51 protein-coding genes (1 of these 51 cut by a window edge) are annotated in these 55,384 nt (G+C 65.8%); 19 read left to right on the top strand and 32 right to left on the bottom strand.

Annotation, left to right across the window (positions count from 1 at the left end):
* The 7 genes from fliD to GTP77_RS18615 form a co-directional block, all read right to left on the bottom strand.
* Window positions 1-764, bottom strand: partial view of a flagellar filament capping protein FliD gene (gene fliD / locus GTP77_RS18645; RefSeq protein ID WP_161073651.1) — the beginning only. Its footprint begins 1,906 nt before the window's first position; 764 of the gene's 2,670 nt are visible here — the first part of the coding sequence; it begins with the start codon at window positions 762-764; its stop codon lies off the left edge, out of view.
* A 213-nt stretch (window positions 765-977) separates the two neighbouring features.
* Window positions 978-1,355 carry a flagellar protein FlaG gene (locus GTP77_RS18640; protein WP_161073650.1) on the bottom strand — a complete coding sequence of 126 codons (378 nt, stop codon included), beginning with the start codon at window positions 1,353-1,355 and terminating at the stop codon, window positions 978-980.
* Window positions 1,356-1,444: 89 nt separating this feature from the next.
* Window positions 1,445-2,950, bottom strand: coding sequence for a flagellin N-terminal helical domain-containing protein (locus tag GTP77_RS18635; RefSeq protein ID WP_161073649.1), 1,506 nt, complete (start codon window positions 2,948-2,950; stop codon window positions 1,445-1,447).
* A 302-nt stretch (window positions 2,951-3,252) separates the two neighbouring features.
* The gene (locus tag GTP77_RS18630; RefSeq protein ID WP_161073648.1) at window positions 3,253-4,848 is read right to left on the bottom strand and encodes a GGDEF domain-containing protein; all 1,596 of its coding nucleotides are present in this window, start codon (window positions 4,846-4,848) and stop codon (window positions 3,253-3,255) included.
* A 147-nt stretch (window positions 4,849-4,995) separates the two neighbouring features.
* The gene (locus GTP77_RS18625; RefSeq protein WP_161073647.1) at window positions 4,996-5,643 is read right to left on the bottom strand and encodes a response regulator; all 648 of its coding nucleotides are present in this window, start codon (window positions 5,641-5,643) and stop codon (window positions 4,996-4,998) included.
* A gap of 39 nt (window positions 5,644-5,682) precedes the next feature.
* On the bottom strand, window positions 5,683-6,864 hold the full coding sequence (locus GTP77_RS18620) for a PAS domain-containing sensor histidine kinase (protein WP_161073646.1): 1,182 nt from the start codon (window positions 6,862-6,864) through the stop codon (window positions 5,683-5,685).
* On the bottom strand, window positions 6,861-7,457 hold the full coding sequence (locus GTP77_RS18615; protein WP_161073645.1) for a hypothetical protein: 597 nt from the start codon (window positions 7,455-7,457) through the stop codon (window positions 6,861-6,863). Before GTP77_RS18615 ends, GTP77_RS18620 begins: the two co-directional genes overlap by 4 nt.
* A 23-nt stretch (window positions 7,458-7,480) precedes the next feature.
* Between GTP77_RS18615 and greB the strand changes: the two genes are divergently transcribed.
* Entirely contained in the window at window positions 7,481-8,047 is a 567-nt protein-coding gene (greB, locus tag GTP77_RS18610) for a transcription elongation factor GreB (protein WP_161073644.1), read from the top strand.
* Between the two features lie 90 nt (window positions 8,048-8,137).
* On the opposite strand, the gene GTP77_RS18605 is transcribed toward greB, so the two are convergent.
* The 4 genes from GTP77_RS18605 to GTP77_RS18590 all read right to left on the bottom strand — a co-directional run bounded on the left by GTP77_RS18605 (window position 8,138) and on the right by GTP77_RS18590 (window position 12,298).
* Window positions 8,138-10,423, bottom strand: a complete 2,286-nt coding sequence (locus GTP77_RS18605) for a RelA/SpoT family protein (RefSeq protein ID WP_161073643.1) — start codon at window positions 10,421-10,423, stop codon at window positions 8,138-8,140.
* Between the two features lie 70 nt (window positions 10,424-10,493).
* Window positions 10,494-10,697 (bottom strand): DNA-directed RNA polymerase subunit omega, encoded by a 204-nt coding sequence (rpoZ, locus tag GTP77_RS18600; RefSeq protein ID WP_093557479.1) that lies wholly within the window; start codon window positions 10,695-10,697, stop codon window positions 10,494-10,496.
* A gap of 41 nt (window positions 10,698-10,738) precedes the next feature.
* Window positions 10,739-11,386 carry a guanylate kinase gene (gene gmk, locus GTP77_RS18595; RefSeq protein WP_161073642.1) on the bottom strand — a complete coding sequence of 216 codons (648 nt, stop codon included), beginning with the start codon at window positions 11,384-11,386 and terminating at the stop codon, window positions 10,739-10,741.
* Between the two features lie 78 nt (window positions 11,387-11,464).
* Complete coding sequence (locus GTP77_RS18590) at window positions 11,465-12,298, bottom strand: DUF72 domain-containing protein (protein ID WP_187358765.1); 834 nt, start codon at window positions 12,296-12,298, stop codon at window positions 11,465-11,467.
* Between the two features lie 73 nt (window positions 12,299-12,371).
* Between GTP77_RS18590 and GTP77_RS18585 the strand changes: the two genes are divergently transcribed.
* From GTP77_RS18585 to GTP77_RS18575, 3 genes are read left to right on the top strand one after another with little or no spacing between them, the layout of a single operon-like run.
* A complete protein-coding gene (locus GTP77_RS18585) occupies window positions 12,372-12,944 on the top strand; it encodes a TetR/AcrR family transcriptional regulator (protein WP_229202257.1) in 573 nt (190 codons plus the stop codon).
* 16 nt (window positions 12,945-12,960) lie between these two features.
* Window positions 12,961-13,938, top strand: a complete 978-nt coding sequence (locus tag GTP77_RS18580) for an alpha/beta hydrolase family protein (RefSeq protein WP_161073640.1) — start codon at window positions 12,961-12,963, stop codon at window positions 13,936-13,938.
* 28 nt (window positions 13,939-13,966) lie between these two features.
* Window positions 13,967-15,163, top strand: a complete 1,197-nt coding sequence (locus tag GTP77_RS18575) for a serine hydrolase domain-containing protein (RefSeq protein WP_223149368.1) — start codon at window positions 13,967-13,969, stop codon at window positions 15,161-15,163.
* Here the strand turns inward: GTP77_RS18575 and GTP77_RS18570 are convergent.
* The 4 genes from GTP77_RS18570 to GTP77_RS18555 form a co-directional block, all read right to left on the bottom strand.
* A complete protein-coding gene (locus GTP77_RS18570; protein WP_161073639.1) occupies window positions 15,160-15,885 on the bottom strand; it encodes a transporter substrate-binding domain-containing protein in 726 nt (241 codons plus the stop codon). The genes GTP77_RS18575 and GTP77_RS18570 overlap by 4 nt on opposite strands.
* Window positions 15,886-16,025: 140 nt before the next feature.
* On the bottom strand, window positions 16,026-18,128 hold the full coding sequence (locus GTP77_RS18565) for a TonB-dependent receptor family protein (protein ID WP_161073638.1): 2,103 nt from the start codon (window positions 18,126-18,128) through the stop codon (window positions 16,026-16,028).
* 86 nt (window positions 18,129-18,214) lie between these two features.
* The gene (locus GTP77_RS18560) at window positions 18,215-20,227 is read right to left on the bottom strand and encodes a glycoside hydrolase family 43 protein (RefSeq protein ID WP_161073637.1); all 2,013 of its coding nucleotides are present in this window, start codon (window positions 20,225-20,227) and stop codon (window positions 18,215-18,217) included.
* Window positions 20,228-20,397: 170 nt separating this feature from the next.
* Entirely contained in the window at window positions 20,398-21,288 is an 891-nt protein-coding gene (locus tag GTP77_RS18555) for a YicC/YloC family endoribonuclease (RefSeq protein WP_161073696.1), read from the bottom strand.
* Between the two features lie 89 nt (window positions 21,289-21,377).
* On the opposite strand from GTP77_RS18555, the gene GTP77_RS18550 reads away from it, so the two are divergent.
* The 5 genes from GTP77_RS18550 (at window position 21,378) to hemW (ending at window position 26,035) form a co-directional block, all read left to right on the top strand.
* Entirely contained in the window at window positions 21,378-22,367 is a 990-nt protein-coding gene (locus GTP77_RS18550; RefSeq protein ID WP_161073636.1) for a serine/threonine protein kinase, read from the top strand.
* Window positions 22,368-22,390: 23 nt separating this feature from the next.
* Window positions 22,391-23,365 (top strand): PP2C family protein-serine/threonine phosphatase, encoded by a 975-nt coding sequence (locus GTP77_RS18545; RefSeq protein ID WP_161073635.1) that lies wholly within the window; start codon window positions 22,391-22,393, stop codon window positions 23,363-23,365.
* On the top strand, window positions 23,362-24,096 hold the full coding sequence (gene rph, locus GTP77_RS18540) for a ribonuclease PH (protein ID WP_161073634.1): 735 nt from the start codon (window positions 23,362-23,364) through the stop codon (window positions 24,094-24,096). Before GTP77_RS18545 ends, rph begins: the two co-directional genes overlap by 4 nt.
* 95 nt (window positions 24,097-24,191) lie before the next feature.
* Window positions 24,192-24,776, top strand: a complete 585-nt coding sequence (gene rdgB, locus GTP77_RS18535; protein WP_161073633.1) for an RdgB/HAM1 family non-canonical purine NTP pyrophosphatase — start codon at window positions 24,192-24,194, stop codon at window positions 24,774-24,776.
* Window positions 24,773-26,035, top strand: coding sequence for a radical SAM family heme chaperone HemW (gene hemW, locus GTP77_RS18530; RefSeq protein ID WP_161073632.1), 1,263 nt, complete (start codon window positions 24,773-24,775; stop codon window positions 26,033-26,035). The genes rdgB and hemW overlap by 4 nt, the downstream gene beginning before the upstream one ends.
* Here the strand turns inward: hemW and GTP77_RS18525 are convergent.
* The 6 genes from GTP77_RS18525 to tal all read right to left on the bottom strand — a co-directional run bounded on the left by GTP77_RS18525 (window position 25,971) and on the right by tal (window position 35,826).
* Entirely contained in the window at window positions 25,971-27,599 is a 1,629-nt protein-coding gene (locus GTP77_RS18525) for a methyl-accepting chemotaxis protein (protein WP_161073631.1), read from the bottom strand. The genes hemW and GTP77_RS18525 overlap by 65 nt on opposite strands.
* Window positions 27,600-27,675: 76 nt before the next feature.
* Entirely contained in the window at window positions 27,676-28,752 is a 1,077-nt protein-coding gene (locus GTP77_RS18520; protein ID WP_161073630.1) for a patatin-like phospholipase family protein, read from the bottom strand.
* 139 nt (window positions 28,753-28,891) lie between these two features.
* A complete protein-coding gene (locus GTP77_RS18515; protein ID WP_161073629.1) occupies window positions 28,892-30,334 on the bottom strand; it encodes an efflux transporter outer membrane subunit in 1,443 nt (480 codons plus the stop codon).
* Complete coding sequence (locus GTP77_RS18510) at window positions 30,331-33,477, bottom strand: efflux RND transporter permease subunit (RefSeq protein WP_161073628.1); 3,147 nt, start codon at window positions 33,475-33,477, stop codon at window positions 30,331-30,333. Before GTP77_RS18510 ends, GTP77_RS18515 begins: the two co-directional genes overlap by 4 nt.
* 12 nt (window positions 33,478-33,489) lie before the next feature.
* Window positions 33,490-34,737: an efflux RND transporter periplasmic adaptor subunit gene (locus tag GTP77_RS18505; protein WP_161073627.1), complete on the bottom strand. Its 1,248-nt coding sequence runs from the start codon at window positions 34,735-34,737 to the stop codon at window positions 33,490-33,492.
* A gap of 153 nt (window positions 34,738-34,890) precedes the next feature.
* Window positions 34,891-35,826, bottom strand: coding sequence for a transaldolase (gene tal, locus GTP77_RS18500; RefSeq protein ID WP_161073626.1), 936 nt, complete (start codon window positions 35,824-35,826; stop codon window positions 34,891-34,893).
* A gap of 139 nt (window positions 35,827-35,965) precedes the next feature.
* Between tal and GTP77_RS18495 the strand changes: the two genes are divergently transcribed.
* The 3 genes from GTP77_RS18495 (at window position 35,966) to prfH (ending at window position 38,693) form a co-directional block, all read left to right on the top strand.
* A complete protein-coding gene (locus GTP77_RS18495; protein ID WP_161073625.1) occupies window positions 35,966-36,613 on the top strand; it encodes a hypothetical protein in 648 nt (215 codons plus the stop codon).
* A gap of 215 nt (window positions 36,614-36,828) precedes the next feature.
* Window positions 36,829-38,064 carry an RNA ligase RtcB family protein gene (locus tag GTP77_RS18490; RefSeq protein ID WP_161073624.1) on the top strand — a complete coding sequence of 412 codons (1,236 nt, stop codon included), beginning with the start codon at window positions 36,829-36,831 and terminating at the stop codon, window positions 38,062-38,064.
* Window positions 38,064-38,693, top strand: a complete 630-nt coding sequence (prfH, locus tag GTP77_RS18485; protein ID WP_161073623.1) for a peptide chain release factor H — start codon at window positions 38,064-38,066, stop codon at window positions 38,691-38,693. Before GTP77_RS18490 ends, prfH begins: the two co-directional genes overlap by 1 nt.
* Before the next feature lie 17 nt (window positions 38,694-38,710).
* Here the strand turns inward: prfH and GTP77_RS18480 are convergent, their stop codons facing one another.
* Both GTP77_RS18480 and zwf read right to left on the bottom strand, forming a co-directional pair.
* Window positions 38,711-39,565: an SIS domain-containing protein gene (locus GTP77_RS18480; RefSeq protein ID WP_161073622.1), complete on the bottom strand. Its 855-nt coding sequence runs from the start codon at window positions 39,563-39,565 to the stop codon at window positions 38,711-38,713.
* 4 nt (window positions 39,566-39,569) lie between these two features.
* Window positions 39,570-41,042: a glucose-6-phosphate dehydrogenase gene (gene zwf, locus GTP77_RS18475; protein ID WP_161073621.1), complete on the bottom strand. Its 1,473-nt coding sequence runs from the start codon at window positions 41,040-41,042 to the stop codon at window positions 39,570-39,572.
* Between the two features lie 336 nt (window positions 41,043-41,378).
* On the opposite strand from zwf, the gene GTP77_RS18470 reads away from it, so the two are divergent.
* Window positions 41,379-42,833, top strand: a complete 1,455-nt coding sequence (locus GTP77_RS18470; protein ID WP_161073620.1) for a methyl-accepting chemotaxis protein — start codon at window positions 41,379-41,381, stop codon at window positions 42,831-42,833.
* Between the two features lie 30 nt (window positions 42,834-42,863).
* On the opposite strand, the gene GTP77_RS18465 is transcribed toward GTP77_RS18470, so the two are convergent.
* A complete protein-coding gene (locus tag GTP77_RS18465) occupies window positions 42,864-43,751 on the bottom strand; it encodes an SMP-30/gluconolactonase/LRE family protein (protein WP_228893555.1) in 888 nt (295 codons plus the stop codon).
* 5 nt (window positions 43,752-43,756) lie between these two features.
* Window positions 43,757-45,409, bottom strand: coding sequence for a glucose-6-phosphate isomerase (pgi, locus tag GTP77_RS18460; protein WP_161073619.1), 1,653 nt, complete (start codon window positions 45,407-45,409; stop codon window positions 43,757-43,759).
* 215 nt (window positions 45,410-45,624) lie between these two features.
* Between pgi and edd the strand changes: the two genes are divergently transcribed.
* Both edd and eda read left to right on the top strand, forming a co-directional pair.
* Window positions 45,625-47,541 carry a phosphogluconate dehydratase gene (gene edd / locus GTP77_RS18455; protein WP_161073618.1) on the top strand — a complete coding sequence of 639 codons (1,917 nt, stop codon included), beginning with the start codon at window positions 45,625-45,627 and terminating at the stop codon, window positions 47,539-47,541.
* Between the two features lie 2 nt (window positions 47,542-47,543).
* The gene (gene eda / locus GTP77_RS18450; RefSeq protein ID WP_187358764.1) at window positions 47,544-48,161 is read left to right on the top strand and encodes a bifunctional 4-hydroxy-2-oxoglutarate aldolase/2-dehydro-3-deoxy-phosphogluconate aldolase; all 618 of its coding nucleotides are present in this window, start codon (window positions 47,544-47,546) and stop codon (window positions 48,159-48,161) included.
* Between the two features lie 59 nt (window positions 48,162-48,220).
* Here eda and GTP77_RS18445 read toward each other — a convergent pair whose 3' ends face one another.
* Both GTP77_RS18445 and GTP77_RS18440 read right to left on the bottom strand, forming a co-directional pair.
* Complete coding sequence (locus GTP77_RS18445) at window positions 48,221-48,538, bottom strand: hypothetical protein (protein WP_161073617.1); 318 nt, start codon at window positions 48,536-48,538, stop codon at window positions 48,221-48,223.
* A gap of 19 nt (window positions 48,539-48,557) precedes the next feature.
* Entirely contained in the window at window positions 48,558-49,310 is a 753-nt protein-coding gene (locus GTP77_RS18440) for an SDR family NAD(P)-dependent oxidoreductase (protein ID WP_161073616.1), read from the bottom strand.
* A gap of 152 nt (window positions 49,311-49,462) precedes the next feature.
* On the opposite strand from GTP77_RS18440, the gene GTP77_RS18435 reads away from it, so the two are divergent.
* Window positions 49,463-50,335, top strand: a complete 873-nt coding sequence (locus tag GTP77_RS18435; protein ID WP_228893550.1) for an AraC family transcriptional regulator — start codon at window positions 49,463-49,465, stop codon at window positions 50,333-50,335.
* A 4-nt stretch (window positions 50,336-50,339) separates the two neighbouring features.
* Here GTP77_RS18435 and GTP77_RS18430 read toward each other — a convergent pair whose 3' ends face one another.
* From GTP77_RS18430 to GTP77_RS18420, 3 genes are read right to left on the bottom strand one after another with little or no spacing between them, the layout of a single operon-like run.
* Window positions 50,340-51,302 carry a sensor domain-containing diguanylate cyclase gene (locus tag GTP77_RS18430; RefSeq protein ID WP_161073614.1) on the bottom strand — a complete coding sequence of 321 codons (963 nt, stop codon included), beginning with the start codon at window positions 51,300-51,302 and terminating at the stop codon, window positions 50,340-50,342.
* A gap of 2 nt (window positions 51,303-51,304) precedes the next feature.
* Window positions 51,305-51,934, bottom strand: a complete 630-nt coding sequence (locus GTP77_RS18425; protein ID WP_161073613.1) for a chemotaxis protein CheC — start codon at window positions 51,932-51,934, stop codon at window positions 51,305-51,307.
* Window positions 51,934-52,302, bottom strand: a complete 369-nt coding sequence (locus GTP77_RS18420) for a response regulator (protein ID WP_161073612.1) — start codon at window positions 52,300-52,302, stop codon at window positions 51,934-51,936. The genes GTP77_RS18425 and GTP77_RS18420 overlap by 1 nt, the downstream gene beginning before the upstream one ends.
* A gap of 121 nt (window positions 52,303-52,423) precedes the next feature.
* On the opposite strand from GTP77_RS18420, the gene rpiA reads away from it, so the two are divergent.
* Window positions 52,424-53,098: a ribose-5-phosphate isomerase RpiA gene (gene rpiA / locus GTP77_RS18415; protein WP_161073611.1), complete on the top strand. Its 675-nt coding sequence runs from the start codon at window positions 52,424-52,426 to the stop codon at window positions 53,096-53,098.
* A gap of 18 nt (window positions 53,099-53,116) precedes the next feature.
* A complete protein-coding gene (locus tag GTP77_RS18410) occupies window positions 53,117-53,500 on the top strand; it encodes a hypothetical protein (RefSeq protein WP_187358763.1) in 384 nt (127 codons plus the stop codon).
* Window positions 53,501-53,525: 25 nt separating this feature from the next.
* Here the strand turns inward: GTP77_RS18410 and GTP77_RS18405 are convergent, their stop codons facing one another.
* Together GTP77_RS18405 and argA are read right to left on the bottom strand one after the other, a co-directional pair.
* Window positions 53,526-53,798, bottom strand: coding sequence for an oxidative damage protection protein (locus GTP77_RS18405; protein ID WP_161073610.1), 273 nt, complete (start codon window positions 53,796-53,798; stop codon window positions 53,526-53,528).
* 36 nt (window positions 53,799-53,834) lie between these two features.
* The gene (argA, locus tag GTP77_RS18400) at window positions 53,835-55,145 is read right to left on the bottom strand and encodes an amino-acid N-acetyltransferase (protein ID WP_161073609.1); all 1,311 of its coding nucleotides are present in this window, start codon (window positions 55,143-55,145) and stop codon (window positions 53,835-53,837) included.
* Between the two features lie 53 nt (window positions 55,146-55,198).
* Here argA and GTP77_RS30365 point away from each other — a divergent pair.
* Window positions 55,199-55,384 (top strand): hypothetical protein (locus GTP77_RS30365; protein WP_223149367.1); only part of this gene is annotated, 186 nt, incomplete at its 3' end.

Below are 55,384 nucleotides of genomic sequence, written 5' to 3'. Positions count from 1 at the left end.
AGGGAATCGAGCGAGGCGGCGTCGATGGCGCCGCCGGCGCCGGCTTCCTGGCTGGCCAGCTGCACGCCGCCCACGCTGAGCGCATAGCTGCCGCCGCCGCTGGTGTCCACCGCGCCGAAGGTGGACGCGCCGCCGCTGCCGAACAGGGTGGCGCTGGTGACGGTGGGCGCGGCCGTGGCGGACACGCCGGTGGTGGTGCTCTTGGCGTTGATGGCGTCGGCCAGCAGCTTGGCGCTGCGGGTGCTGCCGTCGGTGAGGATGGCGGTGCCGTTGATACTGAGCGCGCCGGGTGTGATGCCGCCGGTCAATACGCCGGCGCCCAGGGTGCTGCCGCTCAGGCCGAAGCTGCCGCCGGCCAGCGTGCCGAGCTGGATGTTGATGGTGGTCTTGCCGCCCACGCCTATGGTGGTGGCGGCGGTCTTGTAGCCGCCCGAGGCCAGGGTCTGGGCCTGCGCGATCTGGCTGATATCGACCTTGTAGTTGCCGGGCTGGGCTTTCGAGGTGGCGCTGCCGGTCAGGATGGCGGTGTCGCTGGAGGTGCTGCTCAGGGCCTGGAAGCTGGACAGCGAGGTCAGGCTGGTGAGCGAGCTCTGGAAGGTGCTGAGCGCGCCGGACAGGCTGCCGAAGGCGGTCACTTTGGCCAGGTAGCTCGCGCTTTTCTTGTCCATGGTGGCCAGCGGCGCGGACTCCACGGCCATCAGCTTGGTGATGATGGCGTTGACGTCCAGTCCATTGGAACCGATACCCGGTGAAGAAATGCCCACGATGTACTCCTAGCGAAAACGATAGATTAAGTCATTATCGGCATATTCAAATAGGACTTGAGAGGGGAAAACCCGGGCTTGTTCGATGAAAGCCTAAAAAAGCGGCAGGCGCGGGCGCGCTAAAGGAACGCGTAAGGGCAGTATATGCCGCCATGCTGCCACGGCGGTAAAAAAAACGGCGCGCTTCAGAGGCTGAGCGCGCCGTGTTTGCCGTCAGGCGGTCTGCCGTATCAGCAGACCCTTGGTGGTGTCGAGTGATTTGGCGATCTCCAGCGCCTCCGGCGAGGGGATCTGGCGCAGCACCTCCTTGGTGGTCTGGTCGACCACTTTGACGATGGTGCGCTTGCTGTCGTTGTCCACTGAAAACTCCAGGCCTTGCGACTTGGCCTGGGACGACTTGTTCAGCTCCGACACGGCATTGTTGACCTGCTCCAGCGTCGGCGCCGGGGCATTGCCGCGTACTGCGGCGGCCGTTTCCAGCGTGGCGGCGGGCGTGCGGCCGGCGCTTTGCAGCGCCACCGGCTCGGCGCCGGCCGCGCTGCGCTCCGCCGGGCGGGGCGCGCTGGCGGCGCTGATGGAATCGATAGTCATGATGCTTCCTTTGTGAAAAATCCCCGGCAGACCAGGTCAGCCGGGGAACCGATTGTCAACCGTGGCTGACCATCACACTACATGGCTAATTAGCCACGCAGCAGGGACAGCACGCCGTTCGGCAGCGAGTTCGCTTGCGCCAGAATCGCGGTACCGGCTTGCTGCAGGATCTGGCCACGGGTCAGGCTGGCCGTTTCCGAGGCGAAGTCGGTGTCCTGGATGCGGCTGCGGGAAGCCGACAGGTTTTCCGTGGTCGTTTGCAGGTTCGAGATGGTCGAAGCGAAACGGTTCTGGATTGCGCCCAGTGCTGCGCGGTTGCTGTTGATCTGGTTCAGCGCGGCATCGATGGTCAGCAGGGCCTTGTTGGAACCGTCCACGGTGCTGACGTCCAGCGAGGACACGTTGTCCAGGTTGGAGCCGACACCGGTAGCGTCGCCGGCGATCACATCGCTGCCGGTGATCGAGAAGCCGCTGTCGGACGAGAACTCAACGCGGCCGCCGATGGTGATGTCGGTACTGCTGGCTACGGATACGCCGGTCGACGCTGCACCGCCGATGTCCGCGCCGCGCACCAGGGCGTTGGCCAGGCCGCCGTTGTTGGCGCCAGGGGTGATGTGGATGTCGTCGCCGGTGGCGTTGTCCAGTTGCAGCTCTTTCAGGCCGGTGGTCTGGTCAATTTTCACCGAGGCGGTCACGTTGGTGGTGCCGCTTTGCGCGTTGATGGCCTGGGCCACTGCAGCCAGGTCGCCGTTCTTGACCGAAGCGGTGATGGTGACGGCGGTGCTGTTCGAGCTTTTCAGGTCGAACTGGATCGGGCCGTCGGCCACTACGCCGGTGGCGTCGGTACCGATGTATTGCAGGGTGGCGCTGGTCTTGGCCTGGGCCGACACGCCGCTGGTGCTGCTCAGTGCGTTGACCTTGTCAGCCACGGCGCGGGCGCTGTCACCGGTCTTGGCGATCACGGTCGAGGTGACGCCGTTGCCGGAGTTGATGGTCAGCGTTTCGTCGGCAACCAGCAGGTTGCTCGCGGTGGCGGTCGCTTGCGACAGGGAGGTGGCCTTGTCGACCGGACGGATGGTGTTGTTGCCCAGGTCCGAAGCCTTGGCGCTCTGCACACCGATGTTGATGGTCTGGTTGGAGTTGGCGCCAACCTGGAACTGGGTGTTGGTCAGCGAACCGTCCAGCACGTTCTGGCCGTTGAACTGGGTGCTGTTGGCAACGCGGTCCAGCTCGGACGACAGGGCCGACACCTCGTTCTGGATCGATTTGCGGTCGGAAGCGGAGTTCGAACCGTTGGCCGACTGCACGGCCAGTTCGCGGATACGCTGCAGCAGGTCGCCGGCGGTGCTCAAACCACCCTCAGCCGTTTGCGCCAGCGAGATACCGTCGTTGGCGTTGCGGGCTGCCTGGTTATTGCCGCGAACTTGCGAAGTGAAACGTTCCGAAATTGCCAGACCCGCAGCGTCGTCTTTGGCGCTGTTGATGCGCAGGCCGGACGACAGGCGTTGCAGGGAGGTGCCCAGCGCGCCTTGCGAGGAATTCAGGTTACGCTGCGCGTTCAGCGAGGCAATATTGGTATTGATGGTTTGTGCCATGATGTTTCTCCGAAACTTGTACTACGAATTGGGCGACATGCTCATTTCACTTTGGCCCGCCCCGCTGTTCCGAGACGATCAAGCCGCTGTTGTATTCAGTAACGGTTGCCCCATGGGAAAATTAAGGGAGAAACAGGCGCGAAATTTTTTCATTTCACCCTACAATTTGCATCCTCATACACGCTTAAGCGGCGTGTTTCGGCCGAACTTTAGGGTGAAAATAATTTTATTTTGAGCAAAAAAAACGGCCCGCTGGGGAGCGGGCCGGATTGCAGGGAAGGCGGAGTTGCTTATTGGGCAATCTAATCGGCAATGACCACGCGGTTCTTGCCGGTCTGCTTGGCCTGGTACATGGCCTTGTCGGCCCGCTTCACCAGTTCGGTCTGGTCTTCATGCGGGCGGCGCAGGGCCACGCCGGCCGAGAAGGTGATCAGCACTTTCTCGTTGTCGTGCATAAAGAAGTGGCGGGTCAGCTCACGCTGCAGGCGCGTCATGGTCTGCGAGGCCGCTTCGATGGTGGTCTCCGGCAGCAGGATCAGGAATTCCTCGCCGCCGAAGCGGGCGATCACGTCCATCGAGCGCAGCGTGTCCTTGACGATCTTGACCAAGTGCTTCAGGGCCGCGTCGCCGGCGATGTGGCCGTAGGTGTCGTTCAGCTTCTTGAAATCGTCCAGGTCCAGCACGGCGATGCACAGCGGCGTGCCGCGCCGGTCGGAACGGGCGGTTTCGCGCTCGAACACGTCGTCCAGGCCCCGGCGGTTCAGGCTGCCGGTCAGCTGGTCTTCGCGCACCAGTTCGCTCATATGCTGCAGCTTCGCTTCCAGCTGGTGGATGCGGGCCTCGGCGTCCTGCACTTCCTGGCGCGCCATCATCATATTGTCGCGCGCCTTGAGCGCCTCGCCCTGCACGATGCGGGTTTCCTTCAGCACCTCGTCCAGGATCTGGTTCAGCTCGGTGATATTCTCGGCCTTGCTGATCTTGGTCGAGTAGCCGCCTATCTTCTCGTGGAAGTCGCCGGTCGAGGCGGCCACCTGGCCCAGGCGGTCGATAAAGGTCATCATCATGTTCTTGACGGTGAGCTTGACGTCCGACAGGCTGTGCTTGAGCTGGCTTTGCTTGTAGATCACGTCCTTCAGGCTGCGGGTGGCGTCCTCCAGCGCGCGCTGGTCCAGCGGGCCGGCGATCAGATTCTGCACCGCGTCGATCTGGCCGCGCAGCCAGGAATCGTCGTCCAGCAGGCCGTTGACGTTGTCGAGCAGCAGGCGGAACAGGCGCAGCAGCAGTTCCTGCTGTTCTGCGGTATCGCCGCTTTTCAGTTCAATCTGGTAGCACAGCTGCTTGAGGCGCAGCGCGATCTCGGACAGCGCCGCCTCGGTGTGGGCCTCCTTGGTGGCCGCGCCCAGCGCTTCGGCCTCGGCCACCAGGGCCGGGGTGCCGCTCAGCAGCGAAGCGACGGCGAAGCTCAAGGTGCGGCTCAGCATTTCGCGCAGGGCCTTGGTGTGCTCGCCGTCCGGGATGTCGGCCACGTCGATGCCGCGCTTGACGGCGGCGGGGCGCTCGGCCAGCTGGGTCAGGGTGCGGGCATAGCCTTCCCAGTCGCGCGACTTGGCGGCGCGGCTCAGGCGGCGGCCGAAATCGGCCAGGTCGCCGGGCTGCTCGCCCAGGCGGCTGGCGAACTGGTACAGCATCAGTTCCGGGCCGGGATCGGCCGGCGCGGCGGTGCCGGCCAGCACCGGCGGCGCGGGCGGCACAGGAATGCCGGCGATCTCGTTGTAGATGTCGCGGTAGGCCTCCGGCGTTGGCGCAATGCGGCGCGTCGCCAGGCGGCGGAAGGCTTCGCGCGCGATGTCGGCCGGATTTTGCTCCATCGCGGCGGGAGGGGGAGATTTACTGGACATGTGACGCACGGCCTCTTATCTAGGTTTACTGACTGGCTCCATGATAGTTCACGCTCTGGCGCGCTTATGCGGGGATAAGCGGGCGGAACAGCACTTACTTTTCGGCATGAAACAATATCGAACCAGCAATAGCGCCCCGTCGTGCGCCTACTCGATCAGCTGGTTCTTGATCGCGTAGTGGGTCAGCTCCGCGCTGTTTTTCAGTTTCATCTTGGCCAGCAGGCGGGCGCGGTACTCGCTGACGGTCTTGACCGACAGCGACAGCTCCTTGGCGATGGCGCCCACCGTCTTGCCGGAGGCGATCATGGTCAGGGTCTGGTACTCGCGGTCGGACAGCGTTTCGTGCGGCGGCGCCTCGTGGTCCTCGCCCACGTGGTTGGCCAATTCCTGGGCCAGCGCGGCGCTGATGTATTTTAACCCGCCCGCGACCTGGCGGATCGCGGTGACCAGTTCCTTCGGTGCGCTCTGCTTGGTCAGGTAGCCGGCCGCGCCGGCCTTGAGCGAGCGGATGGCGTACTGGTCCTCGCGGTGCATGGACAGCATCAGCACGGCCAGCTCCGGCTTGTCCTTCTTGACCTGCTTGAGCACTTCGATGCCGCTGCGGTCGGGCATGGAGATGTCGAGCAGCATGACGTGGCAACCGGACTTGCGGAACAGCTTGATGGCGTCCAGGCCATTTTCCGCTTCGCCGGCCACCACGATGTCGCGGGTGTCGGCCAGAATTTGCTTCAGGCCTTCGCGCACGATGGCGTGGTCGTCGGCGATAAATACTTTGATGAGGGCTTTGTCTGACATGGGGGGCGGTGGCGCTGCCGAATTATTTCATTGCGGCAATTATGTGGTGTTGCTTATTGTAGCGCCGCCAAGCGCCGCGGGCGAGGGCGGCACGGCAGTTTCGCGCTTAATCTTGATGGCGACCACGGTTCCGCCGCCCGGCGCGTGGCTTAGCGTCAACGTTCCGTTCAGGGCGCGGGCGCGTTCGGCCATGCCGCGCAGGCCGAAGGACTGCGGCTTGGCGCGGTCGGCCGGGGCGATGCCGCGTCCGTTGTCGCTGATCTTCAGGTTGATATAGTGGCGCGTGCGGCCCAGCTGCAGCGCCACCTTGCTGGCGCGCGCGTGCTTGGCGATATTGTTGAGCGCCTCCTGCACGATGCGGAACAGCGCGCTGGCGCGGTCGGGATCCAGCGCGATCTCGCGCAGCGCGCTGTCGAAGCTGACCTCGATGCCGGCCTGGGTGCCGAACTCGCGCGCCTGCCACTCCAGCGCTGCCACCAGGCCGAAGTCCAGGATGGAGGGGCGCAGGTCGAGCGAAATGCGGTGCACCGCGTCGATGGTGCGGTCCACCAGCGCATCCACATAAGCGGCCTTCTCGTGCAGCGCGGCGTCTTCTTCCGGCAGGCGGCGGCTCAGCATTGCCAGCGCCATCTTGATGGCCGTCAGGTTGCCGCCCAGGTCATCATGGATTTCGCGGGCAATGCGGGTGCGCTCCTGTTCCTTCACCGTTTCGATGTGGGCGGTCAGTTCGGCCAGGCGGGCGCGGCTCTGGCGCACTTCCAGCTGCTCCAGCTTGCTCTCGGTGATATTGGTCATGATGCCTTCCCAGCGCACCGTCCCGGCGCCGGCCAGCACATGGGGCGTGCAGCGCAGGTTGATCCACTTCACGTCCTTCCACGCGTCGACCCAGATGCGGCCCTCCCAGTTCCAGCTCCACAGCGACGTGGCCGAGGCCTGCATGGCGTCCAGGTAGGATTTGCGGTCCTCCTCGAGTATCAGCTCGAAGAAGCGCTCCGGCTGGGCTTGCAGCTCGGCGGCCGGCACGCCCAGCAGGGCCTGGCAGCCGTCGCTCAGGTAGGGGAAGGCCACGCTGCCGTCGGCGCGGCGCTCGAACTGGTAGACCAGGCCGGGCGTGTTGCGCACGATGGCGTCGAAGCGGGCCTGGGCTTGCTGCAGCGCCTGCACAATGGCGGGCTGCTCGGCGTCCGGGGAGGCCGGCGCGGCGGACTGCGGCTTGCTCATGGCGCGCGGCGGCGCGCGCGCCACTGGGTGATGTAGCGGCGCAGCAGGCGCCACAGGCGGTTGCCGTTGCGCGCGTGCCTGACCGGATGCAGGCGCGCCCACAAGGCCTTGCGCCAGGCGCGCACGGCGCCGGCCAGCGCCGATACTTCGCGCCAGGCGCGGGTGGCGCGCAGGCGGCCGGTCCAGTCGTCCTTAAGCGCCATGAAGCGGGCATGGCACCAGGCAAACCAGCGCAGGCACAGCAGCGAGGGCAGGGTCAGCGCGTAGATGCGCGCCACGGCGGCCGCGCCGGCCACCTTGGCCAGCAGGATGGTGCACACGCCGGTGAAGGCGTGCCCTTTGGCAATGGCCAGCAGGGCCAGTATCTTGACCGGAAACAGCAGCAGTCCCGGCAGTACAAACAGGCACAGCGCGGCGACCGGGCCGAGGCCGGCGATCCAGCGCGCCAGGCGCGGCAGCGGCACCACGCGGGTGATGGCCGCCATCAGGCGCGCGCCCAGGTCCCACAGCCATTCCTCTATCAGCAGGATCACGGCGGCCAGGTAGACCAGGGGCGCCAGCAAACGGCGCCTGAGTGTGTACAATCGCTTCATAGAGGCATGATACGTGAAAAGGTATGAGTAAAGCATTCACCAAAGAAACCGACAACGACGATGACGACGAAGCCGTCGCGCTGGCGCTCGCCATTCCGCCGGGCTCGAAAAACTACATCACGCCGGCGGGCTACCAGCGCATCAAGGACGAGCTGCTGCAGCTGATCGATGTCGACCGGCCGGAAGTGGTGCGCGTGGTGCACTGGGCCGCCTCCAATGGCGACCGCTCCGAGAACGGCGACTATATCTACGGCAAAAAGCGCCTGCGCGAAATCGACCGCCGCATCCGTTTCCTGACCAAGCGCATGGACCTGGCGGAAGTGGTGAATCCGAGCGTGCACCATGGCAGCGACCAGGTGTTCTTCGGCGCCACCGTCACCTACAGCAATGCGCAGGGCGAGGAACGCACCGTCACCATCGTAGGGATAGATGAGCTCGATCCGCTGAAAGGCAAGATCAGCTGGATCTCGCCGGTGGCGCGCACCCTGACCAAGGCGCGCGAGGGCGACACCGTGACCCTGCACACGCCGACCGGCGCGGAGGAGATTGATATTTTGTCGGTGAGCTATCCGGCCCCTGCGGGGGACTGATGTGCGGGCTTGGCCAGCGTGGCGGGTTATGAGCTTCGTGGGCTGCTGGATGTTGCGTAGGGCGGGTTAGCGGAGCGTAACCCGCCAATCTCAGCTGCGTTCGCGCAGGATGCGGTTGACGCCGGCGACGCGGCGCACGTTGCGCAGCAGGCCGGCCAGGTGCACGCGGTCCTTCACCTGGATGGTGAAGCGCAGCTGGTGCAGCACGTGTTCCTTGTCCTCGTCCATGCCGACGAAGGTGATGTTGCCGTCCGATTCGCCAATCTCCGCCGCCACGCGCGCCAGGATGCCTTTTTCATTGTTGATGAGCAGCTTGATGCGGCTGTCGAAGCGGCGGTTGATGTCCGCGCCCCATTTGACGGCGATCCAGCGGTCCGGCTCTTTCTGGCGCTGGCGCTTGGCCACCGAGCAGTCCGAGGTGTGCACCAGCAGGCCCTGGTCGCGCCGCAGCTGGCCGACAATCGCGTCGCCCGGTATCGGCAGGCAGCATTGCGCCAGCTGCACCGACACGCCTTCGCTGCCGCAGATGGTCACCGGATCCAGCTCGGCCGCGCTGTTGTGGTCCACCGGCGCGGCGGCCGATTCCCCGCCCAGCAGGCCGAAGATGTGGCGCGCCACCAGCGCCGCCATGCGCTTGCCGATGCCGATGTCGGCATACAGCTCGTCCAGCGACTTGGCGCTCGATTCGTTCAGCAGGCGCTCGGCCAGCGGTTCCGGCAGTTCCGGGTCGATGCTGACGGCGGCCAGCGCCTGCGACAGCAGCTGGCGGCCCAGCGCGATCGATTCCGGCAGGTTGATGGTGCGCAAGTGGTGGCGGATGGCCGAGCGCGCCTTGCCGGTGCGCACGAACGACAGCCAGCTCGGGCTGGGCCGCGAAGTCGCGTCCGTGACGATCTCCACGATGTCGCCGTTGCGCAGCTCACTGCGCAGCGTGGACGGCTCGCCGTTGATGGTCACCGACACCGTATGGTCGCCGATGCCGGTGTGGATGGCGTAGGCGAAGTCGATCGGCGTGGCGCCGCGCGGCAGCGCGATGATCTTGGACTTCGGCGTGAACACGTAGACGGAGTCGGGGAACAGGTCGACCTTCACGTGTTCCAGGAACTCGGCCGAGTCGCCGGTCTGCTGCTGGATGTCGAGCAGCGACTGCAGCCACGCATGGGTGCGCTGCTGCATGTCGCTCAAATTGATGTCGCCGGTCTTGTACAGCCAGTGCGCTGCCACGCCGGACTCGGCGGTCCGGTGCATCTCCTGGGTGCGGATCTGGAACTCCACCGGCGTGCCGTAGGGACCGATCAGGGTGGTGTGCAGCGACTGGTAGCCGTTCAGCTTGCGGATCGCGATGTAGTCCTTGAACTTGCCCGGCATGGGCTTGTACAGCGAGTGCAAGGTGCCCAGCGCCACGTAGCAGTTGGGGAAGCTGTCGACCACCACGCGGAAGCCGTACACGTCCAGCACCTGCGAGAACGACAGGTGCTTGCTGCGCATTTTCTTGTAGATGCCGTACAGCGTCTTTTCGCGGCCGTACACTTCGGCCTCGATTTCCGCCATCGCCAGCGTGTTCTTCACCGACTCCAGGATCTTCTTCACCACTTCGCGGCGGTTGCCGCGCGCGGCCTTCACGGCCTTGGCCAGCACGTGGTAGCGCAGCGGGTACAGGTGGGAGAAGGAGATTTCCTGCAGTTCGCGGTAGATGTTGTTCAGGCCCAGGCGGTGCGCGATGGGCACGTACACTTCCATGGTTTCGCTGGCGATGCGGCGCTTCTTGGCCGGCGTCATCACGTCCAGCGTGCGCATATTGTGCAGGCGGTCGGCCAGCTTGATCAGGATCACGCGCACGTCCGAGGCCATGGCCAGCAGCATCTTGCGGAAGTTCTCCGCCTGCGCCTCGATCTGGCTCTGGAACTCGATCTTCTCCAGCTTGGACAGGCCGTCCACCAGGTTGGCCACCGGCGCGCCGAAGCGCTCGATGAGCTCGTCCTTCTTGACGTCCTGGTCCTCCATCACGTCGTGCAGCAGCGCGGCCATGATGGCTTGCGCGTCCAGCTTCCAGTCGGCGCAGATTTCAGCGACCGCGATGGGGTGCGAGATGTAGGGTTCGCCCGATTTGCGCACCTGGCCCAGGTGCATCTCGTCCGAGAAACGGTAGGCTTCCTTGACCTTTTTCAGGTCGGACGCCGTCATGTACTCGGACAGCTTTTCGGTCAGGTGGGTGACAGACGCAACGCCTGCCGTCAAAGTGGGGGTGGCGAGTGGCGAAGAGGTCACAGGTGGTGGTGCGGAGGGTGCGGAAACGGGAACGCCCGGCTCAGTATTGGCCGGGCGCCTGGCCCGGCTGGCGGGCTTGCCTGTAACATCGGTGTCAGTCAGGTCCATACATGTCCAGTGTCGGTGTGCTTGGGCTAAAACCTCGTACTACACTGGGCGGGAAGCGCAGGCTCCCAACTTACATGGGGACCTTTTTCAGCATTTCCAGGCCGACCTTGCCGGCGGCGATTTCACGCAGTGCGACCACGGTCGGCTTGTCCTTGGCGTCCACCTTGGGGGTGTGGCCTTGCAGCAGCTGGCGGGCGCGGTAGGTTGCGGCCAGGGTCAGCTGGAAGCGGTTCGGTACATTCTTCAGGCAATCTTCAATCGTAATACGGGCCATCTTAACTCCTAAAAATACGGCTGGTGCTAGGTTTCAGCGGTTTAATCTGCGTGTTCGGCGTGGATGCCCAGCTGGGCAAAGAGTGCTACGTTGCGGGCCGCTTGTTGCGCAAACCGGCAACGGGCCGCTCTCACAATCGCGCTCAGTTCGGACAAGGCGACCGGAAAATCCTGATTGATAATAACATACTCGAACTCCGGAGCGTGTGCGATTTCGCCGCCGGCCGCCAGCAGGCGGCGCGTGATCACGTGCGGCTCGTCCTGGCCGCGCTTGTGCAGGCGTTCTTCCAGCGCCGCGATGGACGGCGGCAGGATGAAGATGCCGGCCGCCTGCGGGAACTGCTTCTTCACCTGGCGCGCGCCTTGCCAGTCGATCTCCAGCAGGATGTCGGTGCCGGTGCGCATCTGTTCTTCGACGAAGATGCGCGAGGTGCCATAGTAGTTGCCGTGCACTTCGGCCCACTCCAGGAATTCGCCCGCTTGCGCGCGCGCCACGAAGTCTTCCGGCGTGGTGAAGAAGTACTCGCGGCCGTGTTCCTCGCCCGGACGCGGGGCGCGGGTGGTGGTCGAAATCGACAGCTTGATGGTGGGTTCCTGCGCCAGCAGCGCGTTGACCAGCGTCGATTTACCGGCGCCGGAAGGCGCGGCCACCATGAACAGGCTGCCGGAGAAGGCGGTGGTTTGGCTCATGTTGTTCTTTCGAAAACTAATGTGGGCTTGCGGCAAAAGCCATCGCCCAAAGGCGTATTCTACCAAGAGCCATTGCCATCAGTCACGTACCGCGTTGCTGGCGCTGCTTAGCTCGGCCAGCAGCCGCATCGCCGCCGCCGGCGCGCGCTCCTTGGCGCCGTTGATAAAGTAGGCGAACACGTCGCGCCCGGCGGCTTTGGTGCCGGCCTTGGCGGCGGCCGGCGGGCCGGCGTAGGGCAGGCCCGCAGGCTGTCCGCCCGCCTGCCATTGCGCCGCGCGCGCCGCCCATTGCTTCAGGTCCGCCTCGCTGTAGCCGGTTGCGATGTCCGCTTGCGCGCACATCAGGCGCGCGTAGACAAAGTCCGCCGTCAGGTCGGCGTAGGACGGATATTTGTCCGAATCCGTGTACACCGTGGCGATCTTGTGGCGGCGCGCCAGCTTCAGATAGTCCTCGCACATAAAGCTCTCGTGCCGCGTGTCGAGCACGTGGCGCAGCTTGCGCGTGCCCAGCTTGGCGGGCAGCAGCTGGAAGAAGGCCTCCAGCTCGTCCGGGTCGAAGCGCTTGGTGGGCGCGAGCTGCCACAGGATGGGGCCGAGCTTGCCGCCCAGCTCGGTGAGTCCGCTGTCCATGAAGCGCTCCACCGATTCGCCCGCTTCGCCCAGCGCCTTGCGGTTGGTGCAGTAGCGGCTGGCCTTGACGGCAAAGACGAAGTCGTCCGGCGTCTGCGCGGCCCAGTTGGCGTAGTGTTCCGGCTTGGCGTTGCGGTAGTAGGTGCCGTTGATCTCGATGCTGGTGACCTGCCGGCTGGCGTATTCCAGCGCGCGCTTCTGCGCCAGCCCGGCGGGATAGAAAGTCTCGCGCCACGGCGCAAAGTCCCAGCCGCCTATGCCCACCCGGATCTGTTTTCCCATGCCGCCTCCTTGTTTGGATGATAACGTCAGATAGCGCTTGACCGCTAGACCGACCGGTCTATAGAATTCAATCATGACAACACCCACCACCCGCGAGCGCCTGGTCGCCGCCATGATCCACACTTTGCAGCACACCGGCCTGCACGGCGCCGGCCTGAGCGACATCCTGGCGCAGGCGCAGGCGCCCAAGGGCGTGCTCTACCACCATTTCCCCGGCGGCAAGAACGAACTGGCGGTGGCCGCCATAGAAAGCACCGTGTCCTATATGTGCGCCACGCTCGACAAGCTCATGCTCAGCGAACCGGACGCCCGCACCGCCATGAAAGCCTGGATAGGGCGCGCGCTGCGCGGCCTGGACGGCAGCGGCTTCGAGCGCGGCTGTCCTTTGGCGGCGGTGGCGCTGGAATCGACGGCGGCCGACGTGGCGCTGCGCCAGGCGCTGGCCGACGGCTTTGCCGCCATCCGCGCCCGCATCGCCGCCGCGCTGATGGCGGCAGGCCACGGCGAAGCGCGCGCGCAAGGCATCGCCGCGCTGATGGTGGCCGCTTACGAAGGCGGCCTGCTGCAGGCCCGCGTGGCGCACGACGCCACCCCCATGCTGCAGGCCACCGAAACCCTGCTGTCCCTGCTCGACGCCCAACCCTGAACGCACGAGGAAAGCCATGACCACCGCCCATTTCAAGCTCGCCGCCGCAGTCGCCGCGCCTTCCGCCTCCGCCGCCAAATCCGGTCCGGGCCAGCCCGAACGCGTCACCCTGCACGCGGCCGACGGCTATGCGCTGGCGGCGCTGCGCTACCGCAGCCAGGGGCCGGAGCGGGCGCGCCTGATCGTGGCCGGCGCCACCGGCGTGCCGCAGGGTTTCTACCGCCGCTTCGCCGAATACGCGACCGCCAAGGGCTACACTGTGCTGACGCTGGACTATCGCGGCATCGGCCTGTCCAAGCCCAAGACCTTGCGCGGCTTCCGCATGGACTACCTGGACTGGGGCCGGCTGGATCTGGCGGCGGCGGTGGAGGCCGTGGCGGGCGAGGGCGGCGGCGCCGGGCCGGGTCGGGCTGTGCCGCTGTGCATGGTGGGCCACTCCTACGGCGGCCACGCCTTCGGCCTGCTGCCCAACCACGACAAGGTGGACGGCCTGTACACCTTCGCCACCGGCGCCGGCTGGCACGGCTGGATGCCGCTGCTGGAGCGGGTGCGCGTGAAAATCATGTGGAATGTGATCGGCCCGCTGCTGACGCGCTGGAAAGGCTGCCTGGCGTGGAGCAAGCTGGGCATGGGCGAGGACTTGCCGCTGGACGTGTACCGCCAGTGGAAGCACTGGTGCCGCTACCCGCACTATTTCTTCGACGACCCGGCGATGCGCCAGGTGGCGGCCGGTTTCGACACGGTGCGCGCGCCCATCATGGCGGTCAACGCGGTGGACGACCTGTGGGCGCCGCCCAACTCGCGCGACGCCTTCATGCGCGGCTACCGCAACGCGCCCTGGTTCGGCATCACCATCGACCCTGTCGGGTCCGGCATCGGCAAGATCGGCCACATGGGCTACTTCCGCCCGCAGTCCCACACGCTCTGGGCCGCCGCCCTGGACTGGTTCGACGGCATAGGCCGCGACCGCCCCCAGCCGCACCCGCCGGTCTGAGCCGGATTGGGTTGAACTGGCGGCCAGCATGCGCTACCGTTCTGGCATGAGCACACAATTCAATGCGGTCCACGGCGCCATGCAGGCGTGGGTGGACCAGGAAATCCTGGCGGGCGCGTCCTGCGCGCTGCTGGCGGGCGGCGAGGTGGTGGACCGCCACTGCACGGGCTGGGCCGACAAGGAAGCCGGCGTGGCGCTGCGCGAGGACCATCTGTTCCGCGTCTTTTCCAACACCAAGCTGGTCACCAGCGTCGCCTTCATGCAGCTGGTGGAGCAGGGCAGGCTGGCGCTGGATGCGCCGCTGGAAAACTATCTGCCCGCGCTGGGCCGGCGCCGCGTGCTGCGCCCCGGCGCCACGCGGCTGGACGACAGCGAACCGGCGCGACGTTCCATCACCGTGCGCCATCTGCTGTGCCACAGCTCCGGCCTGAGCTACGGCTTCCTCGATCCCGGCAGCCTGATCTACCAGGCCTACAGCGCCAGCCGCGTGATGCATGCCGACAGCTCGCTGGAAGGCCTGATCGAGGCGCTGGCGCCGCTGCCGCTGACCTTCCATCCCGGCGAACAGTGGGAGTACTCGATTGCGTCGGACGTGCTGGCGCGCGTGGTGGAAGTGGCCAGCGGCCTGCGCTTCGACCGCTACCTGGCGCAGGCGGTCTTCGCGCCGCTGGGCATGGTGGACACGTATTTCGTCATTCCGCCGGAAAAGCACGAGCGCCTGACCGCCTACTACGCGGGCGCCAGCCGGGGCGATCCCACCGCGCCCGGCCTGCGCCGCCTGGCCGGTTCGCCTTTCCCCGGCGCCTATCTGACCCCGGTGGCGCGCTACTCGGGCGGCGGCGGCCTGGTGTCCACCCTGGCGGACATGGTGGCCCTGCTGCGCAGCCTGCTGCCGGCTTCGCCCACCGCGCTGCTGCGGCCGGACACCGTGGCCGACATGATGCGCAACCAACTGCCGCCCGGCGTCAGCATCGGCTTTCCCACCGTGGGCGCGGTGCCCGGCAAGGGCTACGGCCTGGGCGGCGCGGTCACCTTGCAGCCGGGCGCGGGCGACCCGCCGGCCTCGACGGGCGAATTCGAATGGGGCGGCATCGCGGGCACGCAATGGTGGATCAACCCGCGCCATAACATCGCGGGCGTGCTGATGGCCCAGCGCCAGATGGGCTTCTGGAATCCCTACACGTTCGAGTTCAAGCGCCTGGCCTACCAGGCGCTGCTGGCTTAGTCTTTTTGCCCTTTCAGGGACTCGTCGAGCGCCTTGCGCAAGGCGCGCTGATAGGCGGGCGAGCGGCGCTGGCGGGCGATGGCGTCCCACAGGCGCTCGCTCAGTTGGGGATGGGCGTCGTAGAAGGTCTTGGACAGGCCCAGGTAATAGGCTTCCTCGGTGAAGGGCGCCGGCAGCGCCTCGATCTTGCCCGCGAACTCGGGCAGCGCCAGCAGCGCCAGGCCGGTCGTTTCCAGGCCGACCACGATGTCGGCCCGCCCCGCCAGCAGCTTGGCGAAGTTGGCGCTCAGCGTCTTGCCGCTGTCGTCGGTCTGCACGCCCATGGCGGCCAGCTTGTCTATCATCAGCACCGAGCCGAAACGCACCAGCACCGGCGTGACCAGATGCGTGAAGCGGACGCCGTCCCAGTGCGTGGCGCTGCCGGTGCGGCGGTAGGCCAGGGTGCGGGCCGACATGACGGCCCGCGCCGGGTCCGGTTCGCCGCCGCGCATGGGGAAGGCCATGAAAGGCAGCAGCGCCGGCGTGTACGGTGCGATGGGAAAGCCGTCCGCCGAGTTGTAGCGTATCTCTTCGCGGCAGCGGGTCACCGGCGCGGCATAGGTGGCGAGTGTGGCGCCGGCTTCCTGCGCGGCGTCCCTGAGCAGGCGCTGCGCCATGCCGTCGCCCGAGGGCGTGAGGTAGGGCGGCCAGGGGCGTTCATCCACGCACAGCCGCAATGTCACTGCGTCCGCCTGCGGCACGCACGCAAGCAACAGCAGGCAAACGGCGTATCGGACCATGCGCACCTCGGTGGGAAGAGGTCTTATTGTAAAGCCATGCCCTCGAGTGATGTAACAAAAACTTCCGCCTGCTCCGGCGGGATTTAGTAGGCCACGCGCAGCTGGACGTAAGCCATGCGCGGCGCGCCCACCATGCGGCCCAGGTTGCCGTCCACGTTGCGGGTGTAGTAGCGCTTGTCGGCAAGGTTGTTCACGCCGGCTAGCACCTCGTATCCCGGCTTGCCCGGCAGTTTCCAGTTCAGCTGCGCGTTCCACAGGCGGAAGCCGGGAATCTCGCCCACGCCGGCATTGGCCGCCTCGGCCACGGTGTTGGCCGCGTCCGAGAACTGCCTGGTCTGGTGCGTGCTGGACAGGTTCGCGGTCCACGCGCCGATGCGGTAGCGCGCGCCCACGGTGTCGGTGTTGCGCGAGTAGAAGGGCACGTCCTTGCCTGCGGTGCTGCCCGATTCCTGGATGGCCTTGGTGTAGCTGTAGTTGGCGAACAGGTTCAGGCCGGCCAATGCGCCGGCGTCGTCGAAGCTGTAGTCGACGGCGGTTTCCACGCCCTCGTGCTTGGTCGCGCCGATGTTCTGGAACACGGGCGGCGTGGAGCCGGGCACCTGGATGATCTGGTTGTCGAACTTCAGGCGGAAGGCGGTGACTTCGGCGCTCACGGCGGCGGTTTTCCAGCGCGCGCCCAGCTCGTGGGTCTTGGCCAGTTCCGGGTTGAGCGGGTTGGCGGCCGTCTGCGAGTTGAGCTGGGTGTTCTGCACCGAACCGAAGGAGGTCTGGTAGTTGGCGAACACGGTCAGCGCGCGGTTGACCAGGTAGGCCACGTTCAGCGACGGCAGGGCCTTGTCGTTGTCGGTAGCGAAGCTGCGCTGGGCGCTCGCGTCCAGGCGGTCCGAGCTGATGCGCTCGAAGCGCACGCCCGGCGTGACGCGCCAGGCGCCGTAGGCGATGCGGTCGTCCACGTAGAAGGAGTGCGCGTCGGTGGCGTTGACGAAGGTGGAGATGGCGCCGTTGGCGCCGGTGGCCACGGTCTGCACATAGTTGTTGTCGTCGCCGCGCTCGCGCAGGTAGCGGTAGCCCACGGTCAGGTCGTGCGTCAGGCCGGCAGCGGCGAAGCGCTGCGTGTAGCGCGGCTCGATGCCCAGCACCTGGTAGCTGCGCGGCTGGTAGGTGCGCTGGGTCTTGGCGGCGTTGATCAGCGCGCTGCGGCGGTCGCTCTCGTTGTAGTAGGCCTTGATCTCGAATTCCTGGGTGGCCGACAGCGCGTTCAGGTAGCCCACGTCCGCGCCCTTGCGCTCGCCGTCCCAGAAGTCGGTGGGGCGGGTGTTCTGGAAGGGGGTGGCGTTGTACTGCGCCACGGTCAGGCCGCCCGGCGTGCGGGAGGTCACGTCGTAGTAGCTCAGCTTGCCGTACACCTCGCTGCGCGCGTCCAGCTTGTAGCGCAGCTTCAGCCCCAGGTCGTTGACCTTCTCGTCGCTGCCGGCGCGCCATTCGCTGCCGTCCATGCCGGAGTACAGCAGGGCCACGCCCAGGCCGTTGTCCAGCTGCGAGCCGACGAAGGCGCTGTACTGGGTGTTGTGGCCGCCTTCGCCGAAGTGGTTGTAGCGCACCGAGGCGTCGCCGCTCAGGCCCGGCGTGTCCGGCACCGGGCGGCTGCGGAAGTTGATGATGCCGCCCACGTTCTGCGGGCCGTAGCGCACCGCGCCGCCGCCGCGCACCACGTCCACCGATTCGATGTTGTTCAGGCTGACCGGCGCGAACGACAGCTGCGGCTGGCCGTAAGGGGCCACCGCCAGCGGGATGCCGTCCAGCAGCACGGTCGAGCGCGGCGAGTAGCGCCCGGTCAGGCCGCGCACGCCGATGTTGAGGGAGATGGTGCTGCCGGCGGTGCCGGAATTGTCGGTGCTCTGCACGCCGGGGATGCGGCGCAGCACGTCGCCGATGCTGGCGGCGCCGGTGTTGTCGATGTCTTCCTTCTGCAGCACGGTGCGCGCGCCGGCGAAGTTTTTCACGCTGTTCTGCAGGCCGGAACCGAGCCAGCTGCCGGTGATCTGGATGGTTTCCAGCGGCGCGGCGTCGGGGACCGCGCCCTCTGCCTGCTGCGCGCGCAGCGCCGGCGAGGCCATGGCCAGCGCGGCCGCCGCTGCGGCGATCAGGGTGGGACGGAAGGGCAGGGCGGAGGAAAGCTTGGACATGATGTTGGCCGGCGCGGACGCAAAGTTTGCAAATAAATGAGAATGATAACACTTCTCATTTGCAAGTGTCGACCGGCCGGCTACTATTACTTCAGCTTCCAGACAAAGCGGCTGCCGTCGCTGCCACCCGAATTGGGGCCGGGGCTGTCCGCCGTGATGGCCCCGGTCTTGGGATCGATGCGGATGAAGCGGTGCGTGACCAGGGACATCAAGACCAGGTCGCCATTGGGCGTTTCTATCCATTGCAGGCTTTGCGCCGGGCCGGGCTGGCCGCTTTGCAGCGTGAGCCTGGCGTCCTTATCCACAGTGAGGAACTGGCCGTTGCGGCTCAAGGCGACACGGCCCAGCTTCATATCCCGCACCGCAAAGGCGCCGGAAAGGATGGTGGAAGGCGCGTCCGTCAACTGGATCTGCTTGCCGAAGGGGATGGGGCGCATCAGTCCAGCGGGATGGGGCTCGTGGATGTCGATGGCGTCGAAGTCGGCAAAGCCGCCCGCCGCGCCGGCGGTGTTGAAGTTGAACAGCCCGTAGCGCATGCCCTGGAAGGTGAGCAGCTGGAACACCATGGCGCGCTCCTGTCCTATGGGCGCAAAGGATTTGCCGTCCACCGAGTAGCTGAATTTCGCCCGTTCCGAGATGAAGTCGCCATCCACGCGCAGCCACACGCGCTCCGCCTTGAGCGGCACGCGGCTATGTTCGCCCGTCTGCTCGTCGAACAGCACGACCTGGCGGCCGTCGGCAGTTTGCTCGACGCCCAGCCATGAATACGGCCGGCCGAACAGGGCCAGTCCGGCCACGTCGCCAGGCTGCAAACCTTTCAGATCCAGGACGGCGGTCGCGCTCGAATCCGGGCCGATGGCGCGCTGCGTGAGCGTGTTCTTCGCTTCCCACAGATTCTTTGCCGGCAGGCTGTGCAGGCGCAGGCTGCCGGGGCGTTCCGTGAGGGACCAGCGGCTGTTGTCCGGCACGTGGTTCCACTGCCACAAGGGCTGCAATGCGGCGCCGGAGAAGCCGTCGCTGCGCTGATAGGGCGCGTGCGGCTGCGTCGGCGCCGCTGTTTTCGGTTTGACCCAGGTGCGCGGCGTGCGGCCCAGATTGCCCGGCAGGCCGAAATACGGCCAGCCGTCGTTCCAGGTCACGGGCGACAGATTGACCAGCCGGCCGACGGAGTTGTAGTCCATCATGGAGAAGCCCCACCATTCGCCCAGCGGAGTCTGCACCACGCCGCCCTGGTGCAGGGACACGCGGCCATTCGGCGCCTTGTTCGGCGGCTGCACGGTAAAGGGCGGCACCTTGTTGTTGGCCAGGCGGTAGCCTTCGTGCAGGCCGAAGTCCTCGTCGATGCTGATCGCGGGATTGACCTCGTAAGGCCCCTCCGGCCGGTCCGCCCGCGCGGCGGGCATGCGCATGCGGTCGTTGTACCACGCCGAGATGATGAAGTATTTCCCGTCGATCTTGTAGAAATGCGAGCCTTCCCCCATGCCCGAGCCCTTCTTGATGATCACGCGCTCCGAGCCTGGCACGATGTCGCTCAGGTCCTCGTTCAGCTGCGCGAGCTTGACCTCGTCATAGCCCCAGATGACATAAGCTTTTCCGTCATCGTCGAACAGGACGGAGAGGTCGTGGAAGGAGCGCTTCATGGCCGTCTGGGTCCATGGGCCGGCCGGATCGGTCGCGGTGAACAGTTGCGTGGTGTAGCCGTTCACGTTGCTGAAGATGTAGAACTTCCCCTTGTGATAGCGGAAGCTGGGAGCCCAGATGCCGCGGCCGTAGACGTTTTTCCCATCTTCCAGCCGGAACGCGGGGGCGAGATCGAGCTTGGGCGATGCGTAGGCGACGAAATGCCAGTTCACCAGGTCCTTGGAGCGCAGGATGGGCAGGCCAGGCATGGTGTGCATGGTGGTGCCGGTCAGGTAAAACTCGTCGCCGACCTTGATGATGTCGGGATCGGAAAACTCGTCGTAGAAAATGGGATTGGTGTAAGTGCCATTGCCATTGTCCGCCGTCCAGGTTCTGGGTTCTTTGGCCAGGCAAGGGCTTGTGCAAACAGACGCAGCCAACGCAAGCGCCGCGCAAAGCGGCGTAATGAAACGGGACATCCCCGGCTCCTCTTTGTTATACGTTTTAGGGGGTGTTTAGTTTGACGTATTTCTCAGAGGGGAACGATCACATTTTTTCCGGCATTGATAGCTTTTTCGGCATGGCGAACGTGAAAAAAAATGCCCGCTACGCGAGCGGGCATTATCTGATTCAACGAAACGCGAAAACCTTACTCCAGGTTTTGCACCTGTTCGCGCATCTGTTCGATGAGTAGTTTCAGTTCCATCGACGCGTCGGCCAGCTCTTTCACCGAGGCTTTGGCGCCCAGGGTGTTGGCTTCGCGGTTCAGTTCCTGCATCATGAAGTCCAGGCGCTTGCCGACCTGGCCGCCTTTTTTCAGGATGTGGCGGGTTTCGGTCAGGTGGGCCGACAGGCGGCCCAGTTCCTCGGCCACGTCGATGCGGATGCCGTACAGGATCACTTCCTGGCGGATGCGCTCCATGGCGTCCTGGCGCGACAGGCTGGTGTTGGAGCCCTGGCAGGCCAGGCCCAGCGCTTCCTGCATGCGCTCGATGGCTTTCTGCTGGAAGGCCGCCACCACTTGCGAGATCAGCGGCGTGATGCGCTTGACGATGGCTTCCATGGATTCGATGCGGGACACCAGCATGGCCTCCAGCGCCGCGCCTTCGCGCTGGCGGCTGGTGACGAAGGCGGCCACGGTGCGCGCGGTCAGCGCGGCGACGTCCGCTTGCAGGGTTTCCTGGCCGATCTGGGCTTCTTCCACCACGCCGGGCCAGCGCAGCAGCTCGGCCACGCTCATGACCGGGGCGGCGACGAAATGCTTGCCGACTTCGGCCTGCAGGCGGGCCAGTTCCTCCAGCAGCGGGGTATTCAGGGCGGTGGCGCCGGCGCCGGCGGCTTTGCGGCCGAAACTGAGCCGCAATTCAACCTTGCCGCGCGTAATGGCGGCCATAATGGCAGTGCGCAAATCGGGTTCCAGCGCGCGCAAATCGTCGTTTATTCGAAACTGCAAGTCAAGAAAACGTGAATTGACGCTCTTGATTTCTATTGTCAGTGTCCCGGCCGCGCTTTCGCTGGTGGCAACCGCGTAGCCTGTCATGCTGGAAATGCTCAATGGATGTCCCCGATTTAAACTTTACAAAACAGTGATTTATCCACACAATCCGGATGTTGAAGCAAGGAAATCCTATGGCTGCACAGAACAACGCTCCACTGCCGGATGGGCTGGAAATAGCTGGATATCGCATTGTAAAGAAAATTGCGTCCGGTGGGTTCAGTATTGTTTACCTCGCCTATGACGCGGAAGGCAATGCGGTGGCGGTAAAAGAATACCTGCCGAGCGCGCTGGCGCTGCGCCAGCCCGGAGAATTGGCTCCGGCCATAGCGAAAGCCAATTTGCCGGTGTTCCGCATCGGCCTCAAATGCTTCTTCGAGGAGGGGCGGGCGCTGGCACGGATTTCGCATCCAAATGTTGTAAGAGTGTTGAATTTCTTCCGCGCCAACGAGACTGTGTATATGGTGATGGCCTATGAATCGGGCCATTCATTGCAAGAATATATACAGCGGCAGCGCGCCAAGGGCAGCAAGGCGGGGGAAGCTTTTATCCGCCAGATATTCACCCAGGTGCTGAAAGGCCTGCGCGAAGTGCATGCCAACCAGCTGCTGCACCTGGACCTGAAACCGGCCAATATCTATCTGCGCACCGACGGCACGCCCATGCTGCTGGACTTCGGCGCGGCGCGCCAGACCATCAATAGCGACCTGCCCAAGCTCACGCCGATGTACACCCCCGGCTTCGCGCCGCCCGAGCTGTATGTGAAGACCGAGCCGCTGGGGCCGTGGACCGACGTGTACAGCATAGGCGCGTCGATGTTCGCCTGCATGGTCGGTTCGCCGCCGCAGCCGGCCGACCAGCGCCGCAAGGAGGATAAAATGGACGGGCATTTCGCCAAACTGGATGGCCTGTACACGCCGGAGCTGGTGGCGCTGGTGCGCCGCGCGCTGCAGCTGGATCCGCTGGCGCGGCCGCAAAGCCTGTTCGAAATGCAGAAAGTGCTGCAAACTCCGGTGGCGCTGCCGGCCCCGGCGGGCGGTACGCTGGAGCGGCTGGGCGGCCACGTGCGCGGCCTGCTGGGCCGATTTGGACGCAAGAACGCTGCGCAGACCACGCAATCCTGACCGATAAGGACGATCCAGGGACCATGCAATTCTCCGTATATCAGGAAAGCCACATCGGCGGCCGCAAGGTCAACCAGGACCGCATGGGCTACAGTTTCACGCGCGACGCGCTGCTGCTGGTGCTGGCCGACGGCATGGGCGGCCATTTGCGCGGCGAAGTGGCGGCCACCATTGCCATGCAGACCATCTCCACCCTGTTCCAGCAGCAGGCCATGCCTTATGTGAAGAAGCCGGAGCGCTTCCTGGAGGAGGCCTTCATGGCCGCGCACCAGGAGATCCACCGCTACAAGGCCATGCACAACCTGCCGGAAACCCCGCGCACCACCGTGGTGGCCTGCCTGATCCAGCACAATATCGCCGTGTGGGCGCACTGCGGCGACTCGCGCCTGTACTGGATGCGCGGCGGCCAGGTGCTGGCGCGCACGCGCGACCATTCGCATGTGGAAAACCTGATCGCCAAGGGCCTGGTGTCCGCCTCGGAGCGCGCCACCCACCCGGACCGCAACAAGCTGTACAACTGCCTGGGCGCGACCAGCCTGCCGAAAGTGGAGCTGTCGCGCCGCGCCAGCATGCTGCCGGGCGACGTGATGCTGCTGTGTTCCGACGGCCTGTGGTCGGTGCTGGACGACGAGGACCTGGCGCACCGCCTGGCCACCCAGACCGTGGTGCGGGCCGTGCCGGACATGCTGCAGACGGCCGTCGCCATCGGCGGCGCCACCGGCGACAACGCCACCGCGCTGGCCATTATGTGGCAGGGCGGCACCGTGGCCGACGGCGCGCCCACCACGGCGGTCGGCATGTCCAGTATGATCTCGACCGAAATGCTGCCGGAAGACCAGGTCAATACCACCATCAGCCGCGCTGTCCAGGCCGAGGCGCGCGGACCTGCGGCGGCAGCCGACGTTTTCGACGACGACGAGATCGAGCGCGCCATTGCCGAGATCCGCGGCGCGATAGAAAAATCCTCCCAACACTTACCCCGAAAGACCGACCCATGAGTTTTGAATCCCGCCCCAGCGGCCGTCCCGTCGACGCGCTGCGCGCCATCCGCCTGACGCGCCAGTACACCAAGCACGCCGAAGGTTCGGTGCTGATCGAATGCGGCGACACCAAGGTGATCTGCACCGCCAGCATCGAGGACCGGGTGCCGGGCTTCCTGAAGGGCAAAGGCCAGGGCTGGCTGACGGCCGAATACGGCATGCTGCCGCGTTCCACCCACACCCGCATGGACCGCGAAGCGGCGCGCGGCAAGCAAAGCGGCCGCACCCAGGAAATCCAGCGCCTGATCGGCCGCTCGCTGCGCGCCGCCTTCGACCTGGAAGCGTTCGGCGAGCGCACCCTGAACCTGGACTGCGACGTGATCCAGGCCGACGGCGGCACCCGCACCGCCTCCATCACCGGCGCCATGGTGGCCGCCTACGACGCCTTCTCCAAGCTGGTCGAGCGCGGCGCGATTCCCGCGGTGCCGCTCAAGCACTTCGTGGCCGCCATCTCGGTCGGCGTGTACAAGGGCATGCCGGTGCTGGACCTGGACTACGTGGAAGACTCGGACTGCGACACCGACATGAACGTGGTGATGACCGACGCCGGCCACTTCATCGAAGTGCAAGGCACGGCCGAAGGCGCCGCCTTCGACCGCGCCGGCATGAACCGCCTGCTGGACCTGGCGCAGGGTGGCATCGCCGACCTGGTCAAGCTGCAAAAGCAGGCGCTCGGCCTGGCCGCCTGAGGCCCGCCAAGGGCTGGGGGCAGACCCAAGGGTCTGACCCCGGATTTTGCCAGTGGTTTACAATGTCGGCTCCAGAAATCTAGCCGACATCAGCCATGACCCAACGCCTCATCCTCGCCTCCAACAACGCGGGCAAGCTCAAGGAATTCAACGAACTGCTCGCCACCGTGGGCTACGACGTGCGCGCCCAGGGCGAGTACAACGTGCCGGAGGCGGACGAACCGCACCATACTTTTGTTGAAAATGCACTGGAAAAGGCGCGCCACGCGGCCCGTTTGACCGGCCTGCCCGCGCTGGCGGACGATTCCGGCGTGTGCGTGACGGCGCTGGGCAACGCGCCCGGCGTGTACTCGGCGCGCTATGCCGGCGAGCCGAAGTCGGACGCCGCCAACAGCGCCAAGCTGATCGCGGACCTGGCCGCGCACGCCGACAAATCGGCGTACTATTACTGCGTGCTGGTGTTCGTGCGCCACGCGGACGATCCGCAGCCGGTGATCGCGGACGGCCGCTGGAACGGCCAGATCATCGCCGAGGCGCGCGGCAACGGCGGCTTTGGCTATGACCCGCATTTCTTTATCCCTGAACTCGGCAAGTGCGCAGCCGAACTCACGGCCGATGAAAAGAACCGCCTCTCCCACCGTGGCCAGGCCCTGCGCGCCCTGGTAGAGAAACTGAAATGATACCGATCAAGGTTGTTGGCGCCAAAGCGGCGCAAACCCACACCCACAGCCACGGCCACAATCAGGCTGCGGCCGGCACCGCGCTGCACTACCTGCAGCCGGGCGCGCTGAACCTGGCGGCGCTGCCGCCGCTGTCGCTGTACATCCACTTCCCCTGGTGCGTGCGCAAATGCCCGTACTGCGACTTCAATTCGCATGAAGCCAAGGGCGGCGGCTTCCCCGAGGAAGAGTACCTGGCTTCGCTGCGCAGCGACCTGGAAATGGCGCTGCCGCTGATCTGGGGCCGCAGGATACACACCATCTTCATCGGCGGCGGCACGCCCAGCCTGATGTCGGCCGCGGGCCTGGACCGTTTGCTGTCGGACGTGCGCACCTTGCTGCCGATGGACGCGGACACCGAAATCACCATGGAGGCCAACCCCGGCACCTTCGAGGCGGAAAAGTTCAAATCCTACCGCGCCAGCGGCATCAACCGCCTGTCGATCGGCATCCAGAGCTTCAACGCTGAACATCTGTCGGCGCTGGGCCGCATCCACGACGGCGGCGAAGCGCGCCGCGCGGTGGAGATTGCGCTGGCCAACTTCGACAACTTCAACCTGGACCTGATGTACGCGCTGCCCACGCAGACGCTGGAGCAGGCCCGCGAGGATATCGAAACGGCCATGTCCTTCAAGCCGCCGCACCTGTCGCTGTACCACCTGACGATGGAGCCGAACACGCTGTTCGCCAAGTACCCGCCGGTGCTGCCGGACGACGACGCCAGCGCGGACATGCAGGACATGATCGCCGAGCTGACCGCCGCCCAGGGCTACGGCCAGTACGAAGTGTCGGCCTACGCGCAGCCGGGCCACCGCGCCAAGCACAACCTGAACTACTGGCACTTCGGCGACTACCTGGGCATAGGCGCGGGCGCGCATTCGAAGATCTCGTTCCCGCACCGCGTGTTGCGCCAGGCGCGCTCCAAGCAGCCCAAAGCCTATATGGAAGCGGTCAAGGCCGGCAACCCGGTGCAGGAGGAGTATGAGATCGGACGCGGCGAGATGGGCTTTGAATTCATGCTCAACACGCTGCGCCTGCACGAGGGCTTCGAGCCCAATCTGTTCAGCGAGCGCACCGGCCTGTCCATCAACGCCATCGAGCAGCAGCTCAACGCGGCCGAAGCCAAGGGCCTGCTGTACCGCGACTACAAGCTGATCAAGCCGACGGAATTAGGACAGCGCTTCCTGAACGACCTGCAGCAGATGTTCCTGGGTTCCTGAGGCGCGGCTGCTCGTTCCCCAGCTTGAAGGACGCCGCCACGCCGGCCAGGCTGGCGGCCTGCTCCTGCATGCTGGCGGCCGCCGCTGCGGCCTGCTCCACCAGGGCGGCGTTCTGCTGCGTCACCTGGTCCATCTGCGTGATGGCGCGGTTTACCTGCTCTATGCCGGTGCTTTGCTCGTTGCTCGATGAGCTCATCTCCGCCATGATGTCGTTCACGCGCCGCACGCTGGCCACCACCTCGTTCATGGTGGCGCCGGCCTGCTGAACCAGCGTGGTGCCGGTGTTCACCTGCTGCACCGAGTTGCCGATCAATTCCTTGATTTCCTTGGCCGCCGCCGCGCTGCGCTGCGCCAGTTGCCGCACTTCGGACGCCACTACCGCGAAGCCGCGTCCCTGCTCGCCGGCGCGCGCCGCTTCCACCGCCGCGTTCAGCGCCAGGATGTTGGTCTGGAAGGCGATGCCGTCGATCACGCCGATAATGTCCACGATCTTGCGCGCCGACGCGTCGATGGCGCCCATGGTGTCGACCACCTGGCCGACAATGGCGCCGCTTTTTACCGCCACGTCGGAGGCGGTCTGCGCCAGCTGGTTGGCCTGGCGCGCGCTCTCGGCGTTCTGGCGCACGGTGGCGGTCAGCTCTTCCATCGAGGAGGCGGTTTCCTCCAGCGAGCTGGCTTGCTCTTCCGTGCGCGTGGACAGGTCCATATTGCCGGAGGCGATCTCGCTGGACGCGCTGGCGATGGCCTTGGTGCCGGTCTGCACCTGGCTCACCACATTGCGCAGCGCGTCGTTCATGGTTTGCAAAGCTGTCATCAATTCGCCGATTTCGTCGCGCGGGTTCTCCTTGCTGAACGTGGTGGTGAGGTCGCCCTGCGCCACGGTGGAGGCCACCGCCAGCGCGGAACGCAGCGGCTGGGTGATGCTGCGCGAGATGATGTAGGCGGCTAGCGCGCCGGCAGCCAGCAGCAGCACGCCCATGACGGACATCAGTATGGTGCTGCGGGTGTTGGCCGCGTCGATGGCCTTGGCGGTGTCGTCGATGTCCTTGCGCTGGTGCTCCAGCAGGAACAGCACGCGCTTCTGGTAGGTCTCCGCAGCGGGCATGAACACGTCTTTGAAAGCGCGCTCCGATTCGGCGGCGTCGCCGGCCTTCTTGGCGTCCATCACCTTGTTCTTGGCGTCCTGATATTTGTTACGCATGCCGACGATGGATTTCATGATTTCCTTTTCCTCGTCGGTGTCGAGCAGATCCTCGATCTTCTTGATGAGCGCCGAGCCGCGCTTGGTGCTGTCGGCCACCACGTCGGCGAACACCACGGGCAGTTTCTCGTCGGTGGTGCGGGCGAACAGCGCGGTGCGCGCAATGGCGGAGTAGATCAGCACATACCAGTCGGACACCAGGCGCTCGGTCGCCAGCGGATTGGCCATCATCTGCTTGGTGGCTTCGGCGGTGGCGCGCGCTTGCACCAGGGCGTAGCCGGTGGCGGCCACGGACAGCGCCAGCACGATGGTGAACCCGGCCGCGAGCCGGGTGGTGATGCGCATATTGGACAGAAAATTCATGGAATCCCCCCGTCAAGTCGGCCGCTCATCGGCTTCGACGAGTATGCGCCGACTGGCGGCCAGGGGGCAACTGTTTTTAGAACGGGACGGTCCGGGACAGGTCCGGTTTGTCGCACCAGCGTGCAAAGGCCTCCGCCATGCGCTCGCTCTCGCCGATGGCGCGGGTCCAGTCGCGGATGCGGGTGTCGTGGTCCTGGCCGTAGAACTTGAAGTCGGCGCGGTCCGGCATTTTCCCGTTGGGCAGCGTGGCCAGGAAGGACTTGGACGGCGATACCAGGATCACGTTGTCCACGGCGGCGTCGCGCGCGCGGCGCCAGGGCATGGACTTGTCCAGCCAGCCGGGCACGATGTAGTCGCTGAAGTGCGGGTAGAGCACCAGGCCTGGGTCGCGCTGGTAGGGCAGGTGCAGGTGGTAGTCGATCAGGCCGCCGTCCCAGTAGGCGCCGCCGGGGGCGCCGGCAATGCCTGACACCGCTTCCAGCACCATGGGAATGGAGCCGGAAGCCAGCAGCGCGTCGCGCAGATTGTGTTCGGACAGGCCCACGAAGTGGTTGGCGAAGGCGTCGAATTCCTGGCGCAGCCAGTCCTGGCTGTCGCGCGCGTCGTGGAAGACCACGCGTTCCATGGCGCCGGCCAGGCGGCTGCGCGACAGCGCGTTGCCTGCTGCGGCACGCAAAAAGCCGGACAGTTCGCGCCAGCGGTTGCCCGCCGCCTGCGCCAGCGGCCCCACGCCGCGCGCGGTGATGATGGACAGCGAGTACTGCGGGTTGTTCAGTGTTTCGGCGGCGCGCCCGTCCAGCAGCTCGTCGAGCAGGGCGCGGCAGGTATTGCTGACGTAGGCCGCGTCCACCTTGGCCGGGTAGCGCTGGTGCGTGTACAGGCGGGCCAGGCGGCGGTGCGACGCGTCCGGATCGTGGAAGGCGGCGGCGGCCATGCGCCAGGCGCCGATGGACGCGCCGATCAGGCGGCGCTGGCGCGGCGCCTGTTTCAGGAAGTCGCCGAACAGCCAGCGGTCCAGGCCATGCAGGATCAGGCCTTTCGGGCCGCCTGCCGCAGCCGGGATGATGGCCACGTCGGCCGCCTGCATGCCCTCGGCCGCAATGCGCTGGCGCGCCCGCTGGCCGAGGCGGATGGTGATGGGGGAGGAAGTCATGGGAATATTTTAACGCAGCGGCGTGCTTGCATTGGCGGGTTACGCACTGCGTGCTAACCCGCCCTACGTTGCATATTACCGATGGCTGTGGCGCCGCGTAGGGCGGGTTAGCGCAGCGTAACCCGCCGCGGAGGCGGCGCTACTTCAGCCCGCCGCCCAGCGCCCGGTACAGTTCGATGGCGCTGGTGGTGCGCAGCAAACGCGCCTGCACCAGCGACTGCTCGGCGCTGAACAGCTCGCGCTGCGCGTCCAGCACGTCCAGCGAGCTGGCCACGCCGTTGTCGAAGCGCAGCTGGAGCAGCTTGAGACGGTCCGCCTGCGCATCCTGCACGGCGCGCTGCGCTGCCACCTGGCTGCCCAGGTAGGTGCGCGCTGCCAGCGCATCGGCCACTTCGCGGAACGCGGTCTGGATGGTCTTCTCATAGTCCGCCACGGCGATGTTCTTGCGCACTTCGCTCAGGTTCAGATTGGCGCGGTTGCGGCCGGCGTCGAAGATGGGCAGCACCAGCTGCGGCACGAAGGACCAGCTGCCGGTGCCGCTGTCGAACAGTCCCGAGAAGTCCGGGCTGCTGCTGCCGATGGCCGCCGTCAGGCTGATGCGCGGGAAGAAGGCCGCGCGCGCCGCGCCGATATTGGCGTTGGCCGACTTCAGCCGCTGCTCTGCGGCGCGGATGTCCGGCCTGCGCGCCAGCAGCTCGGACGGCAAGCCTTCCGGCACCGCGCTCATGGCGTCGATGGCGGCGTCGCTGGCCATGGCGCCGCTGGCGGCCGAGGCGGGCGCCTGGCCCACCAGCAGCGTGAGCGCGTTCTCCGCCTGCGCCCGCTGGCGCGCCAGCGTGAGGGCGGCCACGCGCGCCGTTTCCATCAGCGTTTCATTCGAGCGCAGGTCCAGGCGCGAGGAGGCGCCCACTTCCAGGCGCTGCTGCGTGAGCTGGTAGGTGCGCGCGCGTGCATCGTAGGTCTGCTGCGCCAGCTTGTACTGCTCGGCATAGGCGCGTTCGGTGAAGTAGGCTTTCGCCACCTCCGCCACCACGCTGATCTGCGCCGCCTGGCGCGCTTCGTCTGTGGCCAGGTAGGCGGCCAGGGCGGCGTCGTTCAGGCTTTTCACGCGGCCGAAGAAGTCCAGCTCAAAGGACGAGATGCCCACGCCGGCGTCGAAGCGGGTGCTGGTGATGTCGGCGCCGGTGGCGGACACCGAGCGCGGCGTCTTCACGCGGCTGCCGCCCAGCGTGCCGTTCAGCGTGGGCAGGCGGTCGGCCGACTGGATGTTGTAGGCCGCGCGCGCTTCCTCGATGCGCAGCGCAGCAGTGCGCAGGTCGCGGTTGTATTCCAGCGCCGTGGCGATCAGCTGCTGCAGGCGCTCGTCGCGGAAGAACTCGCGCCAGCCGGTATCGGCGGCGGGCTTGCCAGCCGTGGCGATGCTGGCGGCGCCGCCCGCAGCCGCTGGCGCCGCAGGGTAGGCCGCAGCCACCGGCGCATCGGGACGCTGGTAGGTGGGCGACAGCGAGCAGCCGGACAGCAGCAGCGCCGCAGCCGCTGCAACCGATGTCAATGCGCCAAGCTTGTAGTCAGTCTTCATCATACTTTTTTCTCCGGGAGGTCGAGTTCATGCGCGGCCAGGCGGCGCTGGCGTTCGCTTCCCTTGAATATCTTGCGCACCACGACAAAGAACACCGGCACCAGGAACACCGCCAGCACCGTGGCGGTGATCATGCCGCCCATCACGCCGGTGCCGATGGCGCGCTGGCTGGCCGAACCCGCGCCGCTCGCAACCACCAGCGGCAGCACGCCGAGGATGAAGGCCAGCGACGTCATGATGATGGGGCGGAAGCGCAGGTGCACCGCCTCCAGCGTGGCTTCGACCAGGCCTTTGCCCTGCGCCTGCAAGTCCTTGGCGAACTCGATGATCAGGATCGCGTTCTTGGCCGACAGGCCGATAATCGCGATCAGGCCCACCTTGAAGTATACGTCGTTGGGCAGGCTGCGGATGGTGGCGCCCAGCAGCGCGCCGAGCACGCCCAGCGGCACCACCAGCAGCACCGCCACCGGGATCGATTCGCTTTCATACAGCGCGGCCAGCACCAGGAAGGCGGCCAGCATGGACAGCGCGAACAGCGCCGGCGCCTGCGAGCCCGAGGTTTTTTCTTCCAGCGACTGGCCGGTCCATTCGATGCCGAAGCCTGGCGGCAGCTGCGTCGCCAGGCGTTCCAGTTCGGCCATGGCCTCGCCGGTGCTGCGGCCCGGGGCCGCGTTGCCGGTCAGCTTGATGGCGGGGTAGCCGTTGTAGCGCACCAGCTGCACCGGACCGTTGATCCACTTCGACGTGGCGAAGGACGACAGCGGCACCATGGAGCCGGACGCCGAACGCACGTTCAGGCGCAGCAGGTCTTCCGGCTGCAAGCGCTGCGGCGCGTCGGCCTGCACCACCACGCGCTGCTGGCGCCCGCTGCTGGTGAAGTCGTTCACGTAGCTCGAACCGAAGGCCACGGACAGCGCGCTGTTGATGTCGGCGAAGGCCACGCCCAGGGCGTTGGCCTTGTCGCGGTCGATGTCGACTTGCAGCTGCGGCGCGTCTTCCAGGCCTTCGGGACGCACGCCAGCCAGGATCTCGCTCTTGCCGGCCATGCCGAGCAGCTGGTTGCGCGCGGCCACCAGCGCCGCGTGGCCTTGCGAGCTGCGGTCCTGCAGGCGCGCGGTGATGCCGGTGGCGTTGCCCAGTTCGCGGATGGGCGGAGGGCTGAGCGGGAAGATGATGGCGTCCGCAATGCCGGACAGCGCGCCGAAAGCGCGGCCCGCGATCTTGTCGGCCGTGTCTTCCGGCCCGCGTTCGCTCCAGTCCTTCAGCGGCACGAACACCAGGCCGGCGTTCTGGCCGTTGCCCGAGAAGCTGAAGCCCGCCACGGCAATGGTGCGCGCCACGCCGGGCTGCTTGGCCAGGTATTCCTCCACCTTGCTCAGCACCGCTTCGGTGCGGCTCTTGGAGGCGCCGGGCGGCAGCTGCACGTTGGTGATGATGTAGCCCTGGTCTTCGTTCGGCAGGAAGGACGACGGCAGGCGCGCATACAGCCAGCCCACCACGCCGCAGATCAGCAGGAAGATGAGCATGTAGCGGCCGGTGCGGGTCAGTATCCTGGCGATCACGCCCTGGTAGCCGGTGGCGGTCTTGGCGAAGCTGCGGTTGAACCAGCCGAAGAAGCCTTTCTTCTCGTGGTGGTGGCCCGCTTCCACGGGTTTCAGGATGGTGGCGCACAGGGCCGGCGTGAGCGTCAGCGCCATCAGCGCCGAGAACACCATGGACGACACCATGGACAGCGAGAACTGGCGGTAGATCGCGCCCACGGCGCCGCCGAAGAAGGCCATGGGGATGAACACGGCGATCAGCACCAGCGTGATGCCGATAATGGCGCCGGTGATCTGCGACATGGCCTTGCGCGTTGCTTCGCGCGGCGACAGGCCTTCCTCGCTCATGATGCGTTCCACGTTTTCCACCACCACGATGGCGTCATCGACCAGGATGCCGATGGCCAGCACCATGCCGAACATGGTCAGCACGTTGATGGAGAATCCGGCCAGCTGCATCACGGCGAAGGTGCCCAGCAGGGCCACCGGCACCACGATGGTGGGGATCAGGGTGTAGCGGAAGTTCTGCAGGAACACGTACATCACGATGAACACCAGCAGCACCGCTTCCAGCAGGGTCTTGACCACTTCCTCGATGGAGATCTTGACGAACAGCGAGGTGTCGTAAGGCACGGTGTAGGTCAGGCCGGGAGGGAAGAACTTGGACAGCTCCTCCATCTTGTTGCGCACCAGCTCCGCCGTGGCCAGCGCGTTGCCGGTCAGCGACTGCTGCACGGCGATGGCGACGAAAGGCTTGCCGTTCAGGCGCGCGCTGATGTTGAAGTTGGCGCCGGCCATTTCAATCCTGGCCACGTCCGACAGGCGCACGGTGGCGCCGGTGCCGCTGGCGCGCAGCACCACCTTGCCGAATTCCTCGGGCGAGGTGAGCTGGCCTTGCACCACCACCGGCGCGGAGTAGGTCTGGAAGCGCGGCGAGGGCAGGTCGCCCAGCGTACCGGCGGTGACCTGCGCGTTCTGTGCGCGGATGGCGGTGGTGACGTCGGCCATGGTGAGTTTGTAGCCCACCAGCTTGGCCGGGTCCACCCACACGCGCATGGCGCGCTCGGTGCCGAACAACTGGGCCTGGCCCACACCCGGCAGGCGCTTGATCTCGTTGACCACGTTGCGGGCCAGGTAGTCGCCGATGGCGGCCGGGTCCATCGAGCCGTCGTTGGAGGACGCGCCCACGAACATCAGGATGTTGGAGCGCGCCTTGTTGACCTGCACGCCCTGCTGCGTCACAGCCTGCGGCAGGCGCGATTCCACGCGCTTGATGCGGTTCTGTACGTCCACGGCGGCCAGGTCGGGATTGGTGCCGGGCAGGAAGGTCACGGTGATGGTGACCGAGCCATTGGCCTCGCTCTGCGACTCGACGTACTGCAAGCCGTCGGCGCCGTTCATTTCCTGTTCGATCACGCTGGTGACCGCGTCGTCCAGCACCTGGGCGGTGGCGCCCGGGTAGTTGGCGGTGATGACGATGGACGGCGGCGCGATGGTGGGGTACTGCGCCACCGGCAGCATGGTAATCGCCAGCGCGCCACCCAGCAGGATGAACAGGGCGATCACCCACGCGAAGACGGGGCGGTCGATGAAGAATTTTGCCATCTGAGCTCCCGGTTATTTGCTGGCCGCAGGCGCGGCAGCGGCCGGCGCCGCAGGTGCCGCAGGAGCTGCTGGAGCCGCAGGTGCAGCGCTAGCCGGCGCAGCGCCAGGCGTCGCTTCAACTGGTCCCTTCCACGGCGCCGGCGTCACGGTGCCGCCCGGCTTGGTCTTCTGGAAGCCTTCCACGATCACGCGCTCGCCGCCTTTCAGGCCGGAGCTGACGATCCAGCTGCCGTTCTGCGCCGCATCGGCTTTCACCGGCACGGCGGTAACCTTGTTGTCGGCGCCGACCACCATCACGGTGGCGCCTTCCGGACCGCGCACCACGGCCTGCTGCGGCACCTGCAGCGCCGCCTCGTTGACCGCCTGTTCCAGCCGCGCGCGCACGTACATGCCCGGCAGCAGGCTGCGGTTCGGATTCGGGAACTCGGCGCGCATGGATACGGAGCCAGTGGTTTCATCCACCGCCACGTCCGAGAACAGCAGCTTGCCGGATTGCGGGTAAGGCTGGCCGTCCTCGGTCACCAGCGTCACTTTGGCGGCGCCGTTGCCTGCGCCTTTCAGCTTGCCAGCCGCCAGCGCGCGCTGCAGGCGCAGCACGTCGGTCGACGACTGGGTGATGGTCACGTAAATCGGGTCCAGCGTCTGCACGGTGGCCATCGGCGTCGCTTCGCCCTGGCCCACCAGCGCGCCTTCGGTCACCAGCGCGCGGCCCACGCGGCCGGAAATGGGCGAGGTCACGGTGGCGTAGCCCAGCGTCAGGCCGGCGGTGGTGCGGGCGGCGCGGGTGGTGGCCAGGTCGGCGGCGGCCTGCTTCTGTGACGTGACCGCGTCGTCGTATTCCTGGTTGCTCACGGCCTGCGCGGCCAGCAGCGGCTTGTAGCGCTTCACTTTCAGCTCGGCCTGCGCCAGGTTGGCCTCGGCCTTGGCCACGGCCGCTTGCGCGCTGTCGTAGGAGGCCTGGAACTGGGCCGGGTCGATGCGGAACAGGATCTCGCCCGCCTTCACGTCGGTGCCTTCCTTGTACACCCGCTGCAGCACGATGCCCGGTGTGCGCGCACGCACCTGCGCCACGCGCGATGCTTCCAGGCGGCCTGGCAGTTCGGTGGAGAGGGTGACGGTGGCCGGAGCGACGGTGTAGACGGCGACCTGCGGTGGCGGCGGTGCACCGCCCGCCTTGTCATCTTTCTTGCCGCAGGCAGCAAGCATGGAGAGGGTGATGATGGCGGCGGCGACGGGAGTGCAGCGAGGGACTGATCTCATAGATGTCTCTTGAGTTGTGTGTTGAGGTATGCAGATGTGCGGGACATTGTATAACACTGACAAATGTAACGTTTTGTACAGATTCCGCACCCCAAACGTAAAAAAAGCCAGGCGCACATCGGTGGGCCTGGCCTGTTCCGCGCTGCGGGAAGATCAGCGCATGCCGGAGATGATTTGCTTCAGTTTGCCCGAGTCGGCGCAGAAGGCGCGGATGCCTTCGGCCAGTTTTTCGGTCGCCATCGCGTCTTCGTTCATCATGAAGCGGAAGGTTTTTTCATCGACCGCAATCTTGCCGATGGTGGCGTTGGCGCTGTCGGCCGCGCTCAGCTTGCGCTCGACCGGGGTGTTGGCGTCGGCCAGCGCTTGCAGCAGGTCCGGGCTGATGGTGAGCAGGTCGCAGCCGGCCAGTTCCAGGATCTGGCCGGTGTTGCGGAAGCTCGCGCCCATCACTTCGGTCTTGTAGCCGAACTTGCGGTAGTAGTTGTAGATGCGTTTGACCGACTGCACGCCCGGATCTTCCGCGCCCACGTAGTCGATGCCGGTGCTTTTCTTGTACCAGTCGTAGATGCGGCCGACGAAAGGCGAAATCAGCTGGGCGCCCGCTTCGGCGCAGGCGATGGCCTGGCTCAGCGAGAACAGCAGCGTCATATTGCAGCGGATGCCTTCTTTTTCCAGGATCTCGGCGGCGCGGATGCCTTCCCAGGTGGAGGCGATCTTGATCAGCACGCGCTCGCGCGGAATGCCGGCTTTTTCGTACAGCGCGATCAGCTCGCGGCCCTTGGCCACGTTGCCGGCGGTGTCGAAGGACAGCTTGGCGTCGATCTCGGTGGAGACGCGGCCCGGAATGATCTTCAGGATCTCCGTGCCGAAGGCGATCAGCAGGTGGTCGATGATGTCGCCGGTGGACGCGTCCGGATTGTCGCGCACCGCTTTTTGCAGCAGCGGCTTGTACTCGTCCTTCTGCACGGCCTTCAGGATCAGCGAAGGGTTGGTGGTGGCGTCGCGCGGGGTGTAGGCCTTGATCGACTGGAAATCGCCGGTGTCGGCAACAACGGTGGTGTATTGCTTGAGCTGTTCGAGTTGGTTCATGGTTGCGCGCAGGGCTGCTGTTGAGGTTATGGACTGGGTGTCATATTGTACACAATCCACGGCGCACGTTTGCGCCCCGTCAAGGCAGGCTGGCCGGCGGGGGCCAAAATGGAAGGATCTATCGGACAGGAGCGCAAAAATGAATGCCTCGCCGCTTGACATGGGTTCCGCCGCTGACGAACATGGGCATGAGGTCCGTATCGTCAGGCTGGAGGTCAACATGGACAATGTCCTTACTTCGCTGGGTTCGCTGCAGCGCTCAGTCGATGCGATGCGCAGTGAATTCACACACGCGCTGAATGCCCAGCGGGTCTGTTTTGACCAGGCTTTGAGCGAGCAGCGCGAGTACATCAAGCAGGCCTTACGGGAGCAGCGTGATGAATTCCGTCAAGAATTACGCCTGCAGCGTGAGGAGTTCAAGCAGGAGTTACGGCTGACGCGCGACGAGTTCAGCCAGGCGCTGGCAGGGCTGCGCACCGAGTTCAGCCAGGCTCTTGGGAGCCAGCGTACCGAGTTCAGCCACGCACTGGGAGGACTGCGTACCGATTTCAGCCAGGCGCTGGAGGGCCAGCGTACCGATTTCAGCCAAACTATGGGAGGACTGCGTACCGAGTTCAGTCAGGCGCTGCGGGATCAGCGTACTGATTTGCAAGGTGCGATCAGCAAGCAGACCGAGCGGATCGACGCCCTGATCTATGAAATGGCCCGCGAGCGGCGCTGGATCATTGCCTACATCATGGCCAACAGCGGCTTGCTGCTGGGCGTGCTGTTGCGCAACCACTTCTAGCATCTTCCGGGAGCTGGAAATACCGCTTGCCAAACCGTGGCTGTTTCGATAATGTAGACATCCCTTTAACCAGAGCCACAGACGAAAGGAGTTAATCATGATTGCATCACAAGAGAAGACCACTTCGATGGGCCTGGATACCCGCGTGCGCAAGCCAGTCAGCTAAGCGCTACCGCCAGTGCCCATTTCCAAAGGACTACACATGGAAATCAAGAATGGGCAAATTCATTCGCAATGTGTCCGACCGCGCATCTGTCGTGGCGTCGGACGACCTGTGGCTGGAAGGTGCTGCGCTGCAGCAGCTCCAGACCACGTCCCTGCTGGCCGGCATGCGCCGGGTGGTGGGATTACCTGATCTGCATCCCGCCCGGGGCTATCCGGTCGGCGCTTCCTTCTTTTCTGTCGGACGCTTTTATCCCGCGCTGTGCGGCGGCGATATCGGCTGCGGCGTCAGCTTGTGGCAAACCGGACTGCTCGCGGGCAAAGTAAAGCTCGACAAGCTCGACAAGCAGATCGGCAACCTCGATGTTCCTCCGGACGAGGCCGAACTGTCGCGCCTGGCGGAATTGCAGCGCGCGCTGGACCAAGGAGGGGATGGCGGCGGAGCCCATGCAGACGGTCTTGAGGGCGCGCTCGCCTCGCTGGAGCGCGAACTGGCGGCGGCGGGCCTGGACGCGGGCAGCATGCATGCGCTGGGCACCATCGGGCTGGGCAACCACTTTGTGGAGCTGCAATCGGTGTCCGCCGTCTTGCAGCCGGAGCTGTTTGACGGCGCCGGGCTGCAGGCAAAACGCTTGCAGCTGATGGTGCACAGCGGCTCGCGCGGGCTGGGCCAGATCGTGCTGCGCCGTCACGTGGACCTGCACGGTCACGCCGGCCTCGAAGACTGCACCCCGGCGGCGCGGGATTACCTGCGGCAGCACGATGCCGCGCTGTCCTATGCGCACTTGAACCGGCGCCTGATCGCCCTGCGCATGCTGCTGCGCCTGCGCAGCGAAGGCGCCATGGTGCTGGATGTGGACCACAATCTGGTGACGCCCGCCGTCATCGATGGCGAGGCGGGCTGGCTGCACCGCAAGGGCGCCAATCCGTCCGACCGGGGCATGGTGATGCTGCCCGGCTCGCGCGGCGATTACAGCTATCTGCTGCAGCCGCTGCCAGCACAGGACAGCGTCAGCCTGCAATCGCTGGCTCACGGCGCCGGCCGCAAATGGATACGCGGCGACTGCAAGGAGCGCCTGCAGCGCAAGGCGACTCCCGCGCAGCTGGCGCGCACAACGTTTGGCGGCCGCGTGATCTGCGAGGACAAGGCGCTGATTTACGAGGAAGCGCCGCAAGCCTACAAGGACGTCGGCAGTGTGCTCGACAGCATGCTGGGCGCAGGCCTGGTGGAAGCGGTGGCGCGCTTCCAGCCGCTGCTGACCTACAAAACACGCGGGGAGTGCTGCTGATGATATTGCTCCAACTAACAGCCAACACGGGACCTGCGGAGTGCTGCCTGGCGGTGCGGCATGCGCTGGCGGCGCTGATGCGCGAAGGTGCGAAGGCGGGCGTCAAGGTCGAAGTGCTGGAAGAGGAACCGGGCGCTGTGCCCGGCACCTACAGCTCGCTGCTGCTTGGCCTGGCCAGCAAGGAGGAGAACAGGATGGCGCTTGGACTGGCGCAGAACTGGTGCGGCACGCTGGTGTGGATTTGCGACAGCCCTTACCGGCCGGGGCACAAGCGCAAGAACTGGTTCATCGGCGGCGCTTTGCACGAGGCGCCGGAACCGTTGCCGGACAGCGAAATCCGCTTTGAAGCGATGCGCGCGTCCGGCCCCGGCGGCCAGCATGTGAACAAGACCAGCAGCGCGGTCAGGGCGACGCACATCGCCAGCGGCCTGTCGGTAAAAGTGCAGGCGCAGCGCAGCCAGCTGGCCAACAAGCGGCTGGCGGCCGTGCTCCTGGCGGGCAAGCTGGCGGAGGCGCAAGCTGGACGGAGCAAGGCGGCGCAAGCCGCGCTGCGCGCGCAGCACAGCCAGGTTGAGCGGGGCAGCGCGCGCCGTACTTTTGTCGGCAAGAGCTTTATCGAGGCGGGGTAGTGCCGGCGCGCGGAGTGCTAGCCGATGAAGGAGTCGAACTGCAGGTCGAATTCCTGCAGCGCTTTCTGCGCGTTCTGCATCTTCTTGCGGAATTCCGGGCCGCGCTGCAGGGCCAGGCCCACGGCCAGCACGTCGATCACCACCAGGTAGGCCAGGCGCGCCGAGATCGGCGTGTAGGGGTCGATGTTGAAGATCAGGTCGATCGGGATCAGCACCGTGGCCAGTTCGGCCAGTGGCGTGCCGGACGGGGCCAGCACGATCACGTCCGCGCCGCCGCGCCGGGCCAGCTTCACCGAGCGCACCAGCGCCGGGCTGTTGCCGCGCTGAGAAATGGCCACCAGCGCGTCGCCGGTGCGCAGCAGGGCGGCGGCGATGCTGTGGATGGACGGGTCGGCGTAGGCCACGGTGGGCACGCCGGAGCGGAAGAACTTGTGCTGCGCGTCCGCCGCCACGATGCCGGAAGTGCCCTGGCCGTAGAACTCGATCTTGTTGGCGCGCTTGAGGATGTCGAGCGCCTGCTGGATCGCTTCCGGCTTGAGGTTGTTGCGCAGGTCGAGCAGGGTGTTGATGGAGCGGCTGCAGATCTTGTTGACCAGGTCCGCCGCCAGGTCGTCCTGCGCCGGCTGCTCGTTCAGGCCGGGCAGGGCCAGGGCCAGGCCCTGCGCCAGCTTCAGCTTGAATTCGTGCCAGCCGTCGTAGCCCAGGGTGCGGCAAAAGCGCACCACGGTGGGCTCGGACACCTGCGCGGCGCGCGCCAGCGCAGTGATGTTCTGGTCGACGATCAGGTTGGGATGGTCCAGCACCGCCAGCGCGACTTTGCGCTCGGACTTCGAGAGCGAATCGAGCTGGGTGCGGATGGAGTCGAGCAGCACTTGCTCAGTCCTCGGGCAATGCTTCTTCGCGCCACTGCAGGCCGTCGCGGCCTATCAGGGCGCTGGCGGCGGCGGGGCCCCAGGTGCCGGAGGCGTACGGCGTCGGCGCCGACTCGTCCTGCTCCCAGTGGTTCAGGATGGGCTCCACCCATTCCCACGCCGCTTCCAGTTCGTCGCCGCGCATGAACAGGGTCAGCTGGCCGCGCAGCACGTCGAGCAGCAGGCGCTCGTAGGCGTCCATGCGCGGCGATTTGAAGGTTTCGCGGAAGTCCAGTTCCAGCTCGGCCGGCTTGAGGCGCATGCCTTCGCCCGGCGTTTTCGCCATCAGGTTCATGCGCAGGCCTTCGTCCGGCTGCAGGCGGATCACCAGGCAGTTCGGCTGGAAGCTGTTGGTCGGCTGGTTGAAGATGGAATGCGGAATCTGCTTGAAGCGCACCACGATCTCGGCCAGCGAGTCGGCCATGCGCTTGCCGGTGCGCAGGTAGAACGGCACGCCGGCCCAGCGCCAGGTGTCGATTTCCGCCTTCATGGCGACGAAGGTCTCGGTGCGCGATTTCTGCGGCGCGTCCGGCTCGTCTCGGTAGCCTGGCACAGCCTGGCCGTCCACGTGGCCGGCGCGGTACTGGCCGCGCACGATGTTCTGCGCCAGCGTGGCGGGAGTGAATTTTTTCAGCGAGCGCAGTACCTGCAGCTTCTCGTCGCGCACGGCGTCCGGCGCGATGGAGGTTGGCGGCTCCATGGCCACGATGCACAGCAGCTGCAGCAGGTGGTTTTGCAGCATGTCGCGCAGCGCGCCCGAGGTGTCGTAGTAGCCGATGCGGTTGCCCACGCCCAGCTTCTCGGCGATGGTGATCTGCACGTCCGAAATCCATTCGCGGCGCCACAGCGGCTCGAACAGGATGTTGCCGAAGCGCAGGGCCAGCAGATTCTGCACGGTCTCCTTGCCCAGGTAGTGGTCGATGCGGTAGATCTGCGATTCCTCGAACACCTGGCCCACTTCGGCGTTGATCTGCTTGGCCGAGGCCAGGTCGCGGCCCAGCGGTTTTTCCAGCACCACGCGCGAATTCTTGGTGGCCAGGCCGTTCTCTTTCAGGTTGTCGCAAATTTTCGCGAACAGGTGCGGCGGCGTGGCCAGGTAGTAGACGCGGGTCAAGGCAGGATCGACGCGCAGCGCCTCGACCAGCGCGCCGTAGGTGGACGAGTCGGTGGCGTTCAGCGACACATACACGATGCGGGCGGTGAAGCGCGCCCAGGCTTCGGGCGTGACGGCCGGCGACTTGATCAGCGGCTTGGACGTGGTGTTGACCACGTTGATAAACTCCTCCTGAGTGGACTCCTGGCGTCCGACGCAGATGATGCGCGCGGTGGGCGGCAGGTCGCCGCAAACGTCGCGCGAGTACATCGCGGGCAGGAGTTTACGCATCGACAGGTCGCCGCTGCCGCCAAACAGAACCAGATCAAAATCGGTAAGAGCCATAATCGTATTGTCGCAGGTGGTGTGGGGGACTATAGTATCAGCAGCCCGGCCGCGCTCGCGCGGGGTGGCCGCTTATCAGTGGTGTTGCAAATGTAAATTTACTACCCATTTGTGGCGATTGCAAGAAATTTTACTACATTTGCGCCATTTCAGCGCTGCAGGGCGTGCTTTGCGTTGCATTTGTTTCTGTAAAGTATTTTAATTTCGGTGTATCCTTTAGGCTTAGGCCGGTCCCCATCTCCGACCGGCATCCGGCGCGCCCGCGCCGCCGCCTTCCGTGCCCGTCCCCCGCACAGTTTCTTCCCTCATTTCCCGCACTCGCGCGGAGGAACTGACATGACTTCAAAAAACACGCTGCACGCGATCGCCGTCCAGGCCGACCGTTTCATTCTTGCCCTGCTGTGGGTGCTGGTGCTGTTCTCCGCCGCGCTGGCCAACTGGCACGGCACCTGGGCCCTGGTGGGCCTGGTGGCGCTGCCCGCCGCGCTGCTGCCGACGCTGCTGCATCTGCGCGCGCCCGGTTCGCTGGCGGCGCGCTGCGCCAATGCGATGTCGGTGATGGTGCTTGCCGCGCTGCACATTCACCAGGGCGCCGGACTGACCGAACTGCACTTCGGCATATTCGTGTACCTGGCGCTGCTGGTGGTGTATCGCGACTGGCGCCCCATCGTGGTGGCGGCGGCCACCATCGCCGTGCACCATCTGAGTTTCCATTATCTGCAGGAGGCGCAATACGGCGTGATGTGCTTCACCACGCCCGGCTTCCTGATCGTACTGGTGCACGCGGTGTTCGTGGTGGTGGAGTCGGCCGCGCTGATCTATGTGGCGGCCATGCTGCGGCGCGCGGCGCTGCAGGCGCAGGAGCTGGAGCGCCTGGTGACGGCGCTGGACGGCGGCGGCCAGCAGATCGACCTGAGTCCGGCGCAAGGCGGCGAGGCGCGCAGCACGCTGGGCAAGTCCCTGCAGGGCATGATTGCCACCTTGCGCAACACGGTGGGTAGCGTGCGCAGCGGTACGGACACCATCGCCCACGCCACGCGCGAGATCGCCGAGGGCAATGCCGCATTGTCGCGCCGCACCGAGCGCCAGGCCAACGGCGTGGAGCAGACCGCGCGCGCGATGGGCGCGCTGACCGCCGCCGTCAAGGCCAGCGCGGAGCACGTGCACACGGCCAATGCGCTGGCGCTGCAGATGTCCGGCATGGCAACGCAGGGCGGGGAGGCTGTGCGCGCGGTGGTGGACACCATGGGCGAGATCAATGCCTCGGCGCGCCAGATTGTGGAAATTATTTCCGTCATCGACGGGATCGCCTTCCAGACCAATATCCTTGCCCTGAATGCGGCGGTGGAAGCCGCGCGCGCGGGCGAGCAGGGACGCGGCTTCGCGGTGGTGGCGTCCGAAGTGCGCAACCTGGCCCAGCGCAGCGCCAGCGCGGCCAAGGAGATCAAGGATTTGATCGGCAATACCGTGCAGACGGTGCAGCGCGGCGACACGCTGGTGGAGCGTGCCGGCGAAACCATTATGCAGGTGGTGGGCAGCGTGCAGAACGTGACCGACATCATGGCGCGCATGCGCGAGGCCAGCGCAGAGCAAAGCCGCGACCTGGAGGAGATCAACCAGGCCATCGCCGCGTTCGATGAAACCACGCAGGAGAATGCGCAGCTGGTGCAGGAAGACGCCGCCGCCTCGGAGGCATTGCGCTTGCAGGCGGAGCAGCTCGCCGAGCTGGTCTCCGCCTTCCGCCTGGACGCTGCGCCCGCACCGCGCGGAGCGCGTCTCGCCAGCGTGTAAGTCCGGCGTGCGCCCGGGGCCTTTGCGGGCTTAGGGCTGGTAGGCGGGAGCGGGCAGTCCGGGCACGGCGACGCGCACCTGCAGTACGCGGCCGCTGAGCGGCATGGCGGCCAGTTCTTCCGCAGGGCGCTTGCTGGCGGTAGTGATGTAGAGCGTTTTCAGGTCCGCGCCGCCAAAGGCAACCATGGTAGGGCAGCGCACCGGCAGCACGATTTCGTCGAGCTGCTCGCCCGAGGGCGACAGCTTGGCGATGCGGCCGCCTTCAAACATCGCCACCCAGTAGTTGCCTTCGCTGTCCACGGCCGCGCCGTCCGGACGGCCGCCGTAGTTGTTGGCCTTGTCGGCCGAGAACTGGTGCAGCACCTGCGGATTGGACTGCGTGCCGCTGGCCAGGTCGAAATCGTAGCGCGTGACGCGGTGGGCGGCGGTGTCGGCGTGGTACATGGCGCTGCCGTCGGGGCTGAAACCGAGGCCGTTGGAGTTGGTCATGCCGCCGGACCAGGCCAGGCGTACCTGGCCGCGCTCCAGCACATACATCTCGGCGGCCTGCTTGTCGCGCGGCTCGTAGATGGTGCCTACCCAGAAGCGGCCCGCGGCGTCCACCTTGCCGTCGTTGAAACGGGTAGTGGTGGTGTCGTAGGGCGCGGGCGCGATGGCGTGCAGCGTGCCGTCTTCCGGATTGAATTGCATAAAGCCGGCGCGGGTGGCGACGGCCAGGCCGCCGCCGGCGCTCATGGCCAGCGCGGACGGCTCGCTCGCCATGGGCCACTTGCGGTGCTCGCCGGTGGAGGGCTTCAGGCTGTGAATGGCGAAGCCTTCGATGTCCACCCAGTACAGGGTCTGCTCGCCGTGGTGCCACAGCGGGCTTTCGCCCACCAGCATGGTTTCGGCGCTGAATGCTTCCACGTAGTAGCTCATCCGGCTCACCGCAGGTTCTGCGCGGCTTTCGCCAGCGCGATCAGGCCGTTGGTGGAGCTGTCGTGGCGCGCGGGCTGCGCTTCGCCGGTCAGCTCGGACTGGATGTTCTTGGCCAGCACCTTGCCCAGCTCCACGCCCCACTGGTCGAAACTGTTCACGTCCCACAGCACGCCCTGCACAAAGGTCTTGTGCTCGTACAGCGCGATCAGCGCGCCCAGCGCGGCGGGGCTCAGCACGTCCACCAGGATGGTGTTGGACGGACGGTTGCCGGGGAAGGTCTTGTGCGGCGCCAGCTCGTCGATCTGCGCGGCGGGCAGGCCTTGGGCCTTCAGTTCGGCGCGCACTTCGTCCTCGGTCTTGCCGGTCATGAAGGCTTCCGACTGGGCGAAGCAGTTGGCCAGCAGCGCGTCGTGATGGCCGGGATGGTCGTGCGTGGGGCGCAGCGCGGCGATGAAGTCCATCGGCACGATGTCGCTGCCCTGGTGCAGCAGCTGGAAGTAGGCGTGCTGCGCGTTGGTGCCGCATTCGCCCCAGACCACCGGGCAGGTCGGTGTATCGACCGGCGCGCCGTTGCGCGTGACGCGCTTGCCGTTGCTCTCCATGTCGAGCTGCTGCAGGTAGGCCGGGAAGCGGTTCAGGTCCTGGTGGTAGGGCGCGATGGACAGCGAGGCGCAGCCCAGGAACTGGCGGTTCCAGAAGCCGATCAGGGCCAGCAGCACCGGCAGGTTCTGCTCCAGTGGCGCGATGCGGAAGTGCTCGTCCAGCTCGTGCGCGCCGGCCAGGAAGTCGCTGAAGTAGCCGAAGCCGACCGCCAGCGCGACCGGCAGGCCGATGGCCGACCAGACGGAGTAGCGGCCGCCGACCCAGTCCCAGAAGGGGAACATATTGTCGGCGTCGATGCCGAAGGCAGTGACGGCCTGTGTGTTGGTGGACACGGCCACGAAGTGCTTGGCCAGCGCCGCTTCCGTGCCGTGCTGCAGGAACCAGCTGCGCGCGGTCTGCGCGTTGAGCATGGTCTCGGCGGTGGTGAAGGTCTTGGAGGCGATGATGAACAGCGTGCTGTCCGGATTGACCTGGGCCAGCACGGCGTCCAGGTCGTGGCCGTCCACGTTCGACACGAAGTGCATCTTCAGGCGCGGATGGGCATAGGAGCGCAGCGCCAGGCAGGCCATTTTCGGGCCCAGGTCCGAGCCGCCGATGCCGATATTGACGATGTCGGTGATGGCTTTGCCGTTGTGGCCCAGCCAGGAACCGTTGCGCACCTTGTCGGTGAACACGCGGACGCGGTCCAGTACCGCATGCACGTCGGCCGCCACGTCCTGGCCGGCCACATTCAGCTCCTTGCCGCGCGGCATACGCAGCGCCGTATGCAGCACGGCGCGGCCTTCGGTAGTATTGATTTTTTCGCCCGCGAACATGGCGTCGCGGCGCTGCACCAGGCCGCGCGTGCGGGCCAGGTTGGCCAGCAGGGCGATGGTGTCGGCCGTCAGGCGGTTTTTCGAATAGTCGAGATACAGGCCGGCGGCGTCCAGCGACATGTCGGCAAAGCGCTGCGGCTCGGCGGCGAACAGCTGGCGCAGGGTCTTGTCCTGGATGTCGATATGGTGGGCGGCGAGGGCTTGGTAGGCGGCGGTCGTGGTGAGGGCGGGCTGGCGCATAATGGTTGGCTCGGGGTCGGCACTGGGTTGCTGGGATATTGTTCATAATACAGTAAAAAGAGGTAAATTCACTACAAAATGTCTAGCGAACCGCCTCGGCGCTGGTGCTGCGGGCTGATGCCGGGGCTGGTTTTCGTACCGTTTTGCTAAATCAGACGGTGCATTCCACTATTTTTGTAGTAAAATTTCACGTAATTACTTCATAAGGAACGATCATGGCGGTGCATCCTGTACTTGAAACCGTAACGGCGCGGATAATCCAGCGCTCCCGGCCATCGCGCGGCGCCTACCTGGCGCACCTGGAGGCGGCCCGCGTCAAGGGGCCGCAGCGCGGCGTGCTGGCCTGTACCAATCTGGCGCACGGATTCGCCGCCTTCCCGGCCAACGACAAGCTGGCGCTGAAAGAGCTGAAGAAGCCCAGCGTGGCGATTGTGTCGGCCTACAACGACATGCTGTCGGCGCACCAGCCCTTCGAGGGCTTCCCGGCCATCATCAAGGACGCCGTGCGCAAGGTTGGCGCGGTGGCGCAGTTCGCCGGCGGCGTGCCCGCCATGTGCGACGGCGTGACCCAGGGCCAGCCCGGCATGGAGCTGTCGCTGTTCTCGCGCGACGCCATCGCCATGGCGGCCGGCATCGCGCTGTCCCATAATATGTTCGACTCGGCGGTCTACCTGGGCGTGTGCGACAAGATCGTGCCGGGCCTGCTGATCGGCGCGCTGCACTTCGGCCATCTGCCCGCCGTGTTCGTGCCGGCCGGCCCGATGACCACCGGCCTGTCGAACAAGGAAAAAGCCGCCATCCGCCAGCGCTACGCGCAAGGCAAGGCCACCCGCGACGAGCTGCTGGAAGGCGAATCGCAGTCCTACCACGGCGCAGGCACCTGCACCTTCTACGGCACCGCCAACAGCAACCAGATGCTGATGGAAGTGATGGGCCTGCACCTGCCGGGCGCCGCCTTCATCACCCCCGGCACGCCGCTGCGCGACGCGCTCACCGCCGCCGCAGCCCAGCGCGCGGCGCAGATCACCGAGCAGGGCGAGTACCTGCCGGTGGGCCGCATCGTCGATGAGAAATGCATCGTCAACGCCGTGGTGGGCCTGCTGGCCACCGGCGGCTCCACCAACCACACGCTGCACCTGGTGGCCATCGCCAAGGCGGCCGGCATCGTGATCGACTGGAACGACTTCGACGAGCTGTCCAATGTGGTGCCGCTGCTGACCCGCATCTACCCGAACGGCGACGCCGATGTGAACCACTTCCACGCCGCCGGCGGCACCGGCTTCGTGATCCGCGAACTGCTGGACGCCGGCCTGCTGCACGACGACGTGACCACCATCCTGGGCAAAGGCCTGCGCGCGCACTGCACCGAGCCTTTCCTGAACGAGACCAACGACGGCGTGGTGTGGAAAGACGCCGTGGCCGAAAGCGGCGACGAGAAAGTGCTGCGCAAGCACACCAATCCGTTCTCGCCGGACGGCGGCATGGTGCTGGTGCAGGGCAACCTGGGCCGCGCCGTGATGAAGGTGTCGGCAGTGAAGGAAGAGCACCGCACGGTGGAAGCGCCGGCGCTGGTGTTCAACTCGCAGGAAGATTTCATGGCCGCCTACAAGGCCGGCAAGCTGGACCGCGACTTCGTGGCCGTGCTGCGTTTCCAGGGTCCGCGCGCCAACGGCATGCCGGAACTGCACGCGCTGACTCCGGCGCTGGCCAATCTGCAGGACGCCGGGCGCAAGGTGGCGCTGGTGACGGATGGCCGCATGTCCGGCGCTTCCGGCAAGGTGCCGGCGGCCATCCACGTGTCGCCCGAGATCCTGGCGGGCGGTCCGCTCGGCCTGGTGCGCGACGGCGACATCATCCGCGTGGACGCCTTCACCGGAACGCTGGAGGCGCTGGTGCCGACTGACGTGTGGCATGCGCGCTCGCTGGCCACGGCCGACCTGTCGCCGAACGGCGTGGGCATGGGCCGCGAGCTGTTCGCCATGTTCCGCAACAGCGTGTGCGAAGCGGAGAAGGGCGCCACCACGTTCTCGCTGCCGTCGCCGATCCCCACTACTGTGGGCCTGCATGAAGCCGACCCGGTGGGCAACACCGTGCCCGGTTCCGATGAAGACTATTCGATGAAGAAGGACTGACCATGACCCTGCTGGACATTATGCGCACCTCCGCCGTGATCCCCGTGATCGCGATCGACGATCCTGACCACGCCGTGCCATTGGCCAAGGCCCTGGTCGCGGGCGGCATCCGCGTGCTGGAAGTGACTTTGCGCACCAAGCACGGCCTGGGCGCGATCAAGGCCATGTCGGCGGTGGAAGGCGCCATCGTCGGCGTCGGCACCCTGACGCAGCCGGAAGAATTCGCCGCCGCGCGCGACGCGGGCGCCGTGTTCGGCGTGTCGCCTGGCCTGACCCCGGCGCTGATCGCCGCCGCCAAGAGCAGCGGCCTGCCGCTGCTGCCTGGCGTGATGACCCCATCCGAAGTGATGGCCGCGCGCGAGCAGGGCTTCCAGCAGCTGAAGCTGTTCCCGGCAGTGCCGGCGGGCGGCGTGGGCATGCTGAACGCGCTGGCCGGTCCGCTGGGCGACATCACCTTCTGCCCGACCGGCGGCATCTCGATCGAGACCGCGCCGCAGTTCCTGAAACTGAAGAACGTGGCCTGCGTGGGCGGCTCCTGGCTGACCCCGAAAGACCTGATGCAAGCCGGCGACTGGGACGGCATCACCGCCCTGGCCAAAGCCGCCAGCGCGCTGCGGTAAGCTCTGGACTGCGCAGTGGTCGGCTTCTTCGGCTGGTCTGCGCGGCCCTGATGCGGGTTTCACTTCACCCGGTGCAGGCACCGGGTGACCGACCAGTCTACCGTTGACTGGTCAATGGCGGCATGCACCGGCGAGCCGGCCAGTTCTGTGACGATGCCATGCACGGCGCGTTCGGCGTGCATGACGGATGTCCACAGCAGCATGTCGGTAACGATGCCGTTCGCGTTTTGACTGACGCGGCGGAGGATAAAGCCGGGCTGCTGTTCCAGCCAAGCATCCACGTCCTGGTTGGCGGCGATGAAGTCTTTCATCGACACGCCGGCGGCCAGGCGGAAGTTGGTGATCTCGAGCGCCTCTGCTATTGGAGACTTCGGCATGGTGATGCTCCTTTTCAAGTCAGATGATGTAGCCGCCAGCAACTTCGATGTTTTGTGCATTGACCCAGGCCCCGTCGTCGGTAAGCAGCATGCCGATTACGCGTGCCACGTCCTCCGGCTCGCCGACGCGGCCAAGGGCGGTTTGCGACGCCAGCAGCGCTTCAAAATCCTTGTTCAGGCCGCCCCCCAGCTCGGTTCGGATGGCGCCCGGCGCGACCGAGTTGACGCGGATGCGGCGCTCGCCGAACTCCTTGGCCATGTAGCGCGTCAAGACCTCCAGTCCCCCCTTGAAAGCCGCATAGGGGGCCACGCCGGGCGTGGCCACGCGGGTGGTGGCGCTGCTGAGGTTGACGATGGCGGCGCCTTGTCTCATCAATGGTTGCAGGGCCTGGGTCAAGAAGAACGGGCCTTTGAGGTGGACGCTCATCAGGCTGTCGAATTGCGCCTCGCTCACGGTCGCAATGGGATTGAAGAGCCCATGGCCGGCGTTGTTTACCAGTCCGGCCAGCTCGGTCATGCCCCACACATCGGCCAGGAGGCCTTCCACCGCGCTGCGAAAGCCGGTGAAGCTGGTGGCATCGCTGATATCCAGCTGCAGGGCTGCCGCCTTGCCACCCTCTTGTGTGATCCGCCGCACCACCTGGTCGGCCCGCTGCGCCTGGCTGTGATAGGTGAGGATGACGTCCAAGCCGCGGCGCGCACATTCCAGTGCGGTGGCGGCGCCGATACCGCGGCTGCCGCCGGTGATGACAACAATGTTCGCTTGATTCACTTGATGCTCCGATGAGTTGTGGTCGAGAGCCGCAACGATAAAGAATCCGGCGAAGGCCGGCTTGCCGGTTTATGCCTGAAACCTGTCCATTCCTGCTTTTTTGATTGCGGTTCGGGGCCTGGCTGGGGTTTAATCCGGAAATGGAAAATCAATTGAACGAACTGCGTGCGCTCGCCGCCGGGGCCGAGAATCGCCGGACTGAAACCGGCATTCCGCGAGTTGCCATGGTGCAGGGCGCAATTCCGCAGCACCAGCTGTCCGCAGTCTACGACCCCATGATCAACCTAATTCTCAGGGGTGGGAAGTGCATGGTGGTCGGTGGACGCAGCCTGCACTACGACCCGGCGACTTACTTTGTCATGTCGGTGGGGCTGCCCGCCGCGGGCACTGTGCATCCGGCTAACAATGGAGAGCCCTACCTGGCGGTGAGTTTGACGCTGGATGCCGGCTTGATAGCCAACCTGCTGGGCGACCTGCCTGAAACTGCCTGGAAGCTGGGTGGCAGGTCCGCGTTCTCCGTAGCGCCGGTGACGCCGGAACTGCTCGATGCGTGGGTGAGGATGCTGCGGCTGATGCGCTATCCCACCGACATTCCTGCGCTGGCGCCGGTGTATGAGCGGGAGATTCTCTACCGCGTATTGCAGGGGCCGATGGGCTGGATGCTGCGCGACATTGCGGTACCCGACAGTGCACTGGCTCGCGTCAACCTCGCCATTCAGCAGATCCGCCGTGGCTATGCTGCGCCGTTGCGGGTAGAGGACCTGGCCCGCAGCGCCGCGATGAGCGTGTCAGCCTTTCATCGCCACTTCAAGGCGGTCACGGCGTTGAGCCCTGTGCAATATCAAAAGCAGATCCGCTTGTTGCAAGCCCGTACCCTTCTGGTGGCCGCAGGCTACAGCGTTACCGCTGCGGCGCATGACGTGGGCTATCAGAGCTCGACGCAGTTCAGTCGGGAGTACGCTCGCGAGTTCGGCCTGCCGCCGGGCCGGGACGCGGCGAGGATTACGCGCGACATGAGATCGTGAAGCGCTAGTGCGCGGAGACGCAGTTGCGGCCGGCGCGTTTGGCTGCGTAGAGGGCGCGGTCGGCGGCGCCGATCAGGGCGGGGACGTCGAACGGCTGCTCGGGGCTGTGCGTGGCCACGCCCACGCTGACCGTCACTAGCCGCTTGCCTTCGGCCGCGTAGCGGTGCTCAAGATCCAGCGCCAGCACCCGCTGGCGCAAGCTCTCCGCCATTTTGATGGCCTGCTCGGCGTCCGTGTCCGGCAGGATGATGGCGAATTCCTCGCCGCCGTAGCGCGCCAGCAGGTCGGTGGAGCGGTGCAGCATGGCCGTCAGCGCGGCCGATACCTGGATCAGGCACTGGTCGCCATGCTGGTGGCCGTAGTGGTCGTTGTAGGCCTTGAAGAAGTCGATGTCTATCATCAGCAGCGACAGCTTGCCGCCGTTGCGCTTGGCACGGCGCTGCTCCTTGTCGATGGCGACATCGAAATGGCGTCGGTTGGCCACGCCGGTCAGGCCGTCCGAGAAGGTCTGCGAGCGCAGCACCATGGCCTGCTCGCGCAGCACCTTCTCGCGGTTGGCGGCGATGCTCACGTCGGTGATCTGTATCAGGCAGTGGCGCTCCCCGGCGCCGGCCGCCATCGTCACCGGCGTGACGGCGATGGCTTGCTGCAGGCGTTCGCCGCGCGCCGCCGCAGAGCGGTTGGCGTGCAGCGGGAAGGGCGACTTGTTCAGCGTCTGCGACAGCAGCGAGGGGAAGTTGCTCACCAGCGCCTGCTGGATGGCCATGCCGATGCGCTGGCTGCGCATCTCCGGGAACAGCGTGTAGAAGTCGCGGCACAGCACATCGCTGGCCGGCATGGCGGAGTACTGCTCCATCCAGCGGTTCCACAAGACGATGCGGCCCTGCGAGTCCAGCACGATGGCGCCCAGGTGGACCGCGCCCAGCACACTCTCGAGCAGGCCGAGACGGTTTGCTTCCAGTTCCATGGTCAATTGCTGCCCATCACGCGGCGCAGATAGAGATTGATCTGCTCCTTCAGGTCGCGCAGCGCCGACACGTCCAGGATGAAGGCCACGTAGCCGTGGATCTGGTGCATCTCGAGGATGAAGTCGATGTGCAGCATCATCACCACCGAGTCGGCGGCGCTGCCGGAGGCGCTCAGGATGTCCTCGCTGGTGCCCACGTGGTACACCGGCAGCGAGCCTTGCAGCTCCTGCTCGAAGATGTTGGCCAGCGTGCCGACGCAGGAATTCAGGATGATGTTGCCGATCTCGCTCATGGCCTCCTGTTCCATCTCGGTCAGCTCGGACAGCGGCACCAGCTCGCCCACCATCAGGCGCACGATCTCCAGGCTTTTATCCTCGGGGAACATGAGGATGGCTTCGGTCTCGAACGCGCCGGCATAGTGCTGGCTCACGCCGCAGATGCGCTGCGCCTGTTCGCCGCGGTGGCCCAGCAGGGCGGCGGCATCGGCGCGGTTCAGGAAGCTGATCGAGGGCACCGACATGGTCACCGCCTCGTTGACGATGCCGCTCATGGCGGCGGCGGCCTGGCCCACGCCGATGTTGAAAATTTCGACCAGCGCGTCGTGTTCCAGTTCGGACAGGGTGAAGGACATTAGGCCTCCAGCGGCGCGATCAGCTGGGCCACGCGCGCCTCGGTGATGGGTTTTTCCATGAAGGCCACGCCGATTTCGGCGGCCCGGTTGCGGGTGGCGGTCTGCACGTTGGCTGTCAGCAGCGAGATGTGGGTGTGCGGCAGGCGCGCGCGCAATTGCTCGGCGGCGGCCAGGCCGCCCATGCCGGGCATGTTCACGTCGATCAGGATCAGGTCGGGCGTGTAGCCCTCGATTTTTTGCAGCGCTTCTTCGCCGGAGGCGGCTTCTTCCACGATCCAGCCGGCATGCATGCTGAGGATGTATTGGCGCGCCATCAGGCGCGAGACGCGGCTGTCGTCGACGACCAGTATCTGTTTGACGGACTCCATGCGCTTTCCTGGCGGGCTATGTCTGGGAGCTTATTCTCGCATAAACACGCGGGGGCGCGGTGGCGATCCGCTAAAATAGCGGCAATTCGATTTCCCGCATTCCTACTCTTAATTTTTTATCATGACCCAAGACGAACTGAAACAAGCCGTAGCCCGCGCCGCCATCGCCCACGTGGAAGGCGACATCATCGGCGTCGGCACCGGCTCCACCGCCAACTTCTTCATCGACGAACTGGCCAAGATCAAGCACCAGATCAAGGGCACGGTGGCTTCCTCGGAAGCGACCGCCGCGCGCCTGGCCGCGCACGGCATCGCTGTGCTGGACCTGAACGACGTGGCCGAAATCGCGGTCTACATCGACGGCGCCGACGAGATCACCGAGCAGGGCGCCATGATCAAGGGCGGCGGCGCGGCGCTGACGCGCGAGAAGATCGTTGCTTCCGTGTCGAAGAAGTTCGTTTGCATCGCCGACGGCTCCAAGCTGGTGGATGTGATGGGCAAGTTCCCGCTGCCGGTGGAAGTGCTGCCGATGGCGCGCAACGCCGTGGCGCGCCAGCTGGCCGCGCTGGGCGGCCAGCCCAAGCTGCGCCTGAAGGCCGGCACCGACGAGGCCTTCGTCACCGACAATGGCGGCAACATCCTGGACGTGGCCGGCCTGGCCATCACCGATCCTAAAGGCCTGGAAGCGCAGATCAACCAGATCGTCGGCGTCATCGCCGTGGGCCTGTTCGCTGCGCGCGGCGCCGACGTTTGCCTGCTGGGCACCGCCGACGGCGTGCGCACGCTGACCTTTTAATCCCTCCCCAGGACGTCTATGAAACGCTTGCTGTTGCTGTCGGTCGTGGTGTTGAGTGCCTGTTCGCAGTTGCCGTTCAAGCAGGACCAGGAGCAGGAAGCCGAGGCGGCCCGGCGCGCGGCCACGGTGCGCAAGCCCGTGGTGTCCGAGCTGGCCAGCGACGGCAGCAAGCGCGTGGCGGTGGACGGGGTGGAGATAGAAAAAGTGGTCTTCCGCGCCGGCGCCTCGTCGGCCACGGTGGAGCGCATGGCGCGCAAGGCCGGCTGCGACGGCAACGGCGGCCCCGGCGCCGGGCTGCTGTCCGAGCCCGGCCCGGTGGAGGTCTACCGCATGATGTGCAGCAACGGCACGGCCTACCTGGCCAAGTGCGAGCTGCGGCAGTGCAAACCTTTGCAGCGATAAAAAAAGGCGCCGCTGGCGCCTTTTTTTATTCCGCCGGCGGTACGTAGCCGGCTGCTGCGTCGGCGCCGTCGCCGAAGAAGTGCTTTTCCATCTGCGTGGCCAGGTATTTGCGCGCGCGCAGGTCGGCCAGGTTCAGGCGGTTCTCGTTGACCAGCATGGTCTGGTGCTTGAGCCAGGCGCCCCAGGCTTCTTTCGAGACGGACAGGTAGATCTTCTTGCCCAGTTCACCCGGGTAAGGCGGGAAATCCAGGCCTTCGGCTTCCTTGTTCAGTTTGATGCAATGGACGGTGCGGGCCATCTTTGGTGCTCCTAATGCGGTGTGGTGAAACCGTGATTATAAGGTTTTAATCAGAACCTGGGATTTGCGCTGCCAGTTATACATGCGCTGGCGGTCCTTCGGCAGCGCGTCCACCGTGGCCGGCACGAAGCCGCGCTTGATGAACCAGTGCGCCGTGCGGGTGGTGAGCACGAACAGCTTGGACAGCCCCAGCGCGCGGGCGCGGTTTTCCATGTGCTTGAGGATGCGCTCGCCGTCGCCCTGGGCTTGCACGTCGGGGTTGACGGTCAGGCATGCCATTTCGGCCATTTTTTGTTCCGGGAAGGGGTACAGCGCGGCGCAGCCGAAGATCACGCCGTCGTGCTCGATGACGGAGAACAGGTCGATTTCCCGTTCGATCAGCTCGCGGCCGCGCTTGACCAGCGTGCCGTCCGCTTCCAGCGGTTCGATCAGCTTGATGATGCCGCCCACGTCTTCGATCGTGGCCTGGCGCAGCGATTCCAGGTTTTCGTGCGAGATCATGGTCCCCACGCCATCGTGGGTGAACAGTTCCAGCAGGGCCGAGCCGTCCATGGCGAAGGGCACGATGTGGGAGCGCTCCACGCCGTTGTTGCAGGCCTTGACGCAGTGCTTCAAGTAAAATGCGGTGGCGTCGGGCAGGAAGCCGGCCATCAGCACGGCTTCGGCCTGGTGCGAGGACAGCTCGCGGATCTCGGCGCCGGCGGCGTCGGTCATCATGTCCGTTTCGGTGATGAAGATCAGCTTGTCGGCGTGCAGGGCGATGGCGGCGCTGCAGGCCACGTCTTCCATGGTCAGGTTGAAGGTCTCGCCGGTGGGCGAGAAGCCCAGCGGCGACAGCAGCACCAGGCCGTCCGAACCGAGGATGGAGTGGATGGTCTCGGCGTCCACCTTACGGGTGATGCCGGTCAGCTCCAGGTCCACGCCGTCTATCACGCCGAGCGGGCGGGCGGTGATGAAGTTGCCGGAAATGATGCGGATGGCCGCATTGGACATGGGCGTGTTGGGCAAACCCTGGCTGAACGCGGCCTCGATGTCCAGGCGCAGCTCGCCGGCCGCTTCCTTGGCGCATTCCATGGCGGCGGTGTCGGTAATGCGCACGCCGTTGTGGAAACGGCCTTCCACATTGCGCAGCGCGAGCTGTTCGGCCACCTGCGGGCGCGAGCCGTAGACCACGGTCACGTTGATGTCGAGCGCCTGCAGCAGCGACAAATCATGGGCCAGCACCGGCAGGGCGCCAGCCGATACGAGTTCGCCGGGAAAGGCGACCACGAAGGTCTTGCCGCGGAAAGCGTGGACGTAGGGCGCGACGGAGCGCAGCCATTGGACGAATTGGGTAGGGTTTTCCATTTGCCGCATTATAATTCGGTGCGCGGTTTTCGCGCCAAATACTAGTAAAAAACATGTCAGAAGCCAGCAAGAAGCCACCAGTTTCCACTCCGCAGCAGCCATCCACCGCTCCCGCCGCCAACGCAGCCGCCTCTCGCGGCGATACGCCCGCTGTGACGCGCGCGCCACAAGGGGGGCAACGCGGCGCCCAGCGCGGCGGCCAGCAGGGCCAGGCCGGACGCGCCGCACGCGCCCCGGGC

Origin of the sequence: Pseudoduganella aquatica (assembly GCF_009857595.1) — a bacterium.
Taxonomy (GTDB): Bacteria; Pseudomonadota; Gammaproteobacteria; order Burkholderiales; family Burkholderiaceae_D; genus Rugamonas; species Rugamonas aquatica_A.
The sequence above is the reverse complement of the archived record's forward strand: the minus strand, read 5'-3'. Positions and strand labels throughout refer to the sequence as shown.

Excerpts from the sequence above, each read along its gene's own strand:
- GTP77_RS18640 (WP_161073650.1), bottom strand. The coding sequence starts at position 1,355 with ATGACTATCGATTCCATCAGCGCCGCCAGCGCGCCCCGCCCGGCGGAG.
- GTP77_RS18635 (WP_161073649.1), bottom strand. The coding sequence starts at position 2,950 with ATGGCACAAACCATCAATACCAATATTGCCTCGCTGAACGCGCAGCGT.
- GTP77_RS18630 (WP_161073648.1), bottom strand. The coding sequence starts at position 4,848 with ATGTCCAGTAAATCTCCCCCTCCCGCCGCGATGGAGCAAAATCCGGCC.
- GTP77_RS18625 (WP_161073647.1), bottom strand. The coding sequence starts at position 5,643 with ATGTCAGACAAAGCCCTCATCAAAGTATTTATCGCCGACGACCACGCC.
- GTP77_RS18620 (WP_161073646.1), bottom strand. The coding sequence starts at position 6,864 with ATGAGCAAGCCGCAGTCCGCCGCGCCGGCCTCCCCGGACGCCGAGCAG.
- GTP77_RS18615 (WP_161073645.1), bottom strand. The coding sequence starts at position 7,457 with ATGAAGCGATTGTACACACTCAGGCGCCGTTTGCTGGCGCCCCTGGTC.
- greB (WP_161073644.1), top strand. The coding sequence starts at position 7,481 with ATGAGTAAAGCATTCACCAAAGAAACCGACAACGACGATGACGACGAA.
- GTP77_RS18605 (WP_161073643.1), bottom strand. The coding sequence starts at position 10,423 with ATGGACCTGACTGACACCGATGTTACAGGCAAGCCCGCCAGCCGGGCC.
- rpoZ (WP_093557479.1), bottom strand. The coding sequence starts at position 10,697 with ATGGCCCGTATTACGATTGAAGATTGCCTGAAGAATGTACCGAACCGC.
- gmk (WP_161073642.1), bottom strand. The coding sequence starts at position 11,386 with ATGAGCCAAACCACCGCCTTCTCCGGCAGCCTGTTCATGGTGGCCGCG.
- GTP77_RS18590 (WP_187358765.1), bottom strand. The coding sequence starts at position 12,298 with ATGGGAAAACAGATCCGGGTGGGCATAGGCGGCTGGGACTTTGCGCCG.
- GTP77_RS18585 (WP_229202257.1), top strand. The coding sequence starts at position 12,372 with ATGACAACACCCACCACCCGCGAGCGCCTGGTCGCCGCCATGATCCAC.
- GTP77_RS18580 (WP_161073640.1), top strand. The coding sequence starts at position 12,961 with ATGACCACCGCCCATTTCAAGCTCGCCGCCGCAGTCGCCGCGCCTTCC.
- GTP77_RS18575 (WP_223149368.1), top strand. The coding sequence starts at position 13,967 with ATGCGCTACCGTTCTGGCATGAGCACACAATTCAATGCGGTCCACGGC.
- GTP77_RS18565 (WP_161073638.1), bottom strand. The coding sequence starts at position 18,128 with ATGTCCAAGCTTTCCTCCGCCCTGCCCTTCCGTCCCACCCTGATCGCC.
- GTP77_RS18560 (WP_161073637.1), bottom strand. The coding sequence starts at position 20,227 with ATGTCCCGTTTCATTACGCCGCTTTGCGCGGCGCTTGCGTTGGCTGCG.
- GTP77_RS18555 (WP_161073696.1), bottom strand. The coding sequence starts at position 21,288 with ATGACAGGCTACGCGGTTGCCACCAGCGAAAGCGCGGCCGGGACACTG.
- GTP77_RS18550 (WP_161073636.1), top strand. The coding sequence starts at position 21,378 with ATGGCTGCACAGAACAACGCTCCACTGCCGGATGGGCTGGAAATAGCT.
- GTP77_RS18545 (WP_161073635.1), top strand. The coding sequence starts at position 22,391 with ATGCAATTCTCCGTATATCAGGAAAGCCACATCGGCGGCCGCAAGGTC.
- rph (WP_161073634.1), top strand. The coding sequence starts at position 23,362 with ATGAGTTTTGAATCCCGCCCCAGCGGCCGTCCCGTCGACGCGCTGCGC.
- rdgB (WP_161073633.1), top strand. The coding sequence starts at position 24,192 with ATGACCCAACGCCTCATCCTCGCCTCCAACAACGCGGGCAAGCTCAAG.
- hemW (WP_161073632.1), top strand. The coding sequence starts at position 24,773 with ATGATACCGATCAAGGTTGTTGGCGCCAAAGCGGCGCAAACCCACACC.
- GTP77_RS18525 (WP_161073631.1), bottom strand. The coding sequence starts at position 27,599 with ATGAATTTTCTGTCCAATATGCGCATCACCACCCGGCTCGCGGCCGGG.
- GTP77_RS18520 (WP_161073630.1), bottom strand. The coding sequence starts at position 28,752 with ATGACTTCCTCCCCCATCACCATCCGCCTCGGCCAGCGGGCGCGCCAG.
- GTP77_RS18515 (WP_161073629.1), bottom strand. The coding sequence starts at position 30,334 with ATGATGAAGACTGACTACAAGCTTGGCGCATTGACATCGGTTGCAGCG.
- GTP77_RS18510 (WP_161073628.1), bottom strand. The coding sequence starts at position 33,477 with ATGGCAAAATTCTTCATCGACCGCCCCGTCTTCGCGTGGGTGATCGCC.
- GTP77_RS18505 (WP_161073627.1), bottom strand. The coding sequence starts at position 34,737 with ATGAGATCAGTCCCTCGCTGCACTCCCGTCGCCGCCGCCATCATCACC.
- tal (WP_161073626.1), bottom strand. The coding sequence starts at position 35,826 with ATGAACCAACTCGAACAGCTCAAGCAATACACCACCGTTGTTGCCGAC.
- GTP77_RS18495 (WP_161073625.1), top strand. The coding sequence starts at position 35,966 with ATGAATGCCTCGCCGCTTGACATGGGTTCCGCCGCTGACGAACATGGG.
- GTP77_RS18490 (WP_161073624.1), top strand. The coding sequence starts at position 36,829 with ATGGGCAAATTCATTCGCAATGTGTCCGACCGCGCATCTGTCGTGGCG.
- prfH (WP_161073623.1), top strand. The coding sequence starts at position 38,064 with ATGATATTGCTCCAACTAACAGCCAACACGGGACCTGCGGAGTGCTGC.
- zwf (WP_161073621.1), bottom strand. The coding sequence starts at position 41,042 with ATGGCTCTTACCGATTTTGATCTGGTTCTGTTTGGCGGCAGCGGCGAC.
- GTP77_RS18470 (WP_161073620.1), top strand. The coding sequence starts at position 41,379 with ATGACTTCAAAAAACACGCTGCACGCGATCGCCGTCCAGGCCGACCGT.
- GTP77_RS18465 (WP_228893555.1), bottom strand. The coding sequence starts at position 43,751 with ATGAGCTACTACGTGGAAGCATTCAGCGCCGAAACCATGCTGGTGGGC.
- pgi (WP_161073619.1), bottom strand. The coding sequence starts at position 45,409 with ATGCGCCAGCCCGCCCTCACCACGACCGCCGCCTACCAAGCCCTCGCC.
- edd (WP_161073618.1), top strand. The coding sequence starts at position 45,625 with ATGGCGGTGCATCCTGTACTTGAAACCGTAACGGCGCGGATAATCCAG.
- eda (WP_187358764.1), top strand. The coding sequence starts at position 47,544 with ATGACCCTGCTGGACATTATGCGCACCTCCGCCGTGATCCCCGTGATC.
- GTP77_RS18445 (WP_161073617.1), bottom strand. The coding sequence starts at position 48,538 with ATGCCGAAGTCTCCAATAGCAGAGGCGCTCGAGATCACCAACTTCCGC.
- GTP77_RS18430 (WP_161073614.1), bottom strand. The coding sequence starts at position 51,302 with ATGGAACTGGAAGCAAACCGTCTCGGCCTGCTCGAGAGTGTGCTGGGC.
- GTP77_RS18425 (WP_161073613.1), bottom strand. The coding sequence starts at position 51,934 with ATGTCCTTCACCCTGTCCGAACTGGAACACGACGCGCTGGTCGAAATT.
- GTP77_RS18420 (WP_161073612.1), bottom strand. The coding sequence starts at position 52,302 with ATGGAGTCCGTCAAACAGATACTGGTCGTCGACGACAGCCGCGTCTCG.
- rpiA (WP_161073611.1), top strand. The coding sequence starts at position 52,424 with ATGACCCAAGACGAACTGAAACAAGCCGTAGCCCGCGCCGCCATCGCC.
- GTP77_RS18410 (WP_187358763.1), top strand. The coding sequence starts at position 53,117 with ATGAAACGCTTGCTGTTGCTGTCGGTCGTGGTGTTGAGTGCCTGTTCG.
- GTP77_RS18405 (WP_161073610.1), bottom strand. The coding sequence starts at position 53,798 with ATGGCCCGCACCGTCCATTGCATCAAACTGAACAAGGAAGCCGAAGGC.
- argA (WP_161073609.1), bottom strand. The coding sequence starts at position 55,145 with ATGGAAAACCCTACCCAATTCGTCCAATGGCTGCGCTCCGTCGCGCCC.